A 57,671-nucleotide genomic window follows, 5' to 3' on the forward strand; every position below is an offset into this window, starting at 1 on the left:
AGAGGTGGCGTTAAGGTTGTCCATATCTTTCAGCGCGATAGACCTGGCGCCGAATTGTATTAACGTCCAGGTCAGGCTGCCGACCCAAAGGTTATCCAGATCGAGAAAAAAGGGATAATCATTTTTGTGCCACGCCTGCCCTTCCGTCAGGGTATAAAGGCTGTTGAGGTATAGAACAGGAATTTCCGCCGCTTCATAATTTTTTCGCCATAACCGTTCACCTGTCTCGAAGCCCTCGGCGTAGGGCCAGGTCCGCACTACCGCGGCAAACTCTTTTTGCGTCACCTGACGATTTACCGCAAATAATTTTGCCATGCGCAGGGGGATGCTTTCTTCCTGGTAGATAAGCCGGCACAGCATTTGCCCGACCAGGCCGCGTTGTTGCAACGAGCTGAGCGTTTCCCCCCGACGCTCGCCGTAGAGATTGCTGCCGGAAAGCGCCATGCGGGCAATATCCGGTATCAGGGAAGGCTGCCGGGCGACGACGTCGAGCAACTTTGCCGCCAGTTGCAGATCGCCGCAGGTTTCCGGGTCGAGACTCGCCGTTGCGTTTCTGTTGAGAAACAGTGCCAGGAGATAGAATCTATCGGTCCTGATCCGCCGCGAATCCGGTTTCGCCGCGCGTTTAACCTTGCCGCCTTGCGGCAGGCCTAAGAGACGCTGACCCCGGCGCGGCGTAGCGGACATTACGCAAAGCGTATTCCCGCCGCGCAAGGGGGTTGCCCACAACGCCTCCTTCCCCATGACGGGAGACACCATCAGCAAAGCATAAGCGAGTCTGTGCCACAGGTTTTGGGGCGCTGTCGGCGTTAATGATTCCTCCGCCCCGCAGTGATGAGCGCGCTCCGTATTTAATTGCGCCGCCCGCTGGAAAAGATCGTCGCCGGTTATGGAAGTATTATCTTCCTTTAAATTATTAATCGATGAATAAGCAGAAATAAAAGCATTACTAATATTATTATGCAACAACCGTTCATGATGGCGTGAATGATTTGATGGTGGTATTGTATCGCTGACGCCGCTTACCATAATGGATACCTTTCCCCATGTCACCTGTTGCTTTGAGTATCTGCCGATAATGATGAGTTAATAAAATAAATTTAAAATATATACTAAATTAAAAAATTAAATTTTTTATCACTTATTCAATTCAATAATAATTATTTCTATATGCGAAAGATATAACACCGCCGCATTCAAGTTTGGCGAATAAAGAACATGCTTGAAAGATATTTATCGCTAAAGATATTTTTCTGTCCCGATGCGCCTGGCGCGCCCTATCGGTGCGGGTCGCCTCCTTGCGCCGCCCTGCTCCTATACTACATAGTCTAACCGGCGCCGGTAATGTCGCGCCTGGGTTCGTCGCCCGCCGGGCCTTCCGCCAGCGTCAGCACCGCCTCCAGATAAGCCCGGATCGCCGCCGCCACGTCCGCCATGGCGACCGCTTCATCGGGATGGTGGCTTATTCCCCGTTCGCAGCGCACGAACAGCATGCCCACCGGCCAGCGTTGCGCCACGGCAATGGCGTCATGACCGGCGCCGCTGGGCAATAACAGGCTTTTTTGCTGCACGGCCTGCACGCTGCCGGCCAGCACGGCTTGCAGGCGTCGATCGCAGGGCGTGGCGTCGATGCGGTAAAACTCCTCGCTGCCGAAGGCACAGGCGTGCTGCCCGGCGATAGCGGCGGCACAGTCCAGCAGGCCGGCAAGCAATGCCGCCAGCGCGCGGTCGTCGGGGCCGCGGACATCCAGCGTTAGCCGGACCTCGCCCGGGATCACGTTTACCGCGCCCGGCAGGCAGTGCAGCTCGCCCACCGTCGCCACCATCTCCGGGCCGTGGGCGGCGACGATATCGTTGATGCGCGCTATCCAGCGCGCGGCGGTATTCAGCGCGTCCGCGCGGTTTGCCATCGGCACGGTGCCCGCATGCCCGGCCGAGCCGGTAAAGCGGCAGTTCAGGCGCCTGGCGCCGTTAATGGCCGAGACCACGCCCAGCGCCAGTCCCGCATTTTCCAGGCAGGGCCCCTGCTCGATATGCAGCTCCAGGTAAGCGCTGAAGGCTGTTTTCTCCCGTTTGGCCCGGCCGATAAGTCCCGCATCCAGCCCGGCGGCGCGCAGCGCCTGGGCGACGCTTATCCCTTCGGCGTCGCACCGCTCCAGCCAGTCCGGCGGCCAGGTGCCGGTAAGGCCCCGGCTGCCGAGCAGGGCGATGCCGAAGCGCGTGCCCTCCTCGTCGGCAAAAGCGATGACCTCAATCGCCATCGGCAACCGCAGCCGGTGCTGGTACAGGTAATGCACCACCTCCAGGGCGGTGAGCACGCCCAGCATACCGTCGTAGCGCCCCGCGTTGCGCACCGTATCCAGATGGGAACCGAGCAGGATGGCCGGCAGCGCCGGCTGCAACCCCTCGTAACGGCCGCACAGGTTGCCGACCTCGTCCTGCCAGACACGCATCCCTATCGCGCGCATCCATGCGCCGACCTGCAGATTGGCGCGCAGATGTTCCGCAGAAAGATAGACCCGCGTCAGCTCGCCCGGCGTCGCGCTGATTTCCGCCAGCGTATCGCAGCGCGCCATCACCCTGAGCGCGGCGCTGCCGGCCAAATCCGCCGTCATTCTCGGTTGCGTCATTACACCTCCGCCGCGGCTGCGTAATGATCCCAGGCCGCCTGCGTGCCGGCGCCCTGCCCGCTGGCAAAACCCAGCCGGTTCAGCACCGCTTCCAGCGCGGCCAGGGTCTGCATCACGCAATCCTTGCGCGCGTTATAGCCCATGGTGCCGATACGCCAGATCTTGCCGTGCAGCGGGCCGAACGAAGTGCCGATTTCAATGGCGAAATCGTTCAGCAGCAGTTGCCGTACCTGTTCGCCGTTGATGCCGTCGGGTATCACCACTCCCAGCACATTATTCATTTTATGGCGTATATCGCCGAAGACGCCCAGCCCCATGGCCTGGATACCGGCCAGCATCGCCGCGCCGTGCAGTTCATGGCGGGCGATGGCGTTATCCAGCCCTTCCTGCAGCAGGATGCGCGCGCACTCCCGGGCGGCGAATAGCATGCTGGTGGCCTCGGTATGATGATTAAGCCGCTCCGGCCCCCAGTAATCCATGATCATGCCGAGATCAAAATAGTTGGAATAGATCATTTCATCATCGCCGTCCCGATGATCGGCGGTGCGGATCCCCTGCTCCACGCATTTGCGGCGGCGGATCTGCTCTTCAAAGCGCGGGCTCAACGTGACCGGCGCGCTGCCGGACGGGCCGCCGAGGCATTTCTGCAGGCCGGCGGATACCGCGTCCAGGCCCCAGGCGTCGGTGTCCAGACGGTTGCCGCCGAACGAGGCGGTGGCGTCGGTATAAAACAGCGCGCCGTAACGGCGGCAGATATCGCCCAGCTCCGCCAGCGGCTGCAGCATGGTGGTGGAGGTATCGCCCTGCACCGTCAGTAAAACACGCGGACGGATCCGTTTCACGGCGTCCTCGATTTGGCCGGGGCTGAAGACGTCTCCCCAGGGAACCTCAAGGGTGTGTACCTCGGCGCGGCAGCGGCGGGCGATTTCGCATAACAGATGGCCGAAGCGGCCGAATACCGGCACCAGGACCTTATCACCGGGCCGGATCACGGAAAGCAGCACCGCCTCGATGCCGGCGCGCGATGTGCCGTCTACCAGCAGGGTCCAGCGGTTGGCGGTGTTGAACAGCCGGCGGTACAACGCCATCACCTCGTTCATATAGCCGGTCATCGCCGGATCATACTGGCCGATAAGCTGGGCCGACATCGCCCTGAGCACGCGCGGATCGGCATTAATCGGCCCCGGCCCCATCAGCAGCCGGGCCGGCGGATTCATCTGGTCATAGCTCGCAATATCCAACATGATTTATCCTTCCGAGAACGCTATTAATCTATTTAGTAATACGCCAAGTAAGTCGGCAACGGGGAACCGCCTCACCGGTCCTGAACCCCGCTGCCCGCCGCGCCCAATCCAGGCGGCGGCAGGGATGCAGATCCTGGCGCCGGACAGCCAGGCCTAGGCGTCGCCGAGGCCCCGTACCGAGGCAATAAACTGTTTCAGTTCCGCCGTCCGCGGCCGGGCGAACAGTTCTCGGCTTGCGCCCTGCTCCCACACCGTGCCCTGGTGCATAAACACCACCCGGTCGCCGACTTCGCGGGCAAAGCTCATTTCATGGGTGACCAGGATCAGGGTCATGCCTTCGCCGGCCAGTTTTTCCAGCACTTTCAACACTTCCCCCACCAGTTCCGGATCCAGCGCCGAGGTGATCTCATCGCACAGCAGCACCTTGGGATCCATCGCCAGCGCGCGGGCGATGGCCACCCGCTGCTGCTGGCCGCCGGAAAGGCTGGCGGGGTGGTAATCCAACCGGTCGCCCAGGCCGACCTTGTCCAGCATCGATACCGCCAGTTCGCGGCATTCGGCCGCATTTTTCCCCAGCACCCGGCGCGGCGCCAGCATCACGTTTTGCAGCGCGGTCATATGCGGGAACAGATTGAAATTCTGAAACACCATCCCCACCGAACGACTGATTTCCCGCGCCTGGGCATCACGGTGGGTCACCGTCATGCCGCCCAGCTTAATGCTGCCTTCCTGATACTCTTCCAGGCCGTTGATGCAGCGCAGCAGGGTGCTTTTGCCGGAACCGCTGCGCCCGATAATCGACACCACCTCGCCGGCGTCGATATCCAGATCGATCCCCTTCAGCACATGGTTCTGGCCGTAATATTTCTGCACCTGGTTAATGGTTATCAGCGGCATGATACTTTTTCTCCAGATAATGGCTGAGGCGGGAAAGGGGATAACACATCAGGAAATACCCCAGCGCCACCAGGCCGAAGACTTTAAACGGCTGGAAGGTGACGTTGGTGAGCATGGTCCCCGCCTTGGTCAGCTCGACAAAACCGATGATGGACGCCAGCGCGGTGCCTTTAACCACCTGTACCGAAAACCCCACCGTCGGCGCAATGGCGATGCGGATGGCCTGCGGCGCCATGACCCGCAGCAGGGTCTGGCCGAAGCTTAAGCCCAGGCAGCGGGACGCTTCCCACTGTCCTTTCGGCAGGGCATCGATACTGCCGCACCAGATATCCACCAGGAACGCGCTGGTGAACAACGTCAATGCCAGCGCCGCCGCCAGCCAGGGGCTGACATCAATGCCGAACAGCGCCAGGCCGAAAAAGGCCAGGAACAGCTGCATCAGCAGCGGCGTGCCCTGGAACAGGTTACTGTAGGCGCGAACACCCTGCTTTAGCCAGCGCCGGCGCGACAGGCGCATCAACATCAGCGGCAGGGTCACCAGGCCGCCGCCGGCAAAGGCCACCAGCGACAACAGCAGCGTCCAGCGCGCGGCCAGCAGCAGGTTGCGCAGGATATCCCAGTCGGTAAACGACGTCATGCCCCTTCTCCGCCGAAGATCAGGCGCCCGGCCCGTAGCAATACCTGGCGCATCAGCAGCGACAGCATCAGATACATCAGCGTCACCACCAGGTACACCTCAAAACTCAGGAACGTGCGCGACTGGATAAGACTGCCGGCAAACGTCAGCTCCTCATAAGACACCTGGGAAACCACCGACGATCCGAGCATCACGATCACGCACTGGCTCACCAGCGCGGGGTAGATGCGTTTTAATGCCGGCGGCAGCACCACCCGCAGGAAGACCTGGCCGCGCGACAGGCCGAGCACCCGGCCGGCCTCCCACTGCCCCTTCGGCGTGGCCTGGATGCCCGCGCGGATGATTTCAGTGCTGTAGGCGCCGAGATTCACCACCATCGCCAGCAGCGCCGCCTCGCCGGCGGTCATTTTCAGCCCCAGCGCCGGCAGGCCGAAGACGATAAAAAACAGCTGCACCACAAACGGCGTATTGCGGATAAGCTCCACATAGACGCCCCATAACCGGCCCGGCACGACATACCGGCCGCTGCGGATAGCCGCGCCGCACACGCCGAGGGTAATACCGCCCGCCGTGGCGGCGGTGGTCAGCATCAGGGTCACCCACAGCCCGGACAGCAGTTCGGGCGTATAGGGCCACAGGGCGGCGAAATTAAGCTGATAGGTCATGGGCGCGGCGTCCTCAGGCGCCCAAATCGGCCGGCAGCGGCGCTTTCATCCATTTTTCGGACAGACTGTTGAGGGTATTGTCTTTCAGCGCTTCGTCGATCAGGGCGTTAACCTTCTCCTTCAGCGCCGGCTCATCCTTGCGCAGGCCGACATAGCACGGCGAGTCCTTAAGCATAAATTTCGCCGCCGGCGCCTTGGCCGGGTTCTGGCGGGCAATGGCGCTCACCACCAGATTACCGGTCGCCACATACTGCACCTGGCCGGACATATAGGCCGACAGCGTGGTGTTGTTATCTTCATAACGCTTGATCTGGGCATCCTTCGGCGCCAGATCGGTCAGCACCATATCCTCCACCGCGCCGCGGGTCACCCCCACCGTTTTGCCGGCCAGTTCCGCCGGCGCTTTCAGCCCGTCGTCCTTCGGCCCGAAGACGCCGAGGAAAAACGGCGCGTAAGCGCGGCTGAAATCAATGGTTTTTTCGCGCTCGGCGTTTTTACCCAAACTGGAAATCACCAGATCGACCTTGTCCGTTTGCAAATAAGGCACCCGGTTGGCGCTGGTCACCGGCACCAGTTGCAATTTCAGCTTCATCTTGTCGGCCAGGTAACGCGCCATGTCGATATCGTAGCCCTGGGGCTGCAGATCGGTGCCGACCGACCCAAAAGGGGGGAAGTCCTGTGGAATGGCGACCCGCAGCACGCCGCGCTGCTGGATTTGCTGTAACTGATCGGCCAGGGCCGCCCCCGCCTGGGTAAACAACAGGACCGCGCCCGCCAGGGCTATAAGCTGTTTTCTGATTTGCATACCGGGTTCCCAAGATGAAGTAATGAAACAAATGATTCTCAGGCTAATTATCTGCAACTAATGTGCCAAATGAAACCATCGATTCACTCCGGGGGACGCAAAGGGAAAACATCAGGCCTGCCCCGCCATAAGCGGGGTTATGCTAACAAGAATGGCAAAGCCTTGGCCCTGCGGCGGGAAAATAACGCACCCATAAAGTGCAAGCGCACCGCTATGTCGCGCTGTTTTTTTATGAACCCCGGGGTTCAAGCTCATCCAGTTCGCCATACCCATCGGCGATACTGTGGATGCGCGCCCGTCCCTGGGCCAGGGTATGATGCAGCAATGCGTTGCTGATAAGGTTCGCCAGGCTCATGGCAGACGAGTAGGAATCAAACGCCGATACGCTGTCAAGCGTTGCGGCGATATGCCAGCGCGCCAGCGGAATCAGCGCCTGCGCCTGGGGCTCGCTTATCAGCAGCACCGGCACGGCGTTATTTTTAAGCTGCAATAATAACGGCCGGATTTGCGGCGTGCGCCGGCGAAACGCCACCACCACCACCATATCCTCGGCGGTCAGATCCACTATTTCTTCGGCCAGCGTCTGCCCCGGCTGCGGCAGCAGGCTCACCCGCCCGCGCACCTGCAGCAGTTGCTGGCGCAGGTGCATCGCCACCGGATAGCTGTTGCGCAAGCCCACCAGACACAGACGCCGGGCATTATCCATCGCCGTTATCACCGCGGAAAACTGCGCGCCGTCCAGCCGGTTGACCCAGTAGGTCAGGTTAGCCATTTCCTGTTTGTAATGCCGTGACAACAGCGTGTTGCCCTGGACCGCGTCGCGGCTATCGGTTAACGGCATCCCGCTTTGGCGCAACACCCGCAGTTCGTCGCGCATCTGGCGATAGTTATCATAACCCAGGCGTTTGAACAGCCGGCTGACGGTCGCCTTGGAGACGCCGCTTAAACGCGACAGCTCCGCGCTGTTATAACTGATCAGATCGTCGAAATGATCGAGGATAAACGCGGCGACCCGCTGTTCCTGCGGTGAAAGCTGCGCATAAGCGGCGCGCAGGCGCTCATCGAATTGCTTCATATCTCCTTCCCGGCTGCAACCTTTGTTTCATATTACCCTAGCATATCCTGCCGCGGCGCAGGCAAATGAATCCGGCGGCGCGGGTTGGAACGCCTCTTGCTTAACTGTTGCCAGCCTCCGCCCGTTAACAAGAGATATTGACCACGATGAACAACAGTTCCATGGCGCCGATGGGCATGGCGGTAACGCCTCATCATCTTGCCAGTGAAAGCGCGCTGGCCGTCCTGCGCGCGGGCGGCAACGCCATTGAAGCGATGGTGGCCGCCGCCGCGTCCATCGCGGTGGTCTACCCGCATATGAACGGCCTGGGCGGCGATGGTTTCTGGCTTATCGTGCCGCCGCGCGGCGAGCCGGTCGCCATCGATGCCGGCGGCCCGGCGGGTTCGCTGGCGACCTTCGATTTTTACCGGGATGAGGCGCTTATCCCCCATCGCGGCGCGATGTCGGCGCTGACGGTGGCGGGCACGGTGGCCGGCTGGGCTGAGGCGCTGTCGCTCTCGGCGGAAATGGGCTACCCGCGGCTGCCGCTATCAAGCCTGCTCGCGGACGCCATCCGTTATGCCGCCGACGGCATGCCGGTTTCCCTGTCGCAGGAACAGGCTTCCCGCGCCAAATTCTCCGAACTGGCGGGCCGGGCGGATTTTGCCCGGGTGTTTTTTCCCCATCGGGAGATTCCGCTGGCCGGCAGCCGCTTTACCCAGCCGCGGCTCGCCGAAACCCTTATCGCCCTGGCGGAGCAGGGACTGGACAGTTTTTACCGCGGCCCGGTAGCCGCCGGCATGGCCCAGGAAATGAAGGCGATCGGCATGCCGGTCACCGCCGCGGATTTGGCCGCTTACCGCGCCAGACGGCGCGCCCCGCTGCGCCTGGCGCACGGCAAAGGCGAGCTGTTTAACCTGGCGCCACCCACCCAGGGCCTGGTGTCGCTGGCCATCCTCGGCATTACCGATCGCCTGTCCATGGCCGCGCAGTCTGAAACCCAGACCATCCATCGCATCGTCGAGGCCACCAAGCTGGCGTTCGCGCTGCGCGATGAAGTTATCACCGACCCGGCGCACCTGGCCTGCGATCCTGACGCCCTGCTGGCGCCCGCTTTCCTGGACGGCCTGGCGCGCCGGGTGGACGCCGAACGCGCCGCGCCCTGGGGCAGTATGCTGGCGCCGGGGGATACGGTATGGATGGGCACGGTGGACAGCAGCGGGCTGGCGGTGTCCTTTATCCAGAGCATTTACCACGAATTCGGCAGCGGCGTGGTGCTGCCGAAAAGCGGTATATTGTGGCAAAACCGCGGCGCCGCCTTTAGCCTGGAGCCCGGGCATTTGCGGGCGCTGGCGCCGGGCAAATATCCGTTCCATACGCTTAATCCGGCCGCCGCAAAGCTGCATGACGGCCGGGTCATGGTCTACGGCGCCATGGGCGGGGACGGCCAGCCGCAGACCCAGGCGGCGATATTTACCCGCCATATCATGCAGGGCATGCCGTTGCAGCAAGCCGTCAACGCGCCCCGCTGGCTGCTGGGGCGGACCTGGGGGCAGGCCACCGATACCCTGAAACTCGAAGGGCGTTTTAGCGGCGCCACCTTTGATGCCCTGCGCGTGCTCGGCCACGAGGTGGAGTCCCTGCCGGATTTCAGCGAAGCGGTCGGACACGCCGGCGCGATAGTGCGCCATACCAACGGGATGCTGGAGGGCGCGTTTGACCCGCGCAGCAACGGCAGCGCCGCCGGATTTTAGTGTTAGCAAAACCTGGAGAACCTGATGGATAAGCCCTTGATTCCGACCGATGCGGTACCCATGGTTTCAGTACCGGGCGATTCAGCGCCCGGCGACTCAATGCCAAACGATTCCCCGCCTGGCGATGCCGTTCCCATCGATTGCGCGGCCTATATCCGCCAGATGGAAAGCGTGCTGGCGCTTAAGCTTGATGACGCCAGGCGCGCGGAGCTGCTGGCGCAGTTTGAGCGCATCGCCGCCATGGCGGCCCCACTGATGGCCTTTCCGCTGGATGACCGGCTGGACGTGGCGGGAGTCTATAAGGCATGAACATCACCACCCTGGCGTCATTATCGATAGCCGAGATCACCGCCCTGCTGGCCGGGGGCGAGGTATCGGCCCGTGAGATCGCCCGCGCCGTCCTGGACGCCATCGACGCCGCCAATCCGGCGCTGAACGCCTGGACCCGGGTCACGGCGCAGAGAATGTTAAGCGAAGCCGACGCCCTGGACGCGCTGCGCCGTGCCGGCTCCCCCCTGCCGCCGCTGGCGGGCGTCCCTTATGGCGTGAAAAACCTGTTTGACGTGGCGGGCGAAACAACCCTGGCCGGCGCCAGCCTGTACAGCGATCGCGCCGCGGCGCAGCGGGACGCCTGGGCGGTGGCCAAACTGGCCGGCAGCGGCGCCCTGCTGTCCGGCATGCTGAATATGGATGCCTACGCCTATGGTTTTACCACCGAGAACAGCCATTATGGCGCTACCCGCAATCCACGCGACCCGGCGCGCATCGCCGGCGGCTCCTCCGGCGGGTCGGCCGCCGCGGTGGCCGCCGGGCTGGTAAAGTTTTCCCTGGGCAGCGATACCAACGGTTCCATCCGGGTGCCGTCGTCACTGTGCGGCATCCTGGGCTTAAAACCCACCTTTGGCCGGCTGTCGCGCGGCGGTACGCATTCATTTGTCGCCAGTCTGGATCATATCGGGCCGATGGCGCTGTGCTGTGAAGATCTCAGCGCGGTCTATGACGCGTTGCAGGGCATTGACCCCGGGGACGGGTTCCAGGCCGACCGGCCGGTCAGCCCGACGCTGCCGCTGCTGGACCGGGGACAGGAGGGGCTGCGCTGCGCGGTGCTGGGCGGGTATTTCCGCGCTTGGTGCGACGCGGATGCCGCCAGGGCGCTGGACACCGTCGCCCGGGCGCTGGGCGCGGACGAAGAGGTGATGTTCCCCGAGGCGGCGCTCGCCCGCTCGGCGGCCTTTATCCTCAGCGCGTCGGAGGGAGGCAACCGTTACCTGCCGGCGTTGCGGCGGGAGCCGCACCGTTTTGAGCCGCTGTCGCGCGAGCGCCTGCTGGCCGGCGCGATGCTCCCTTCCGCGTGGTATATCCAGGCGCAGCGTTTTCGCCGCTATTTGCAGGAGCGCATCCAGCCGCTATTCGCCCACTGGGATATTTTGCTGGCGCCGGCCACGCCCTGCTGCGCCACGCTTATCGGCCAGGACACGTTTACCGTTAATGGCCAGGCGCTGCCGGTGCGCGCCAGCATGGGCATGCTGACCCAGCCGGTGTCGTTTCTGGGTCTGCCGGTGGTGACCGTACCGCTCACCATCGCGGGCGGGATGCCGATCGGCGTGCAGCTGATCGCCGCGCCGTGGCGTGAGGATCTCTGCCTGCGCGCCGCGCGGGCGCTGGAGCAAAGCGGCGTGGTAGCGGCGACCGCCGCCTGCCAAAAAGCGGCCTGACGGCTGACGACGCAGGCCACGGCGGGCAACGTTAAATGCCGGGTTTTACGGGCTGGTCTACAGGTTCAGCCCGTTAAAATGGCCGCTGATCTCTTTTGGCAGCGGATAATCCAGATCGCCGTATTTGCTGGTGGACAATCCCATGGCGTACAGGGATTCAATCAGCTTAATGGCGGCGCTGACGCCGTCTATCACCGGCAGCTGCAGTTCCCCGGTCAGTTCCTGCGCCAGGTCGGCCATTCCGGCGCAGCCCAGTATAATGGCGCCGATACCGTCTTCCCGCTTGGCCCGGATGCAATGCTCCCGCACCTGCTGCTGCGCCAGCCCCGAATGATCCTCCAGCGCCAGCACCGGTAAATCAATGGCGCGCAGCCCGGAACAGTGCCGCTCGAAACCGTAGCTGTGCAATAGCTGGCGGGCGATAACCAGCGTGCGCGGCAGGGTGGTGACCACCGAAAAACGGGTCGCCACCAGGGTCGCCATATGCATCGCCGCCTCGGCAATGCCGACCACCGGCGCGCCGGCCAGTTCCCGCGCCGCCAGCAGGCCCGGATCGCCGAAGCAGGCGATCACATGCCCGTTCATCCCCTGTTCGCGGCCCTGTTTCACCCGTTGCAGCACGCCCATGGTCGCCACCGCTTCGTCGAAATGCCCTTCCACCGACGACACGCCCTCCGCCGGACAGACCGCGACGATATCGGTGCCCGGCGCGGCAACGCGCCGCGCGGCCGCCTGGATCCGCTCGGTCATGGCAACGCTGGTGTTGGGATTGATTAATTGTATACGACAAGCGGCCATTATCGCGGCTCCTTTCTACCTGTGCCTGCACCGAATATACGGCGATGGTTATCCGGTTACGCCCGGGCGGGCGGCCAGATTTCTGTGCCGCCCAGGGCCGGAACCGGGCAAGTACTACCCTTTTACCGCCGGCGAGAATAAGCGCGCAAAGTCCGGCGTGGTTTCGCCGCTGCGCTCGAAATGAAGATTCGCCAGGATATCGTCGAAATGCTGTTCCATCTGCCGCACCAGCGATGGGGTATCCCCCGCCTTTAACACCGCGACCAGCTGCTGGTGATCATGGCAGCGGCAACCCTGCTGCCACGGCGCGCCATAAGCGGCAATCACCAGCGAGGAGCGCAGGGTGAGCTGCGAGACCATTTGCGTCAGCACCTCGTTGCCGGAAATCGCCTGCAGCTGCACATGGAACAGCGCGGAAAGACGAATCGCGGTGGCGCCGTCCCGCTCTTCATGCGCCCTCGCCTCCCCGGCCAGCAGATCCTCCAGCGCGCTGATATGCACCGCCTCGCAGTGTGCCGCCACCTGCGGTAAATTCGCGCACTCCAGCATGCGGCGGGTCAGCAGGACATGACGCGCCTCATCCACCCCCGGGGTGATCACCTGCGCACCACGCTTGGGCGTAAGCCGGATCAAATGCACTGCGGCAAGGCGCTGCAGCACTTTGCGAATGCCGGTACGGCTGATGCCGAAGGCCGCCGCCAGCGCTTCCTCCGGCAATTTGCTGCCGGGCGGCAGCTGATGCTCGACGATGGCTTTGACTATGGCGTGATAAATCTCATCGTCCTTATCCTGCGAAAAAACAGTACTTTTCAGGCCGTACCAACTGGACATTCACCGCTCCTGTATACGATAGAGATCTATTTCCGTATACCAAAATTAAAAATTAAGTATACACATTTTGTCGCATTGGCCTGGATCCTGCAAATCATTCCTCAGTACCGACATCCAAGGGTAGTGATAAGAGGAGCACATTTCATGCCAAACACTCATCAGGTAAGCGATAGCATTGGATCCACCGATCACAGCCGTTACAGCCCCAAGCTCTGCAACGAGGATTTAGCCCCTACCCGCCAGCAGGACTGGAGCTGGTACAATATTTTTTCATTCTGGATGTCGGACGTGCACAGCATGGGCGGCTACGTGGTGGCCGCCAGCTTTTTCACCCTGGGACTGGCGAGCTGGCAGGTATTGTTATGCCTGCTGCTCGGCATTTGCATCGTGCAAATCTGCGCCAACCTGGTGGCGAAACCCAGCCAGATGGCCGGCGTGCCCTACGCGGTGATCTGCCGCCAGGCATTCGGCGTATTCGGCGCCAATATCCCGGCGGTGATCCGCGGGCTTATCGCCTTTGCCTGGTACGGCATCCAGACCTATCTGGCGGCGAACGCCCTGATGCTGGTATTGCTGAAATTCGTGCCGTCATTACAGGCGCTGACGCAAAGCCACTGGCTGGGGCTTTCCACGCTGGGATGGCTCTGTTTTGGCGTGATGTGGCTGCTCCAGGCGATGGTGTTCTGGCACGGCATGAACGCCATCAAGAAGTTTATCGATTTTGCCGGACCGGCGGTCTACGTGGTGATGCTGGCGCTGGCCGGCTGGATCCTGTTCCAGACCGGGATAAGCAATATCTCCTTTACCCTGAGCAGCAAAGCGCTGACCCCGGGCCAGCAGGCCTGGGAAATGCTCACCGCGGTGGCGTTGGTGGTCTCCTATTTTTCGGGACCGCTGCTGAACTTCGGCGATTTCTCCCGCTACGGTAAAAGCATGGATGAAATCCGCCGGGGCAACCGCTGGGGCCTGCCGTTCAATTTCCTGCTGTTTTCCATTGTCACCGTGGTCATCGTCTCCGGTACCCAGAGTCTGTTCGGCCAGATGATTACCGATCCGATTGAAACCGTCAGCCGGGTCGGCAGCAGCGTGGCGGTGGCATTGGGCCTGCTGACCATGATTATCGCGACGATAGGCATTAATATCGTGGCGAACTTTGTCTCGCCGGCATTCGATTTTTCCAACTGTTCGCCGCAGAAAATCAGCTTTCGCACCGGCGGCATGATCGCGGCGGTGGGCTCGGTATTGCTGACGCCGTGGAATCTGTTCCAGTCGCCGGAGCTTATCCATTACACGCTGGACGTGCTGGGCGCGTTTATCGGCCCGCTGTTCGGGATCCTGATCGCCGACTTCTATTTTATCAAGCGCGGCAAGGTATGGGTGGACGACCTGTTTAACGCCACGCCGTCCGGTCGTTATTGGTATAATAATGGTTTTAACCCCAAGGCGATCATGGCCCTGGCGCCGGCAGTGCTGATAGGGCTGGCGATAAGCTTTACCCCCAGCCTGCATCAGGTGGCGAACTTCAGCTGGTTTATCGGCGTCTTTCTGGGCGCAGGCTGCTATCGCTATCTGGCGCGGCGCGATATCGTCGCCAGCGCCGGCATGCATTACGCGGGCCTGGCGCCGGCGCCGAAAGAATAGGTTTTAGCCCTGGCACCGCCCCGGGTATCCGGGGTTGATGCTGCGCGGCGGATGATTATAAATTGTGGTGATGCTAATCCGCGTGACAGGGCCGCACAAAACGCTGTTCCATCACTTCCCGGCCCCATTGCCGGCCGGGAGACGCCTCGGCCAGGACAAAACCCTGTGACTCATAAAGACGCCGCGCCGCATCCAGCCCGCTGAAAGTCCACAGCTGAGTGGCGGTAAAAGCCCGGCGGTCGCAGAACGCCAGCGCTTCTTGCAGCAAACGCCGGCCGATACCCGCCCCGTGCAGGCCCTCTTCCACGATAAACCAGCGCAAATGCGCCTGCCGCCCGGGCAGATCCTCGCCGTCAATGGCGACCGAACCCACGATCCGCCCGCTGTCGACGGCGGTCCATAATTGGTTGTCAGGGTGCGCCAGCCTGGCGGTAAATTCAGCCAAACCGCTGGCTACCTTGGCTTCAAAAAACTGGCCGAACCCCGTATGGCGGGAATAAAAATGCGCATGCATTTGTACGATGCGCCCGATAACGGCGGGCTGATAACCCGTATCTATACGCACCGGCGCGGCGATCTGCGCTGGCGCCTGGCCATGGGACGTCAGGGCTTGGGCATAAAGAGCCAAACCCCGGGCAACCGCCTGCCGCTCCGCTTGCTGCATGCGTTCCATTGCCGCCCTTACTTGTTGCCGCGCAAACGCCTCAATAACGGCCCGGGTGCGCTGGCCCGCCGCGGTTAAGGCCAGGAGTTTGACGCGCCCATCGACGGCGCTGGCGGTTTCTTTCACTTCCCCGGCGTTAATCAGCTTACGCACCATGCGGCTGACGCTGGACTTTTCCAGGCCCAGCAGCTCAGTGAGCTGCGCCGCCGTCATATCGCCCCGCGCGCCAATTTCCACCATGGCATGCACAGCCGAAGGCGGATAGTCGGTTGCAGCCAGGGTTGATTGCATAAACCCCAGTTTACGCACCATCTGGCGCGAGGCCGCGCGAATGCCGTCAACCAGCGGCAGATCATCCTCTGTCATGCAAATTGCCCATATAGTTGTATTATGCAACTTACTATAGGGCCTAATCCGGCATCCTGTCGAGGCCTGGACGCGATGTAACGGCGGGGACATAGAGGGTCATCACATAATAAGATCGGCAATAACGGTATCCGCGGGGCCGGAACCATCACTCCGTCGGTGCCCCGCGCGTCCGGTGTGTGAGGCCGTGATATCATGGCCGCCCGGGGCCGGCATTTCCCTCAATGGGCTGTAAGACACCCCAAGCCCATCAGCGTTGTTTCCACCGCCTGCTCCAGCGGCGTATGGGGTTCGCTGCCCAGCATCGCCTGCAGGCGGCTGTTATCAAGCCTAACCGGCTGGCGCCAGAGATAACGCATTTCCTGCAGTTCACGCAGGGTGGGCACCACCGGCGCCAACAGCGAGGTAAGCCACCACGGAAAAGCGCGCAACGCTGGCTGCCCGCCGTGGCGCATGACCACGCGGCGAATAGCGTGCGCCATTTGCATGCCGTCATCATCCCAGTGCCCCGCCATATGGAAGGTGCTGAAAGGCGATAATGTCTCACGCCGGGCCAGCAACGCCGCCATCGTCTCGGCGATGTCCGGCAGATAACACCACTGATGGCCGATACCGGCCTTCCCGGGGCTATTGATCACCTTCACCGCCCGTCCCGGTTTGATCACGCCTTGCGAGAACCAGGTATTGCCCGCTCGTGGGCCAAAAAAATCCCCGGCCCGCACCACGATGGCCCGCGCCCCCCGATCGGCCGCCGCCTGCAAACGCCGTTCAAGCTCGACGCGAATGGCGCCCTTACGGGTCAGCGGATGCTGCGGGGCATCTTCATTCAGCAATGGAAAAGCATCCGGTCCATAATTGTAAACCGTGCCCGGCAGCATAATGGTGGCGTTTTCGGCGACGGCGGCGCGGATGCTATTGTCGATCATCGGCAGCACCAGCTCTGCCCAGCGTCGGTAGCCCGGCGGATTAACGGCATGGACAATCACGCCGCACCCCCGCGCCGCGCGCATCACATCCCCGGGGTTCATCGCGTCGCCGCGCAGCCAGTGGATGCCGTCCCGGTATTCGCCGGCGGCCGGCGCCTGCCGGTAAAGCGCCCGCACCTGCCAGCCGGCGTGATGCAATTTGCGCGCCGCTTCGCCGCCAATGCCGCCAGTCGCGCCAAGGACCAAAGCCGTATGCGCCGGATTGTCCGTTATGTTCATCGCATTTCTCCCCAAGGGTTATAAGAGAATTTTAATGCGGCGGCGTATAAAAGAAATTGTCTATGTCAGGCTACAACCTATACATTTATGTATGGTCAACAAGAGAGGGGAGTTTATGGGCTCAACTATCGGCTGGGAATACTACCGCACTTTTCTCGCCGTGCTCACCGAAGGGTCGCTCTCAGGCGCGGCGCGTGCCCTGGGCATTACCCAACCAACAGCGGGCCGCCATATCGCCGCCATGGAATCCTCATTCGGCCAGCCCTTGTTTATCCGATCGCGTAACGGCTTATCCCCGACGGAGGGCGCAATAGCCTTACGGGGGTATGCCGAAACCATGCGCGATACCGCCGCGGCGCTGGAAAGGGCGGCCACCGGCCGTGGCCGGGAAATCGCCGGTACGGTACGGATTTCGGCCAGCGAAGTGATAGGGACGGAAGTATTGCCGCCAATGCTGGCGCAGCTAAAACAATCGCATCCGCTGCTGCGCCTTGAACTGGTGACCACTAACCGGGTACAGGACTTACTGCGGCGCGAAGCCGATATTGCCGTTCGTATGACCCCGCCCAAACAGGAATCGCTTATCGCCAGACGCGTGGGCGATGTGAAGCTCGGCCTCTACGCGCATCGCGACTATCTGCGCCGGCACGGCGTACCGTCCGCGCCCGCCGACCTGACCCGGCATGCGCTGATCGGATTCGATGAAGAAACGCCTTATCTGCGGGCCGCGCGCAGGCAGTTGCCGGTATGGACGCGCGATGCCTTCACCTTTCGCACCGACAGCGATCTGGCCCAACTGGCGCTTATCCGCGCCGGCTGCGGCATCGGCATATGCCAAACGGCGCTGGCAGGGGACCTGGTGCGCGTACTGCCGCAACAGTACGGGTTTATCCTGCCCACCTGGATCATCGTGCATGAGGATCTGCGCGCCAGCCCGCGCTGCAAAGCGACCTTCGACGCGCTGGTGCTTTGCCTGCAACGGCATACCGGAGCGCTGGGCTAGCGTTTAGAGAGCAAGGTTTTAAAGGCGCGGTGCTGAGATCAGGAAAATACTGCATGATGGGCTAAAGCAGGCGGTGATGAAGAGGATAGCCGGCGGGGCAAATCACGTTCACGAATGCGAAAATCAACTGGTAACATCACGCTACGGATGGCCAACACGGATAATAAAAATAAGCCGTCATTCTTGCTTGTAAAATTAAATCCCGGCACGGACGGCAGTCAACGCGCCGGGGTAACAGAGTTATAGGCACCTATGTATAGGTACTTACATCTTTATAGGCACTTACCTCTGTTGATAGTGCGTTTTGCACTGAACAGCACTAGCTGCGGCTGCTGTTCTGACCGCCTTTCTTACCGGCTTCAGACGCTTTTTCACGATCGTTCTTGAAATTACCGCCACTATTCTGGCCGCCTTTTTTACCGGCTTGGGAGGCTTTTTCACGATCTTCAGCGAAATTACCTGAACCACCACGATGTTCGGTCATAATAATATTCCTCTTATTCATGGTTTACTTATTTGCATACCTTTATCTGTAGGTATATCAGGAGATAAAGTGTATGCGCGTCTTACATTTTTAACTTTAGCGCATTATGCCCAAAACGCAAGGTTTGCTTATTTTTCATAAAAAGCATTCCTATTCAAATTGTTATTTGTTGCCGTTACATTTTGTAAAAAAATTAAAGAAAATTTCTTATTTATATTCCCGGCAACCTGACGGGTAAACGCATAAAAAACAGGCAATATTTTATTATTGCCATGCGCCGTGCTTTCGCCGGCAGAAGCGTCAGCGGTAAATTAAGCTTAGAATTTGGTGAAACGCGATACCCGCATAAACATCGCGAATAATATGATAGTTTGAGATAAAAAAATCCCGCCGTTCCACAACGGAGCGAGTGGTGGCGGGCAAAACTTCACCAGGGAAAAACGTCATCACATCTTATCGTTATAAGACTACAATATCATTATGTGTCCGCACTTCATTATTTCAAGGAGGCCATCATAAATAAACGCCATGCCCTGGCGGCGTACCCAAAAAAAGCCTGCCAGAGAAGCATGTCTGTTATGCCTACTGGTCTAATATTTTATCAGTGGGCTATTTTCAATCCTGCCATGCTCATTATCATTCTTAATATCAGAGAAACAATAAACAACGCCATCACACTGCCACACCAAATCACCACCAGCCAAAATATACGGCCCCACCAGGACGGCAAGGACGGTGAATGTTTCATTTTTCGTATCAGCGCCATAGCTCTGTCCCCCTCAATGGTAGCCTTCATTATGGCTAACCTTGCCCCGGAACACATAATAACTCCAAAACGTATAGACCAGGATCAGGGGAATAATAAACAAGGCGCCGACCAGCATGAATCCCTGGCTCTGCGGCGGCGCGGCGGCGTCCCGAAAGGTAATCGACGGCGGGATAAGATGAGGCCAGATACTGATGCCCAGGCCGCTATAGCCCATAAAAATAAGAAACAGGGTCAGCAGAAAAGGTGAATAATGGGTATCGTCCCGCATAATCGCGCGCCGCAGCGCCCAGGCCGTGAGTAATACCAACACCGGCACGGGTAAAAAGAAAAACACATTCGGCAGGCTAAACCAGCGATGCGCAATCGCCGGCTGCGCCAAAGGCGTCCAGACGCTGATAATGGCGATAATGGCCAGCAACGCCAGGGTTAACAGCCCGGCCCACCGTTTCATGTCGCTATGCAGCCGGTCACCGGTTTTCATGATTAACCAGGTGCTGCCCAGCAAGGCATAGGCCGCCATAAGTCCCAGGCCGCAAAACAGGCTGAACGGCGTAAGCCAGTCCAGGACGCCGCCGCTGTAGTGGCGCGCCTGCACCGTAAAGCCATTGATAAACCCGCCCAATACCACCCCTTGCGAAAAGGTGGCGATAAGGGAACCGGCAAAAAATGATTTATCCCAGATATGCTGGCGCTCCGGGGCGGCCTTAAAGCGGAATTCAAACGCCACGCCGCGAAATATCAATCCGATAAGCATCAGGGTAAGTGGGATTGCCAACGCGTCCAGAATCACCGAATAGGCAAGCGGGAATGCGCCGAATAATCCGGCCCCGCCCATCACCAGCCAGGTTTCATTCCCATCCCACACCGGCGCAATGGTATTCATCATAACATCGCGATCGTGGCGTTCTTTCACCAGCGGAAAAAGCAGGCCGATGCCCAGATCAAAACCATCCATGACCACATACATCATGATGCTGAAAATAATGATGATCAGCCAAATCAGCGGAAGATCGATGCCCATAATTAGTGTCTCCCCTCAGGAAAACCCTCGTCGCCGGCGGCGCCATTGTCCGCCGCCGACAACGGCCGGGCCGGCGTCCGCTTCTGTCCGGGGCCGCCTTCCGGCGCGTGCCGTCCGCTGCTGGATTGCGGCCCCTGCCTGATAAGCCGGAGCATATAGATAATGCCGGTGCCAAAGACGGCAAAATAAACCACGATAAACGCCAGCAGGCTGATGCTCATATGCAGCGCGCCGTGGGCCGACACCGCGTCCCTGGTACGCAGCAGGCCATAAACAACCCATGGCTGGCGGCCTATTTCAGTGGTAAACCAGCCGGCAATGATCGCCAGCAACCCTGAAGGGCCCATATATAAAACAAATTGATGAAACGGGCGGCTGTGAAATAATGTGCCGCGCCAGCGCAAATACAGGCCGGCGACGCCCACGGTGATCATCAATAAGCCCAGGCCGACCATGATCCGGAATGACCAAAAGATAATGGTGGAGTTCGGACGTTCATCCGGCGGAAAATCCTTCAGCGCGGGAATGGGCTTGTCCAGGCTATGGGTAAGAATAAGACTGCCGAGATAAGGTATTTCCAGCGCAAAGCGCGTTTTTTCCGCGCGCATGTCGGGCAAGCCGAACACAATCAGCGGCGTGGCCCGGCCGGCGGTATTCTCCCAATGCCCCTCTATGGCGGCGATTTTGGCGGGCTGATGTTCAAGCGTATTAAGACCGTGCGCGTCGCCGACAAAAGCTTGTATGGGGGCGACGCACAGCGCCATCCACATCGCCATTGAAAACATGATACGTACCGGCGCGCTATTATTGCCGCGCAGCAAATGCCAGGCGCCGGAGGCGCCGACGAAAAAAGCGGAGGCCAGAAACGCGGCGATGGTCATATGCAGCAATCGATAAGGAAACGAGGGATTAAAAATCACCGCCAGCCAATCCACCGGGATAACCTGGCCGTTGACAATCTCGAACCCCTGCGGCGTATGCATCCAGCTATTGGAGGCCAGGATCCAGAACGTGGACATTATCGTGCCCAGCATCACCATACAGGTGGAAAAGAAATGTAATCCCGGCCCAACCCTATCCCAGCCAAATAGCATAACGCCGAGAAATCCGGCTTCAAGGAAAAAGGCGGTCAGGACTTCATAGGTCAGCAAAGGGCCGGTGATGGATCCGGCAAATGCCGAAAACCCGCTCCAGTTGGTGCCGAATTGATAGGCCATAACCAGCCCCGAGACCACGCCCATACCAAAATTAATGGCAAATATTTTTAGCCAGAAATGATAAAGATCGCGATAGCTTTCCCGCCGGGTTTTAAGCCATAGGGCTTCCAGCACCGCCAGGAAACTGGCCAGACCGATAGTAATAGCGGGGAAAATGATATGAAAAGAAACGGTAAAGGCAAACTGTATCCTTGCCAGTATAAACGCGTGCACATCGCCCATGCTTACCTCTGCTTGCCCGGCTCTCCTGAGAGGGGCTTTTAGCCGTTGCCACCGTCCTGAGACGTCGCGATAAGCCGCATTGCTGCGCTCACGCCCAGGCACGGCAATTAAGGGATAACATTGGTTGCTCAGTCTGGCCAGGATCCTGCCCGTGTAATAAAAATAGCCTTATTGATGAGAGGCATTAAGCAGCGTGACGGGAAGCAATGGGCAAAGATGTTTTCCAGGCCAGCTCACCTATTATAAGCCAATAACGCCAATAGCAGCGGTTTACCCACGGCAAAAAATGCCGTGGGTAAACCGCGGGGTTTTTATTTTTTCTTGCTTTTCTTCGCGGGTTTGGTCTGCCCGGCCGCCTCGTTTTCAATCGGGGGCACCGCGCCGATTTCCGCGCCGGTGATGGGATTCACCTGCGGATCGGATTGGGTACGCAGCGTCAGGGTATCCACATTGGCCTGCTGCTTGGGCGGCAGCGCCACGCTGGCGCCGCCATCCCCCCCGTCAACCGCCGGCGCGGGATCTGCGACGTACGCGAAGTTTTCATCCGAGTTCCAGCTACCGCGCACCTCGCCGCCATCCGACATATTAAAATACGTGGTGGCATATTTTTCAATAGGCGGAAGCTTGCCCGGCGGAAAGTTATTGCGAATGGAATACAACGCCTTTTCAAACGAAATCTGGTGCGCCACTTCACGCGTCATCAGAAAACCCAACGCATCCTTTACCCCGGGATCGTCCGTCAGATTAATCAGACGTTCATAGATGATTTTCGCCCGCGCTTCGGCGGCGATATTCGATCGCAGATCGGCGGTCACTTCACCGATGGTATCGATATACGCCGCGGTCCAGGGCACACCGGCGGAATTCGTCAATGCCGGTCCGCCGCCATACAGCAATGCCGTCGTATGGCTGCTATTGCCGTTGCCGGTTAATGAACGATACAATTCCGCCTCTTGTTCGGTGCCCTCCGCCAGATCGCCCTTGGCGCCTTTATTAAGCATGCCGACCAATGAGCCGATAATTTCCAGATGGCTCAGTTCTTCCGTGGCGATATCCAGCAGCAAATCCTTGCGTCCCGGATCTTCATCCCCGAGGCCCTGGGTGAAATAGCGGCACGCCGCCGCCAGCTCGCCCTGCGGACCGCCGAATTGCTCCAGCAGAAGATTCGCCAGGCCTGGATTAGGCTGGGCGACACGAACGGTAAATTGAAGTTGTTTTACGTGTCTAAACATGCTCACTCCCGACAAAAGTTATTATTTTCAATGCTTCCATGCCGGTTTTCCCTTATTCTCGCCACGGACGAAGCAACCTGTCGCTTTATCCGGCAAGATCATTTTTTCGCCTCGACATCGGGCGTGGCGGAACGCACCATAAACTGTTCCGTGACATTCGGCAGATGGGTAAAGGCCCATTCGGCCATGGCGAGTTCCTGTTCGCGGATTTGCTCAAAAACCCTGGCGCCTTCAACATCCCCGGCCAGCTTGGCGGCGGCGATAAGCGATGTGTAGCAAGCGGCTTCAAAATGCTCAAAGACATAACCGCTGATGGCGCCTTTAACCACTTCGTCCTCGGCGGTCATGCCGCCCACCGCCTGCCCAAAGGCCGACATTTTCCCCATGACGTCTTTTAAGGTTGAACGGGAAATGTTATTACGATCAATCACGTCCTCAAGCAGCACCAGTTGCTGACGGGTTTCTTCTCTATGCAGTTCAAGACGCGCCTTCAGATCGGGATAATGCTCCAGCCGGCCGGCCATTTTTTCCAGCATGCTTTCCGCTTGTTTTTCCATGGCGTGCGCGTCACGAAGCCAATCGTGGTAATTTTCTTCGTAAGTCATGATTCACCTCTCAATTGATTAAACAAACCTGCCTGTCGTGGTATCCGTGGTCTTTTTGCCAGGAACGTATGCACCAGGGAGGTAGGGTGGCTTAGCTGCCGTGCCAAAAAAACCGGGCCTTGAATTTGAAGTAATGGTTAACAAGATACGGCGCGCGGAAAAAAGAAAATATTTCTGCAGCCGCGCTTTCATTTTGTGGTTATCCGGCAACAACCATGGGGGAAAAAGAGAGGACATAACGACCCTGCCCTGCACGGCGCAGCGTCAATTTCTTTATTTTCCAATGCCATTTCGCCCGGGCTATGAAATATAATACGTTGCAGGCATACAATAATGTTCCATTGCTTAAAATAGCTGTCATTGCGTCATTTTATGCCCGTGATGATAAATACGCCTGGCACTTTAGCCTGGTTTACATTGACCGGGTTTAAATGGATGGGTGCCGTCGAATAATTTATCTCACCGCATTAAAGATGAACAATTAACCCCAGCGCGGATGATACTCTTAATAAAAATAAAGCGTCTGCGGTATATTTAATCCGCTGACTACCCTATTTCACAGGGTCCAGTAATCTTCCCCCGCCCTATCACTGCGCGGCCATAAGAATATTCTCCTGCAACTCTGCGCAACACTCATAACATTAGAGGGTGCTTGATGTTAATTGTTTAGTTAATGTCTCGCTTGTTGTACCTATTAAAATGTAGCGCATCTTAAGATAAGCGCAAGTTTGAATCGATATTTTTGACTTTATAAAAAAACCATTTTATTCATAGCGTTATCATCGCACCCCGCCATGGAAAATTAAAAAAATAAACTTTTACCATCAACGCGCCGGCTCTTTTTATGCCAGTGATAATGATTGTTTGGCGTGGCGCCAATCCGGAAATTAAGCGAAGCGGGGAGCTGTTTCATTAGATTAGATTTATGTTTTATGCAACTCTATAAAAAATTCACATTAAATCCGTCTGTTATGGAATTTTCCTCTTTCCAGGGCGGCCGCTATTTTTCAGCAGTCGCCATCGCCGGGAAAGGATTATTACGCGCATGTCACGTCACAGATGAGAATGATATATATTATCAACGCGCTAACCAAACCGACTGTTAGCCAAAAAAACCACGGTCGCGAAAAATAAGAATAATGCCACGGCAACGGTGGGCTTGCGTATGGAGACTCAGCCGGGACCAGGGAAAAAACCTCGCGCGCCGCCGGTTAAAGTGTCCGGGGGAATGGCCCCCATCCAAGGAAAGCGCATAAAATAATAAGGTCCCTGTCCTGTTACAGCGGACAGGGGCCAAAGGGTATAAACCCATCAATTAAAAGGTGGCGGCTGATGCCGGCCAGTTCCCTACGCCTGAAACAACCTAGGCCATATCCAGCGATGCCATATCAATCACAAAGCGATATTTCACCTCGCCACGCTCCATACGTTCAAAAGCATGATTGATATGCTGTATGGGAATGATTTCACAGTCGGGAAGGATGTTTTGCCTGGCGCAGAAATCCAGCATTTCCTGGGTTTCGGCAATACCGCCCGAGGGTGAACCGGTTATGCGCCGGCGTCCCATAATCAACGGCAGGCTGCTAAAGCCCGCCATATTCCCCAAATTGCCGACAATCACCAGCGCGCCTTCAATATCCAGCAGTTGCACGTAGGGCGACACATCATGAGAAACGGGAATGGTATCGATAATCACGTCAAAAGAAGCCCCTGCCGCCGCCATATCGTCTCGTGATGTGGACAGCAGCATTTTTTCCGCGCCCAGCGCTGTTGCTTCCGCCGCTTTTTCACCGGTGCGGGTAATCACCGTCACCGCGGCGCCCAGGCCCGCGGCCAGCCGAACCGCCAGGTGACCAAGACCGCCGATGCCGATGACCCCGACCCGGGTCCCGGGTCCAACGTTCCAGGTACGTAACGGGGAATAAACGGTAATACCCGCGCAAAGCAACGGCGCTGCGCGGGCCGGATCGAGCCCCTGCGGCAATGTCAGGACAAACTCTTCCCGCACGACGATATGCTTGGAGTAACCGCCGCGGGTGATCTCGCCGGTGAGGCGATCGTGGCCGTTATAGGTCACCGTGGGGTATTCCCGGCACATCTGTTCCTGATCTTTGCGGCACTGGTCGCAATGCTGGCAACTGTCGACAATAGTTCCCACCGCCACCAATTGACCAACGGCGTGGCGCGTAACGCCGGCGCCGATCTCAATCACCCGGCCGATGATTTCATGGCCCGGAACGCAAGGATAGGTCGTCGGCCCCCAATCTTGCCAGTCGTCCCGGCTTTGGTGGAGATCGCTATGGCAAACGCCGCAGTACAAAATCTCAATCGCCACATCATTGCCGCGCAGGGCGCGCCGTTCAAAGGAAAAGGGCGCCAGTGGGGTACCGGCCTTCAGCGCCGCATAACCGATAGTCTTCATACATCTCTCCCAGTTGATTGAATTGCGTTCCCTGACTTTACACGCGCCCGGCGGGCCGGCGTCAGTCCGATCCTTCCGGATTATTGCCTATTCCGCTTGATTTCTTGCGCCACGCGAACCGCGCGCCGGCGCGCCTATGCCGCTGAATACGCTGCGCTAACGGTACAAACCCCCTTCCCTCTCATCGGGCAAATTCTCTCTTGCTGATGCAGCCCGCGGGCTTTTGTTTTATGCTCAGATAACACGCAATCATTCACGGGCACGGGCATGGACGAACGCAATACGGTCAACGGCAACCTGCGGTTCCTGGGCATTATCGGCGATCCGGTGGCACAGGCTAAATCCCCCATGTTAATCAATGCCGCGCTGCGCGAGCGACGGATCACGGACACGCTGATGATCCCTTTGCATGTCGACTCCGCCGGTTTAGCGGACGCCATTAACGGGCTGAAGGCCTGTCGCAATTTTTGCGGCGCGGTCGTCACCATGCCGCACAAGCGCAACGTGTTGCCCCTGCTGGATAGGGTATCCGACTCAGCCAGGGCCATCGGAGCCTGTAACGTATTTAAGCGCGCTCCCGACGGCCGGTTAAGCGGCACCATGATGGATGGGGAAGGGTTTGTCGCCGGTTTGCAAACACGGGGATATGGCATCCGGGGCAAAAGCGTTTATCTGGCCGGCGCCGGCGGCGCGGCGGCGGCGATTGCCTTTGCGGTGGCCGCCCATGGCGCCCGTCGGCTGGTTATCTTCAATCGCACCGCCGGTAAAGCCTCCGCGCTGTGTCAACAGCTGCGGTCCCTTTATCCCGGAGTGTTAATTGAGCAGGGCAATGAATTTCCCCGGGAGGTGGATATCGCCATTAACGGCACCTCCGTCGGCATGGGCGGCGATACCGCACAGCCCTTTTCATTGCGCTACCTGGATGCCTCCACGGTGGTGTGCGATATTGTGGTGTTCCCGGAGCAAACACCCCTGCTGGCCAACGCCGCCCAGGCCGGATTGCCGGTCCATTACGGCAAGGAAATGATCATGGCGCAGGTCCCGCTGCTTATCGACTTTATGCTGAGCTGATGAGCGGCTCTCCCGCCAGGCCATGGGCCACGCCGGGAAGTTTGAGCCGGAATGATACGAACGAACCTGTCTATAATTCCGCCAGGGAGATCTCTGAAACAGCGTAGGTCCCATTGCCCTGATGGTCTGCCCGGAAATCACCCACATCGTGGAACACCAGCAATTGGTCAAAAGCATTGTTAAATTTCATCACCATCTGTTTTGGTTTGGGCAGAACCGTATCCGTCAGGATGAACCGGCCCATCGGCAGCCGCGCATAACCAAGCGAAAAAACGCCTCCGGTCTCCTCGCCGCCGCCAATACGGAATATTTCAATATAACCATCGGCAAAACCTACCGCCACCAGCGCGTTCAGGGCTGAGAACGCGGCGCTCACCATTCTGCCCAATCCAATGCCCTCGCAGAATAAGGGCTGGCTGCGTGGCAATAGGTGTTGTTTATTGTTGGTCGTATCATGTAACAGGATTTCATGGTCGGCCATATTCACATCGCGCTTAACAAAACCAAGAAAACGCTGGTCGGGGGACACAAAATCCGGCTGGAAACCCTCAGGCGTCGCCCAGCGTGGATGGTCGTCTTCCAAAAAAGACCAGTGCTTTTCCCAGGGTGCGTATAAATCGCCCTGGTTTGTAACCCACAACGCCCGGCCGGGGACAAAGATACCCGTCAGCAAGGCTTCTTCGAAGAATTCTTTATCCTGTCCCGCCGACGGACTGCCCATAAACGGCAGATGATAATATAAGGCCCGGATCCTGCCTTGTGTGCGCTCGGTAACCAATACGACGATATCGCCGTCCGGTGAAACGATAATATCGTCGACGGGATGGTGGCTGGCTTGCCGATATAGCCGGGTTTTAACGCCGTCGGGCGTCTGCGCCCAGATCTGGTTATCCCCGTCCACCCAGAAAATGGGCTGCTGTGTCTCCGCCAGGATGAATTTGGTCACTATTGTCGGCTGATTGCCGCCCGGGGCCGGAAACCAGCGACGGTATCCCGTTTCCGATGCCAATGGCGCCAGCGCTATTCCTTTCTGCTCGAAAATAACTTCATGGGCCGCGTCTTCACTAATGAGGGTTGCTCTGCAATCGGGGCCTTGGGTTATCAATAACGGCGGGAAAAAGTGCCATGGATGATCAGCGATGAAAGCCAATTGCCTGCTTGACCACGGGTTGCCTTGCGAACGGTCGCGCTGGCAGGCCGCCACCACATTAACCAACGTGGCCCAGAGCGCCAAAGGCGGGTATTCCGCCGTCCACTCCGCCGGCAGGGTTTTATCCATTTTAAAGGTACGCAGCGCACTGCTTGAGGCGTGCAGGATCTCGTCTCGCCGCAGCGGATCAAGACGCAGCAGCAACGCCACCTGCCGTAAGCGGGTACGAAGCGGATGCCCCTGGGCCAACGCCGCGTCCTGAGTCGCGTTTTCCCTGCGGCAAAGCGCCGCCAGGGAGGGAAACCTGCTTTTTGCATATGTCCGTGCGGCGAGTTTCTCAAACCGCGAGAGCGAGCCTGCGTCATGACCGGGCGCGGGAGGTCGGTCGCTTATGTCAATGATATCGAAGCAGCCCGTAAATAATTCATAACGCAGGGTCCAGTAACTATTAACGGACCCCGCCTCACCCTCGTCCAGGGACAGTGTGTGATAAACCCCGTTAAACGGCGCGATATGTAAAAACCGCCCGCCGAGATTAAGGAACATTTTATTGCCGTAGCGGAAGGCGCCGTTCACCAAAGGCGGCAACAGGATATTAATATAAGGCTCCTGGGTGGCCTGGGGATGATCGGCAATTTTCCGGCGCAATAATTCACCGATATGGTGGGCATTGAGCGGTTCGCAAGGCGAGGCAAAAACGAAATCGCCCTTACCAACCTGATATGCCACCCGGAACACCGGCGCGTTAGCCTGCGCCGGGTGGCACATCAGGAAGGTGGCGGCGTTTTTTTCGGGCAATAATAAATAGCGCGCATCGCCTATCTGCACGTCCAGGTGCGTTTCGTCATGGATCAGGGCGTTAAAACCCGTGGATTCATCTTCATTGAGCGTATAGTTAGTCAATAACTGATGCCAGTCCAAAACCCGCGGCAGAGCGGCTTCGCGCTTTTTTTGATGCCGCATTGGCGTGAAACGCAGCGAGAATGTCCGGTCGTTATCGCCCGTGTGGATCATGGCAATGGCTTCGCCGCTTCGGCGGACGCGCACCTGCGCATCATCGAGATTATCCGCCGGCATCAGGGTGCCATTGTCCCTGGAGAAAGCCCAGCGTCTGCCGTTGATCTCAAACATCACCCATGTCTTGTCGGCTATATCCAGAATATGGAGCGGATGCACAACCAACAAATAAATAGGCGTGCTGCTGGAAAGCGGCCAAAAAAGCTGCACCTCTGTTGCAGGAGGTATTTCGGCATTTTTTTCAATCCTGAAATCCGGCAGGCTATATTCGGCCAGATTACACACGGCACTACCCGTTTCCAGACAATAGTATTTCTTATAAATACCGAACTGGCTTTGCAGATCCATTTGGACAAACAGCAGCTTGCCGTCGGGGGTACGCTCACCGGTCTCAACCGCCACTATGCTGCTGTTTTGTACTTTCGCCACAGGATAGATGACGCCCTTGATGGCCACGGTTAAAGGGACCCTGCCCTCGGCGCCAAAGACTATTTTTGCATCCTGTACGTGGATTGCGGGCACAAATTTCGGCAGTCCGCTGGTCACTTTTGCAATATTGGATCGCCACGCCACCACCCCGACGGTCGTCCTGCCAAGGAGGGCCAGATACAGGCCTTTAGTCAATATACTCAGCGATCGGGCGGCGGCAAAACCAGGGTCGACACTTTTCAGTATGCCTTTTCCCACGGTATCCATAAATGGCCATAATTGGGCGTGGGTAGCCTCGATACCCCCGGCGAGTTGTATCCTTGTCGGCACTATATTCCTGAAGACTTCTTGTCCCGAGGCGCTGAATACCGGCCCGCTCAAGGTCCTGGCGGCGCCAATCGCCGCGCTCCTGAACAACCCCAGACCGGCCCTGACGCCGGTAAACACCAGCGGCAAGCCCACCAGAGCGCCGTCCATCAGGCATGAGGTAAAGGCATCCTGGGCTTGTCCGGCGTGCAGGGCGTTGGCACAACCATAGAAAGGGATGATAAGCCCCGGCAACGATGCCATAAGCTGATGAAAACCAGACTTCTCCTCTTCGTACCCCATTTCATGGATTTTGAGCCGGTAAAGCTGGTAATGGAAATCGGCATAACGCTCCAGAAACAGGGACAATGTTTCATTCGGCTCTTTTGAGATGCCGGTATTATTTAATGGCAGAAGGGTAAATTCGTGCTGCGAGACCCGCTCCGGGAGCGGCCAGTCCGCCATAAACGGCATCAGGGTGCCAAGATGCGGATCATTAACCGCAATCTTGCGCAGCAGATAGCCCATATCTGTGATCCGAAGTGCAAATAGCCGGCGATCGCTCCCCTGACCGCCCTGGAAAAAAAACGTATCCGGTTTACTAAGATAATGAATAGGCTTATTTGAATAAAACATATCCTGTATGGTCCGGCGCTGAGTCAGCCGCGGGGCCACCCATTTAATTTCCGCTCCTTGCAGAAACCGCTCATCATCCGCTTGTAGATTATCATCAAGAACATCACTGGGCATAAATACCGCTTCCAGCAGCGCCGTGTCCAGGGCGCGGATTTTCATCGCGAACCGGTCCACCTCCCGACGATAAAAAGTATCCAGATTCGGGATCGACGCACCGTTAGCCACGCATTGCCGGGCCGTGGACGATCTCATTAACTGCCCGACAGGGTCCGGAGCATGCGATGGGGGGTCATGTCTATCCAGATTGTCATAGCCCATAATGAGAGCTTGCGCGCTGCCGCAGTGCTGCTTGAGTAATTCCTCCGCCGCCGACTTGCGCGAACGCCATACGGGCCGTTGAAAATTGATTTTGTAATAGCTAAAACTGTCATAAAGATGTTGCGCGGTGAGATGCCGCTTTTCCAGATCGGCCTTAAACCAGGCAAACACTTCATCCAAGCTGCCCTCGGCCATTATCTGCCCAATGCTCAGCTCAGGGCGGGCGCGCAAATAATACAACACCAATCCCAGATACATTGTCGATTCCGCGCTTGTGGCCAGCAAGCCATGCCAGGATGTACTGACCAGGCCAATACCTAATTCAATCAGGGATGACAGGGATGACGATATAAGGTTATCCGGGTTATCAAGCACAATTGCCCGGGCGCCGAAATGCAATAATGTCCAGGTCAGGCTGCCGACCCACAAATTATCGAGATCAAGGATGGCAGTCTGATTTTGCGCCATCCATGCCGGCTGGTCCTTGACGTGAAAATAGCTTTTCAGATACAGCGTCGGAATTTCCATTGCCTCGTACTTTTCCTGCCACAACCATTTATTCCGCACATAACTTTCTGACAACGGCCATGTTTCCACCAGGGCGGCAAACGCCTGGTGCGTGATGCTGCGATTAGCATCAAATAATTTCGCTATGCGCAGAGCGATATTGTCTTCCCTGAAAATAAGCTGGCAAAGCAGTTGTCCTATCAGTCCCTTTTGCTGTAAAGGCCTGAGTGTCTCTCCCCTGCGTTCTCCATAGAGCTGACTACCGTACAACGTCAGCCGGGCAACATCAGGCATAAGCTCCGGATGCCGATCGATGCTGTCGATAATTATTATGGCCAGATGTTTATCATCCGTGAAGTCGGGATTAATTCCGACGCCTATATTTTTATTAAGGTATGTGGCAAGGCGATAATTTCTTTCGGCGGCGTAATCGTGCAGGGCTGGCAAAGCCTCGCGTTTTATCCTTCGCTCCGGAGGGAGGAATGGCCGTGGGAAAGAAGAAGACATTGCCGGTGGTTTTACCTGATGTTGCTGTGCTACTTTTAAGGAGGACACCAGCAAAAGACCATAGAGGATGCGCTCGAAAATATTTTGGGGTTGATTTAGCGTGGCTATTTGGCGAGGCTTATCATCAAGCTGCCGGCTGCTTTCTTGTTTGAGAACGTGCGCCCTATGGAAAAGTTCTTCTCCGCTAAGAATGGCATTCTTTCGCTGCGGGGCATGGTGGTATAGGTAGCCGGCAGTTAAATTATTATTTAATTTGTTATGGCCTTTCTTTTCATAGTCAGGGTACGCCTGCGGCGGCCATAGCGATGGAAAAATAGTGTTCATTTTATTTCCCCCAATGATGATAATGGATATTTATATTTTAAAGATCTTTTATATAGCACTCGCGTTGTTAACCCAAAATACACACCGGGCTATTGCAAACACTAATAACATATATTTAATATATAAATTACCTTACAGAATTCACGATTAAAAAATTGATTAATATACAATAGCTAAATTAATATCTTATTAAAGAAGAAATCATATAAATTACTCACAAATAAAAACCTTCATCAGCAATAAACGTTTTCAAAAGCGACATTGACGGCGGGAATGATAAAAACCCGCCGCATTCCTTTTTTGATTTTTTATTGGATTGTCAGCAGCCGGCGCGCCTGAAGCCTTTGTAAAGGCAACCTTGGCCCAGGTTCCCTTCCCGAAGGACGCTGCCGGCGCTATTATTATCGCAGCCGCCCGGCCATCACGGGCGCCATCACTCCGCTCCGGACAAGGATTTATCTCTGAACACCTACGCCTTATCCGCGGGCGGCGATCGGGTCAGGGCCTGCCCTTGCCCGGTAGCGCCCCCGGCCAGTCCTTTTGCCGCGCAGATCAGCGCCAGATGGCTCAAGCCCTGCGGCATATTGCCGCGCCAGGTCTGGGTTTTAGTATCAAACATCTCATTGAAGACCTGCACATTCCCCGTCTGGCAAAGCGTCGCTAAAATCTCTTCCATGGCGTTATCCGCCGCCGCCTGGCGCCCCATATTCGCCAGCGCTTCCACCAGCCAAAAGGCGCAGGCGACAAATGCGCTTTCCTCTTTGTCCATGCCGGAGTAGCGATAAACCAGCGGGCCGCCCTCGCCAAGTTCCCGCTGGATAACGCCAAGCGTGGAGAGCATGCGTGCCGGATTGACCTTGCTGCCATAATAGTGGGTCAGCGCGATGGCTGCGTCCAGCCTGTCGCTGCCGGCGTAAAAGGTATACGCATGGCGCTGTTCAGACCAGCAGTGCCGCTCAATCCAGGCGCTGATGCGGTCGCGCTCCCGTTGCCAGCGCCCTTTCCAGGTCGGTTCGATATGGCCCGCGTCCGCCAGGGCGACAGCCTGGTCCAATGCCAGCCAGCAGGCCATCTTTGAATGCGTATAATGCTGTTTTTCCGGCAGTTCCCAGATACCGCTGTCCTGTTCGCGCCAGCTGTCGGCGCAGCGGTTGGCGAGATGGCCCAACAGCCGCGACGTTGAGAGATCCAGGATATGACCGGCATCGATAAAGAGGCGCGCGGTAGCCAGCATATCGCCATACATGCTGAGCTGGACCTGGTCGCTGGCATTATTGCCGGACCGTACCGGCTGGGTGCCCCGGTACCCTTTCAACGGCAGGAAGCGCTCCTCGGGCACCAGCCCGCCCTCAAGGGTATAGCAGGCGCGCAGTACGCCATCATGGCGGATAATGGTATTGGTCAGCCAGGAGAAGGCCGCTTTGCAATCCTCCAGCGCGCCAAGATAAACAAACGCCTTGATGATCAGGCAGGCGTCGCGTACCCAGGCATAGCGGTAATCGTAATTTTTCCCGCCGCCCAGCCCTTCCGGCAGCGAAGCGGTGGCCGCCGCGGCCAGTGCGCCGGTGGGCGCATACCACAGGAACTTCAGGGCCAGGGCCGAACGTTTAACGTGATCGGTATAAGGGCCATCCCAGGTGAGATTGTCCGCCCAGTCGCGCCAGGCGCGATCGCTGGTCTCGATACGCTGGTCAATCTTCGCCAGCGGCGGCACCGCCAGCGGCTCCCGTTCCGTGGCCACCAGCGCCACCAGCGAGCGGGACTCGGGGTGGGTAATAAAAAAGCCGCTTACCCCTTCATCGCCGCTGTCGGTAAGGGTGATATCCTCGGAAAAACGCAGCATCGCCATCAGATCGCCAAGATGAAACACCGGTATGCCCTGCGCGTCATCCAGCCAGGGCGACTGCGTTTCGGCGCGCGTACCCAGCTTTAATCGCAACAGCATGCGCACCGTCCCCTCCAGCCCCTCGACGCGCCGCGCCAGTTCGCTCCACGGCAGGCGGCCCGCCAAGGTACTGTTCAGCGATTCCGTTATCCGCACGCTGCCGCTTGCCGTCTCGTAATGGGTTTCCAGCACATTGCTATCCTGTCGGTAACCGCGCCGCATACGCCAGGCCCCCTCTGGAACCAGCTGAAAATACCCGCCGATACCGGCATCAAGTATGCGGTCGAACAGCGGCGGTGAATCGATATTGGGCGCGCACCACCAGTCAATGGCGCCGTCCGGGGCGATCAGCGCCACGGAACGGCCCTCGCCAATCGCGGCATAGTCGCCCAGCTCCGCGTACCCCTGTTCCCGGGCGGGTGAGATAAAGGTTTTGTTCTTCACAACTGGCTGATTCCTGGCTAATCAATGAACGCCGGCGGCCGCGGCGTGGGATACGATTAAGCGTAGTACAACCGTGATCATTGTCACAGGCTTCAGCATTCCACTACCCGGCGCGTTGCCGGCGCCCGGGAATAAACCCCTGATCCCCTAGCCAGGAGTTAATGGGCGGGATGCCACAAGTGGCAGTGGTACTAAAAACCGGAGGGGCTAAACAACTATCGGTGCTGTAATAACACAACGCCTATCAGTGGCTTACCAGGTAGTTGCACGCCTCGCCGTATCGGCCCGGCGCAGGGTCTCGGTCTTGGCTGGCAACGGACGGCGCATATGGATATCAAGGATTTTACGCCGGCTGTGGGCCATGCAGCCGACCTCGCGGATACAAACATGATCGAAGCGGGATATAGCCACAATTGTACTATTGTCAGTAAGTTGATGTTGATTGAATCCAGTACTTATGTTGACTGGGAAAGCGTGGAAAGCCTTGCGGCGACTGAATTTCAAGCATAAATAAGCCACCCGCGGATGACCTGTAACGCTGAATGTATAACTGGTCAAACCAGATTGCGAGGCTCTGTTCAACGCCATTTTAAAACTGATATCTATATCAAACGTAGCCCATCAAACACTCATTTCCATTCCTGGCGGATCTGGCTTTCAAAGAAAATCCCGTCAGTATTGCTTTTAGCCCATAGGCCAAACGCATTATTATTACTACCGGTGCAATTATCTGCAAGGTAGCCGGACAAGGCTTGCCTGATTAACCCTGCCCGGGAGAGAGGGCGAATAGCGGCCAGATTATCCCATTGCCGCAGATCTTCGTCAGATAAATCGATCGCGATGCGGGTCATCAGCACCCTCTCCCGGATGATTCCTTATGTGTATCATGATCGATCACAATAGTGCTCCGAACCACTTATTTAATTACCATCATCAACGGCTGACCGATGACATAGGCAAGACCTTTCATCATGTACTGATATAAAGAAAAGATAACACCCAGGGATCTAAACAAGCTAATTAATGTAATTAGATTAAAATATAAAATGAAAAAATTAAGTTGCTGCATGATTAAAATCATACTTTTAATTTACCGAAAAATATTATGCTGTCTAGCCTATATAAAAAAAGCCCCCGGGGGCATGCTTGCGCAGAGGTCGCGCCGGGGGTCTACAAGCATGATATTAACCTTTCACTGTTGTTTAATCAACAGGGTGGCATAACATAGAGAAGAAGCAGAAAGCATCCAGCAAAAGACTTCCCAGATTGAATGTAAGCAATCAAATCGTTGATAAAGGCTTAATTAAGCGCTTTATGTTTTTTTAAAAATTCGTCTATAGACATGCCATTGATGGTCGGCGGTGCGCCGGGCATGAAAGGCGTAGGTCCTATAGGAACCGTTGGCATAGTTACAGCCACGGGGCCGTGTTTCACCGCTCCTTGCACCACATTTTGCACGGCGGCACAACCGGCCCCCACCATTGCCCCGACGGGGCCGCCGGACACCGCGCCGAACGTCGCGCCCCAAGCCATGTCGCTACCTATACCACGCGCTACTTCAGCATTATCCGGTCCTGCATTGACATTATTCATTTTTTCCCCTTTTGCAAAGATAATAAAGAAATAACACGATAAGCATGATAATTATCGTGAGTGATGATGCAGAGAGGTACGATAACATACCGTCTTGAGTGATATTATCAATACTTAGGTTATCGGGCGCGAGCAATATCACAAAATTGGCCAGAAAAGAATAACATATGCCTTTGTAAATACTATTGCGGCTCAGGCCATGATTGCTCACCGTAAAATACATCGCTATTAGGACATAGGTTAGCGGCATATATATTTGCATTAACATTATTATCATTCCATATAGCATTTTTAGCATTAAAATATAACAAATCTGGATGTTGTTCATCCAACTTCATATCGCAATCAGTTATTTTTCATTTACGCCAACAATAATTGTGATAAGAGTTATAAATTAATTCTGCTGGACACAGTATATTTCCATTGACCCATGTTGACATCTCCAACCTCAGTGGGTCTTTTTACATTGGCGGCAATAAATAAACTATGGATGGGTTATGAAAATTATCAACTGTGACATACGAGACGTGACTACCGGAGATAATGTCAAAGTGATGGTACCGTCAAACATTTATGGATGTGAGCTTCATGACGATGTGTTTGTCGGCCCCTTCGTTGAGATTCAGAAAGGATGTGTCATTGGGCGCGGCAGCCGTGTGCAGTCACACACGTTCATTTGTGAGAACGTGTCATTGGGGGAGAACTGTTTTATTGGGCATAATGTCACATTCGCCAATGATTTATTCAGGTGTGGTGCGCCAGACCCAAATCCAGCAAGTTGGATTAAAATCAGCCTTGGCGATAATGTCACCATCGGCAGCGGTGCGACGATATTAACCGATTTCATTTGCAGCGGGTCGGTGATAGGGGCTGGGGGGGTTGTGGTCAATCCCGTGACGGTGAAAGGGATTTATGCCGGCAACCCAGCCCGATTGATTAGAACGTTGTAAAAGGCTCGGCCCTTTTTAACAGTCCCATAGGCCCGAGTTCTACTAAAGATAAATTTGAGAATAGGGCAACTCGGCGTAAAACAGCGACGTCGATCGGGCGGCGTTAATGTATATGCTGATCGGCAGTTGCAAACTGAACGGCGTGGGGCCGGAAGCGTATCTGCGCCATGTGCTGGAAATTATCGCGGATCATCCCATCAATAAAATCACAGATCCCCTGCCGTGGAACCTCAAAATCCCTACTGAATAAGCGTCAATACGGCCCAGAGTTGACGCTGTGAGTACCGGCATCCACCACCGCTAAAACGTACCGTCAGAGCTCATGCAACATATTCAAGGTGCTCACTCCATATCTAAAGGACTCGCACTCGCCTTACAACTGGCGCTGCTCCAGGCTGGTATAAATCGTGTTGATTTCACCTTTTAAGCTCTCGCCGCGATAAACCATCGACGTATCGTACCGTTGATACTTCTCTTCTCTCGTGGCGCTGAACCAGTTAAACGACCCTACGCACAGTAGTCCCTCGTCCCCAATCACAATTTTACTGTGGACGCGCTCAACTAGCTTCGTAGTGATACCCATCTCGTTCAACTTTTCCAATGCTACGTGAAGACGCTGTTGCTTCTCTTTACGCTTTTCATAATCGGCGTGTTCGGTATTGTAATATCTGTCTGTCACCACCGTGATATTAATGCCGCGCGAGCACGCCTTAATCATTGATGTCAGAAAGCCGGTTTGTTCCAGCTTTTGCCAGGTCAACCAAGGGGAAACAATGGTAATACTCTTCCCGATAGTGTCAAAAGCCTGGTTCAAAAACGCATCATGCTGCTCCACCCCGTGCAGGGTAGAGACCTGCGTTTGTGCTGCGCTTAAATCTTTGCGCTCCTGAAACTCAAACTGCAATGCGTTGCTGTCTGAGGCGAACACGTATTTTGCCAGCAATCCTCGTGGCGAAGAACCGGGCTGGATCTCAAACAAATCCATATCGCCGAAGACCAGAAAGCTGTCCTTAGCGCGGGAGACGGCGACATTCAGCATGCTGCTGTCACTGTCGATAAACCCGCCATCCTCATGTTTGGAATAGACCGGGGAGAAGAGCACAATCGCTCTTTCCGCCCCCTGCAGGGAGTGCACCGTGCCGACCGTCAGGGAATCTTCATCACCGCTACAGTTAATGTCAAGCTTACGCAACGCCGCTTTGATGGCGTTGACCTGCGCCGAAAATGGCGTAACGACCCCCACCACTTTATGCAGCGGTTTGTCGTAATGACGCTCGATTTCCTCTTTGTGCGACGCCAGCCAGGCCGCTATCGTCCCGGCCTCAAAGGCGTTGTAGCGGCTGCCACCGTTTGTCTGCTGACCCAGACCATCTATATGCAGATAACCCATCGCCGGAAGAAGCGTCTCTTTTTGTGCGCCCCGTTTCGGCTGTAATTTGCCGTGGTAGCAGAGCGCGTTACAGTAGCCAATGATGTTATCGAAGCAGCGTCGGTGCTCGTACAGGTACATCCCGCGGACCAGATCCAGATCGTACTGATAGCGCGAATTAAATTGCGCGACCTTCATGACGCTGCCCGACGCCGCGCTTTTACCTGAATCACACATCAGCGCATAGGCATCCGTCAGCTCTTCCTGAGTGCCGCCGGGGAGGATGTTCTCCTCCACCATATTGCCCATATCAATACCGGGCAAACTGTTCCAGATAGGCGCGATTTGTTCCGTATCGCCAATCACTAACGCTTTTTTCGCCAGCGCGAAGGAGGCTGCCGCCACCTCCGGGAGCACCTGCCCCGCTTCATCGACGATTAGCAGATCAGCAAGATTATAAAAATAGCTTTTATCAAATGGCTTTCCCTTACCTGCAAATTCACTGGTTTTCATATGGTAAGGCAGCATATAACAGGTCATCACCACACAGGGGGTGAGCTTCATTCTGCGCTGCCAGCGAGCCTTAACTGTTTTCGCGCCGTTTCGGCCTTTTTCTTTTTGAAGATTATCAATAGCGGCCATATCCATCAGCCAGCGACCTTCCCAGTAGTGGGTCGCCAGCAGGAACGCCGGAAAGCGAATCTGCGTATCAGCAAGCTCATCAGCTCCGGCCAGGCCCAGCTCTTCTTCGCCTGAATGTCCCAATGCCCCGGTCAGTTGGCGCCAATGCTTGACGGCCGCGCTTTCGCGCCGGGAAACGTCCTGTGCAAGATCGATTTGTTGCTGATACTCACCCTGCTCTTTTTGCGTTTGCGCAATCAAACCGTCGATATACGCGTCAATACCTTCCGGCGCAATTCCCTGGAACCCGGCCATTCGTGTGCCAAACGTAGTGTCCAGGAAGAGGTTAATTTGATAATGGCGCTTAGTACGAACTGCGGGGATCCATGAAAAGAACGCATACATCATCGACTCACCCGCGCGATATTGCTGCCACTGCTTTTTGCCCAGTGTTAAAAGCGCAATTTCATTCGTGCGGTCGAGCAATAACGTACTTTTGTCCTGAATGTACTGGTCAAGATCTTCGCTGATAGCGCTCCGTTCCTGGCGGATGCGGCTCAGGCTGTACCATGCTGAATCGATTTGCTTGAGCTGCGCGGACTGCTCGGTTAAACGCTCATGCAGGAGATCCACGACGCGTTCGGGCGAACTGCATTCCTCCGACGGAAACGCCACCCTTGCCCTTGCAAGATAGAAGGCCTGCGCATCTTCAACATACTCCAGGGATTCAACACGGTTAAAAAAGTCATCCGTCTGGTATTTTTTCACAGCCTCGGCCTTACGGCCCGAAGACGGGAAGTACGCGCCATAGCTTTTCAGCTCAGGCAGCCAGCGCCCGGCCATTGCTCCGGTGCCAGTGGCAAAATCTTTACCGAACGCTTCAATAATGTTGGTCACTGCCTGGTTATTGGTTGATGTGGCAATCACCACCGGCGGTTCGGTTTTATTGAGAGCAGCTCTTGCCCATTCAGTAGCAATGATAGAGAGAACCAGAGTGGTTTTTCCGGTTCCCGGCGGGCCGTTGACGGCGAGGATATCACCCTGCTTTTGGGTGAGATAATGGCTCAGGGCGTCTCGCTGCGCCACAGCCAGTGGGAACTCGTCCCCGGAATGCCCCAGACGCTCGCTGAACTTTGCATTGGCGGCAAGGAGAGGTTCTACGGGGGGCATTTCCGTCGAGGCAAAGCACGCCAGTAACGGAACCTCTTTTTTACACATCAGCAGATGATCATACAGAGGAAGGATATGGAGGCTGGCCCCGCTGGGCTGGTTCGCTTTGATAATGTAGCCATACCCTGCCGGTTCGTATTGCTCGTGGGTGGCGATCCATTTTCCGGCCACGCTTTCCAGGAGATTATTTGTCTCAGTCAGGTACCTTTGCCACTGCTGCTGATGCTTTTCATAACGCTTAACCCGCTGCTCGTCATTTTCCTCGCGGCGTTGCTGTTCGTCATCCTCGCCAAAAGTGGTCGAATTATGCGTGGTTTTGTATCTGTCATATTGCGCCATCTCGCCAATGGAGAAGGTGCCTTTGGGAAGCGGTTCTAGCAGGTCACGAGGGATAGTGGCAGGTGCAGTGGGGAACAAAAAGCCTTCACGGTTCAGGAGAGCGGAAGTCACCAGCGGTGTGGCGATACCTGGCGCGCCTGCCGTTCGCTCTTTACCATGCTTTAGCTGGCGGATCCAAGCTTTTGGTCGTAACAATACCTCGACGGTTTTTACCGTGTCGCTTTCACCCTCAAAGAATGCGTTAATAACTTCTTCATCCAGCCGTCCCGTGGAGATGTCCATCCACCGGATGAATTTATCCGCGTCTTTACGCTCAAATGCCCCTTTACCAGACTCGGCGTCTGCTAAGGAGTTACGCCAGTATGATGTGAACCCCTGAGTATTCTTGTCCATTCCCCGTCCCTGACTTAACAAAAATTATTGATTTCATTGATATAAACGCAGCACATTGTTAAGCATTCCACGATGCGAACACGATCGCAATAGTTTGTTTGTGTTGGGAAGGAATTGAGCATGACTGGGTTTACTTATGGCGACAGGCATTCAAAATTTTTTATTATTCAGCTTGTGTTTACTATTACGCGATTAATAAATAGAGGTGTTATTTAACACGATTTGGGTATGTAGAATGCCCCCATAACCGCCAGGATCCGGCACATTATTGATGGAATGGTCCGCAATTGTCGCCTGCACAGGGCGCAGGTACGCTTCCGGCGTTGCCTCATTTAGTTTATAGACTGTTTTGTCTTCGACCCAATGCGTTTTGTATGCTAGAAAATGGTTATAGATCAATCCAGATGGCGCACGTAAAACATTTTAGAATATGTCGATAAAAATGATTTTTTTAAATATACGGCCCGAACGTATTTACAATATCGACATGTCTCGGCCATGTGTCGATGAAATTTTTTTTTAAACATATGGCCGGGATAGGCTTATGGTATCGACACGTTTTAGCCATGTGTCGATAAAACACGATTTTTTAAACATGATGGCGTGACATGTTTTTTGAGTACATCCACCCGTTCCCGGACGGGAACAGGTGAACGAGTCGTATCCTGAATATCCTGTACCTGATTCAGTCTGGGTTGCTTTCGCTGCCTATACTGTATTTGTCCCGCCCCAACCTGGAGAGGCGTGATGATTACCACACATTCCTGCGCGGGGTGACAGAATAAGGGATTTTAATGTTCCGAAAATCGATTCTGATGACTTTACTTCTGCTGACGACGTCGGTATTCCTGCTGACAGGATGCCCCCCAGCACCGGATCTAACACAGTGGCAGCGTCCTGATACGGATATCGACGGCGTGCGCGTCGCGATGGGTAAATGCGGCGTGCAACTCCCCGGCTCCGATATCCCCAAAACGGATAATGAGTCCGTTCTGTATTACCAATGCATGGAAAATATGGGGTTTACCCGCAAAGACGGATTCAAAATTTGCAGCGTTCGTGTTTACCATGATACACCAGCCTGCCTCCAGCAAAAGCAGGGGCACCCCTTGAGCCAGAGCCAGCAGGAAGCGCTGCCTTTTGTCGCAGACAGCGGGTTTCATCCGATTAAGCCGGATTCCGGCGTGAGCAAGTTTTCCTTGATTACTTGGCGTAAAGTGGGGGCCTCGCTGCATTTTTCTCATGAAGTTGAAAACGACAAACAAGCACTGGCGGTGATGTATCAATGCGGTTATCCGCAACCTTTGGGCTCGGCGCCTTACGTGCCCACGCTGCGCAAAGCCGCTAATGTTCAGCGATGCATGCTGGATAAAGGTTTCGAACCGAAAAACAAACTCGATCTCGTATGTCGCAATTACCCGCAAGTCACGGGCTGTCAAAAAACATAGCGCGTCTCCCTGAACTTACCCCGAAGAAGCTGTATAGACACTGTCGGCACCTCTCCCAGTGTAAACATACGCCCAGGGCCGTATTGACCGTTATTCCGCAGGGATGTGAGGTTCCATGGCAGGAGCGCGTTGATTTTGTTTGTTGCAAACGGGAAGCCGCATCCATGGACCGGATATTAATGGATGAAAAACGGCCAGCATGGAAGAATGAGAACTCGACACGGAAGGAAAGATGGATATATTTCTTTATATAAAAGAAGATTATGAACTTGCAGAAGAATATGGACAGAAAAAGCCACCCTTGGGTGACCTGATTATGTAGTAATGGGAAGGCCGAAATCGAACACCAAATAATTATTTAATTTTAGTAAGTTAGAAAGCCTTTCTATCGAAGCCCTCAAAAAGGCCCCCAATTTGTTAAGATGGGGCGGAGCCGACATATTTTTACGCTGAATCCAGAACTGGTCAAACCAGATTGCGAGGACTTTTTCAGCGCCATTTTAAAACTGATAGCGATGTCAAACGAAGCCCATCGAACACTCATTCCCAGTCATGATTGCGGACCTGACTTTCATAGAGGATGCCGTCAGTGTTGCTATTAGCCCATAGGCCAAACGCATTATTACTATCAGCACGATTATCTGCAAGATAGCCAGACAAGGCTTGCCTGATTAACTCTGGCCGGGAGAGATGGCGTATAGCGGCCAGATTATCCCATTGCCGGAGATCTTCTTCAGGTAAATCGATCGCGATGCGTGTCATCAACGTCCTCTCCCGGATGAATATTGATAGGTATATCATCGATCAAAATAGTGCTTCCCTCCACTAATTTCATTAGCATCAAAGCAAGCTGACGTAACCGACGACAAAGGAGACTTGTATCATGACTGCGTCGCACAACGATTTATCCCGGCAAAATGTGTACGATGACCCTGATTTTTTCGAAGGATATAAAATATTACGCCAGAATGACTCCGGCCTGAACGGCGCGCTGGAGCTGCCCGCGATCCGCGCGTTACTGCCGGAACTGAGCTACTTGAACGTGCTCGATCTTGGCAGCGGCTTTGGCGATTTTGCGCGATACGCCCGCGCCAAGGGCGCCGCCCATGTCACGGGAATTGAACTGTCAACGCGTATGCTGGCTGAGGCGCAACGCCTGACGGATGATCCGGGCATTACCTTTCAGCCTATTTCGATGGAGGATTTTGCGGCTGATGACAATATCTATGATCTGGTGGTGTCGTCATTAGCCTTGCATTACGTCGAGGATTACACGGGAATATGCCGCAAGGTTTATAAGGCGCTAAAACCCGGTGGCTATTTTATTTTCAGCGTTGAACATCCTGTTTGTACCGCCTGGCCGGTGGGATGGATCACCACTGAAGCCGGTGAGCATTGGCCGCTGGATAATTATCACGATCAGTCGATACGCCATACTCAGTGGTTTATAAATGACGTCATTAAATACCATCGCACGACAGAAAACTATGTGAATACCTTGCTGGGTTGTGGTTTTACCCTGCGCACATTGTCTGAGCCGCAACCGACAGAAGAAGCCCTGGCGAAACGGCCCAAATTAGTGAAACACTGCCGTCGGCCACCTTTTTTAATACTTAAAGCGCAAAAGTAACTGTCAGCACCAATACTCAATTTGCGTTGACCGCTATTTTCCACGACTAAGGCAAGTCCGCCCATCCTACTTACCGTCCCAAATAAACAGTAGTGATCTGGGTACGCTCGTGCCCCAACTCTCGGCTTATGGTCTGGCGGGCGATCGCATCCTGGGTACGCTCTAAGGGTGATAACATGTGGCTAGGCTTACCACCTGCCGCCGGAGCTGGCCATCCCGTCAATGCCTGATATCGGGCCTGGGCGTAATGATGTCGCAGCCCATGCATATTACTCAGCCCTGCCGCTTTGCATTGCCCGTCATAGACATCGCGCTGCTGTATATACGTCTTATGCGCTGGTATCAGCGAACCCGCGCCAGCCATTCTATGCGACCGATCGAGCACATCTCGTTGCTCAGCAGTAGTTATGGGGATCGTTCGTTCACGCCCGCCCTTGGTCCATGTTCTCTTGAGAACAATACAATCTCCACGGTCAGCATAGCCGGGTCGGAACTTGATGGACTCCTCGCGGCGCAGACCAAAGGCCTTTTGCAAAAGCAGGCTCATGCGTACATAGGGATCATTCACTTTATCCAAACTGTCGCCTAAGTCACGCGCCTTGTTCTCGCTGGCGACAAATCGCCGTTCGGGGATGCCCAGTTGCGTGTTATCGGCTAGAATAACGCCAGCCTTGCCGACCTTCTCGGCCCACCATCGCAAATGCGCCAGGCGATTTTTGAGGGTGCCTGCTGATAATCCTTCGCCCTGCCAACGTTCCAGTAATACCGCGACATGCTTACCCTTAAGCGATGTTGCCCGCATCTGCCGAAATCCCGCCTCGTGTAGCTGGCGGCTGACCAAGGCCAGTGACCGCACACGGTCAGCCTGCGTGGCATGGCTGCCATCGCGATTACGCTGGCAAAGCTGGCGTAGCGTATAGGTAAGATCATCCATCGATATCTCCTGTTTAACCGTAGTATTTTCTGTCCTGAGCTAAAAAAGGTGAGTGTTATTGCCAACTCGCTAAAGCGAGATCCCCGAAGGGCATGGGCCAGGTGCTCAGATCACCTGTTGCCTCGAATGAGGCCACCGTCCCGCTTCCCATGGGAAGACCGGAAGGTGTTTATCGCAAGGAATAGCAATGCAAACAATTTGGATAATAACCTCCTATGAAGTGATGAGAAGAAGATGGGCGGTTACGCCAGATATACATTTATAACGCCAAACTGAAACGATAAAAGAAGCGCAGGTAGGCGCGATGTGATGATGGCTGGGTATATCAATGCAGGGATAAGTAAGGCTCCCCTATGGGTAAGGGCGGCGCGCGAAGTTGAGCCGAAACACGCCAGGGATGGGCAACCGGGTGGGTACGGAATCGGTGAAGTGGCGACTTCAGCCGTAGTGGCGCTTATTGCCCTGCGCCTAGTATACCGGCATTTAAACCTGCCGGTGGGTTATTACCCTGCCAGTGTGTCAGGGCATCATCATGTGCGAAGCATGAAATAGGATACGGCGCCAACCCGCATTGTTGCTGCAATTCCCAGGGCCGTCACTGCGGTGTGCAGTGACGGCCCATGGCGTGGCATTGGAGTCGTGCAAAGCGAAAAGGCGCGGAGGCAGGAATGCACATTACCCGACTGCTGCACTGACGCGGCCTTCGGCTTTGTCGGCTACCTGCGCAGGGGCGACATGGTGCTCATGCCGCTCCTGCGCAGGCAGCTTGAGTGTAAAGCCCATGCGACGGCATCCGAAGAAATTGCCCGACAAGCAGGAAAAATCCGCGCGAAGTGGGAGTCAATGGCGGGCGCGCAAGCCGCAGCGGAGCGCAGCCGTAGGTGAGCACCGAACGAGTGAGCACCCGGCGCAGCGCACCATTGACGCCCATACAGCGCACTAGCCTATCAACTGGCTGTAGGGGATGTTCGCCCCCTGCAGCCCTGCCCTTCGGCGAGAACGGAGTTCCAAGAGGCGGCGCCTCTTGGTCAAGGCCGTAGGCCGCGAAGGCATAGTGGGCATCAAGCAGGGCGAGTATGCCACCCCTTGGCCTGCATCACCTGAGCGGCAAGGTCTCCGGCGTTCACCGGCATGTTCAGCATCTTGCGGATGTCGGCGATATGCGCGAGCGCGGTTTCGCGTGATACGAGTTTAGGGGTTGGCCCCTGGCAAATTTCGGCACGTTGGATTCTCGCCATCATGCAGGGAGCAGCCTGTTGCGGACGGCTAGCCGGTTGTGCGGCCTTGCGGCCTGCCCACAAGCGAAACTCGCCGGCAAGCACCCGCCTCACCAAACCGAAGAAATAAGCGATGACGTTGCGCACGGTGCCGCTTTGGCTGCGTGCCTGCAATTCATCCAGCACGTCCTGGCGATACTGGGGCGGCAGCCGATGCAAGGCCGTTCGCACGTCGTTTTGCTGCTCCGCCTTGGCACTACCCAGACAAGGCGGCAATGCTACTGGTGGTGACACCGGACCGACATCCTCGTGCGCTCGTGCGCGGTACGTACGTTCTTTTTTATTTAAATACTTACTATACGTACTGTCTTGCTCGGGAGTTGTCTGCTGGGCAGGGTCGGTCTGCTGCGGACCTGCCGTGGTGCTGACGGAATCGCCGGGGGTTGGCGCTTGTGCTGTGTTTTGGTCTCCCCGGACAGGCGACATACGTGATGCCGGCGGCTCATCATCATCGCTGCCTTGGTCTTCGGCATGACTCGGGGCCGCGGTGGGCGCGTGTTCAAGCGTCTCCTGGATGTACATGGCGACGCGATCGACCTGATTATTTCCGTGGCCGATGGATGTTTGCAGAAGCTCCGGGAGAGTTGCATCGAGTGCGCACGCCTGATGGAAGGTCAGCGTGCTTTCATGGACTTGATACAGCTCGCTGAGAACATGGTCGGTCATGGGGTCCCGATGCTGCCCCACCAGGCTGATCCAGCCAGTGAGCCGCAATACCACGAGGACGCGCCAGGCCGTCTCATAACCAGCGCGCTGCCCTAAAGGCGTGGAGGTGAGATAGCGTCGCAATTGCCCCAGGCTCGCCAGCGGGCTGAGTCCGTCCGCAGCGCGCAGCATGCGCAGAACTTGCCAGCAGTTGCGCTCCAGTGGCGTGAGCCGGGTATCGAGCATAAGTGCGGTGGGCGTGGTAAACAGGGCATCGTGCCCCTGCATATTGTGGTGGTGGTGTGCCATGAGAAGTCTCCGGGATAGGGGCCAGGCTGGCTCGTTCCTTCGCATCTCATCGGAATCCTGCATGCGTGTCAGGCAACAATACGGTCTGCACCACAACCGTATTGATCGGCGTCCAGGTAGTGCGGGTAGGGCCATCAAGTCTGGTTTATGTGCTCCGTAACCTCTTGTGTGTAAGCTGTTCTTCCAATAATGTGAGGGAAAAGGCTTACACATTAGTGTTTTTTTTCTAATTCCCTTATGATAATCGCTACTTAGGTGGTTAAATTTCCATAGTTTTGGAACACCTTGATGCTGAATGATAGACAACCAATTGATAAGATACACAATTTTCTCTATTAGGGGATTTACATGGCTTTTCTGTCAGAAGATGAAGTGGCCGCTTTAACTATCAATAGGATGATATTTCACGTTGTGGGGAAAGGGTTAGAAGTACCTGTACTATTGAACGAAATATCCCCGCCCCAACACGTTGATTTTTTCCTAGCACGTATACAAAGTTCCCTTAAGGGAAATATGTTTGAATTTCTTGAACTATCTAATACAGAAAGAATCCTGAGAATAATTCATTCAGATGCTGACAATGATCAAACATGCTTCAGTGAGCAATCTAAACTTCTTGCCAGTGATTTCCAATCCCGTCACTCGGGAAATACTAGTCAAGGAGTATTTTTCCTATTTGAATTAATAAATAACAACGAAAAATTATACGCTTTAATAAAATACGATAATGAAGATGTTGTTCGTTATGTTTTAGATGAAGATCCCAATATAGCCCAGGTGCCAAGATTAGAACGGTTTCATGAAACGTTTGTGAAAAAAGCTGAAGCTATGCAAAAAATTGCACTTGTTAAATTATCATTAAATAAAGGAGGATTAATAGCAGTTATCGACCGAAGTAAAAGGTCAAATATATCAGATTATTTTGAAGGTTTTTTGCAAGTTAAAAGAATAAATGATGAAAAGACTCTTACAGAAAAATTGGTAGATATATTAAAAAAAGTATTCAAACAGCATAAGGATATTCTTCCTGACCATATTAAGCAAAACGGTATAAATCGCATTTACGAAACATTAAGTGGCGCGGAGCAAGAATTCAATACTACGGAACCAACAGTTAACTTATCTGCAATATTTGGACATCTTGAAGATGACTCACCAATTATCAGAAGTTTTAAGCGAGAATCACGTAATCAAGGAATATTAGGAGAATCGTTTACAATAAAACCAGAATATATAAAAAAACCGAAAAGAAGGCGAATTGAAACCACTGAAAATGTAGTTATACTTTTTGATGATGATAATACACCTGAAATAAATAATTTAGAAGATGGGCGACAGGAAATAAAAATAGTTACAGCGAGGATAATCCGCGATGATATTGATACTAGAAAGAATTAAACAGGCCATAAATTTTTCACGAGAGAGTGTTCTTTTTGATATCAATGAAACAATTGTAGATAATGAAGGCCGCTTATTCTTAAAATCTAAAATGACAAAAAGTGCACTAATAAAATGGCAGGAAGTTTCTGATTGTCATTGTGATTGGTTAAAGATTTCCTTCTCAGATATTGATCATGATGAAATAAATCCCAATGATGGTATAGAAGGACATGAACACACTGTAAAATTAACTTACCCTTGTTTTAAGGAGAATGCATATTTATTTACTAACGAGGGTTGGTCTATACTTTTACATGACGAAAAAAAACTTATACGTTTTAGAAGAATAAGGTTAAATTTCATTGATACGTCTTTTTCTACTTTGACTTTCGAGGCCCTTCCATGGATAGATAAGCCATCAGAAGATTCAAATTTTTTTGAAGAAAAAAAAGAGCATTCACGTGTAAGGAGCTACGTTAAAAATTATGAGTCTCATAACTTAGCACCAAGCTGTGTAGAACCCTGGATATTAAATTCATTGGAAATAGAAAATGAAGCATTTGAGACATGGAAAGCATTATCCTGCCTCTTGCTAGTGAAATGTTTGCCTGATGAGTTATTTTACAATGAAGATGGCATTGAAATTGCTGGATTATCAGGCAGACCACCCAGAAAACTAGTCATTGACAAAAATAATTTGGATATCTCGATATACGATGACCTTCAAGAAACCATTAAGTGGATTTATTTGCAAGGCAATGAAATTGAACTGAAACATACATTTCTTGCAAGCGAGCTAGCTAGAGAGTGGCCTGCAAATATAGATTTTTACTCTGGCTTATCTAGGAAACTACCACTTGCTCTAGAGTCCGCTTCTCTTTTATATAAAGCACATATTAGATCTAGTAGTAAAGAAACAATCAAAACACTCGCTGATTTGCGAAAAACTTTATCTGAAGATGTCCAAAAGATAGTACAGCAGACAAGGGATATATCAAATAATATCTGGAAGGACATTGCTATTGTGATGGGGGCTGTTATTTTTAAATACACCATTAATATAGCAAAATCACCCGACCTAAATAATATATATAGTTTTATTTTCCTAACTTTAGGCATTTATATGATAATGTCGTTTTCACTTACAATATATATAAATAAAAAGTTCACAAACCTTCTCGAAAAAAACAGAAAAGCTTGGAGAGGGAAACTTTATGGATTTTTAGACGATAATGACTACCAAACCCTAGCTAATGGGCCGATAGAGGATGCAATAAAGGCCTACAAAAGAGTTAAATTAATTACAGGAATACTTGTGTGCTTGATTACATTAGTACTTTTCTCACTGGCAGAGAATGAATTTTTTGGTCTCTCAAAGCTATTCCGCTTGATATACAATTATATTCGATAAACTTATCATCACATTAAATTGCTAATAGCTATTTTCAATATATACCCCCAATTTACCATCACCCATAACAAAAAAATTAATATTTATTATACATTATCCTGCCAAGAATAAAATTTATGAAGTTTCCATTTTCTTCCTTATGAGCTTGATTGCAGACAACGTTTACAGACAGCTGTTTAACCGTAAAACGTAAAAATGATAAATGGGTAATTTTTAACATTAAACTAGCGTGACGTAAATATTTTAGGATTTATGGCATGACCATTCCTGACTTTTTTGGAAGGAAAAGAGATCGCTAGCTATCTCGGTGATATCTACTACGAGGCGGCGACCAAAGTATCCCGACGTTTTACATATCGAATGGCATCATCACTATTCAGTAAAATCAAAAATTTCAAGGGGACTATATCCTCAGGGGACTAATATATACTTTGTAAAAGATTTTACGCATAGTGATCTTCACGTTAGCATTTTCATTATTCTGGAAGATCTCCAAACGTGAATGTCATAATTATGTGGGCAAATTACAAAACCGACGAGGTGTCCCCTGAACGACATAGAGGGCACCTCGCTCTCCTAACTAAAGAGGCTCCGGACCTTTTGGTGAGCCTCGGGAAGGTTGGATCTAAGTAAGTACTCATTCAAAGCCAGACGTCCTTGAACATTACATGCGTTATAAACGGCATGGACGAACTCTGGCCTACCGATGAGTCCAGGATAGCAACCTAAAGCCACATAGCGACCGTCATGCTTGACAAGCAAAGGAATTTCCTGGGTTCCCCCTTCCGAACAGTTAAAGCCGTCCAACTCTAGGCTGGCCCGCAACTGAGTCAGTGAATTTATTTGAACCTCCGGAAGTGAGCAATGGGGTACCTCGCCATAAATTGCGTAGCGAAGTAAAGATGCACCGAGTTTCCTATCCAAACGGCCTTGGATGTGTTGGTTATGAAAATGGTTGAGACATTCGGTGCAGGATGTATCGCAGTTGCAACCTTCTAGCAAAGCTAGTGTATTTTCCAAAATCTCATTAAGGTTTCTAGCCGCAAGTTCGGCATACCCGGCGCCGCCTGAAAGAGTGTCGTACAAAAAGAGATCTAACGTCTGGGCTTCGCTCTCTAGAGCGGGCAAAATTCGGAAACCAGAACCAAATTCAGATGGGTCAAGGTCCAACTGCCTGTGGCGACTAGCCGCAAGACGGAGTGCTTCAGCAATTGAATGTAATGCATCCTCAAGCATCCGCAGGACCACGATGTCGGCGGTATCAGTTACAAGCGGGGCTGCAACCTTCAATCTCAAAAGTAGAAGGTCGGTGCGGAAGTCGTGGCCAAGAAGCACGCGCCGGTACTCACCAGAGCAGCGGCGCGGTGTACCTTTAGGCCCAAGATGCTTGTAAGGCCGTTCGTGCGATCCCTTCGCAGGGGAGTATGAATCGAAAACCGAAGCGGCACCACATTCAGTACAAACGGAGAAACCAAAAGACTCCCCTTCATCTTTTCCCCGATTAACGGTCACTAGCCTTTGATCCGTCGCATGAGTGAAGAAAGCATTATCTCCACATTCACTGAATGTGAATACTTCAGGATCAACTGGCTGTGGGAATTGGGCCATTGTTGCAAAAGTAATTTCTTGTTCACGGTCGTCCTCGTACAATTCCCTAGCACCCTCTGCTCCAAATACCTCCGGTTGTATCATTACCTCTTCTTTCAATGCACTTCCACAGATAGGACAAATACTGATGCCTTTCTGAGAGTTATGCGGATCACGTACAAAGGAACATTTCTCACAATGGACGAATTTTTTCGGATTCTTAAAAAGTGGCTTGGCTCGGTTAACTTCACCTGCCGGCATATCTGCGAACACGCCTCCAGATCGATAGGTCTTCTTATCAATGACGATAAGCCTTCCGGGGGCATATTCGCTCAATGCCTGCGAAATCGACTGCTGTGGCCGCTGGACAGTATGAACCTCCCAGTAGCCTCTGGAGTTCTTTTCGCTCTTTTCAACCAAGAAGCTGCAAAGACTAGTGGGGAACGCATAGCTTGGTAATAGACCATGGAAAAATAGAAAGTTCAAAAGCTCCTCCTGTTCCAATTTTGGTCCTGCGTCCTCGTCGTCCTCGTCTTCCCCCCCTTCCCCATCTTCACTCGGGGCAAAAGGTTGAGGGACATTTTCGCCAATTTTGTGGAGAGTCTGCAAAAATTCTAATGAAACCTTTGCAAACCATGCACCGAGTGTAAGACCGCCTGTATCGAGGGACGGGGGAAGCCATGCCGCAACAGAAATTCTCAAGTCACCTTCTGTTGCGAGAATACGACGCGATACCCATTTCTCAAAGTCATCAAGATTGAGGCCCGTGTCCTTAGCCCCATGGAAAAACTCTCTGGTCGGGCCAAGCGCCTTCTCCAACATTGACGTCTTTTCAACAGGGCCAAAAACAATCTGTTCCATGAGCTCATGAAAGAAGGTCTGGACCAAGTAAGAATGCACATGCCTTCGGGCTATCTTGGGATTGTCCACCTTAACCTCTGGCGTGCGAGGAGAGCCCGCCACAATATGCTCAGGGTTTAGAAAGTAGTAACTGTCATGTGGTCCGTTTTGAGAGTATGTCACCACGGTTGATACCGAGGCGCCACGCCGACCTGCCCGCCCGGCCCGTTGCTGATAGTTTTCGCGTTGTGGAGGCACATTCCTCAACGCGACCGCGACAAGGGAACCAATGTCGACGCCGACCTCCATGGTGGTGGTACAACTTAGTACGTCAATCGGCCTATCGGAATCATCAATAAGGACATCCTGAAATCTCAGTTCATAAAGTTCGGTGGTCGCATGGACGCTGGCACGATCTCTATGCGAAAGTTGAGCTGTGTGCTCCTCAACGCTGAGATTTAAGAGTCTGGAACCGGGAGTGAGGGCTTCTTGTACTGGCAATCGCCAAAAGCCTTTCCGGGCAGTAATATAATTGCTTTCCGAGGGGGCGATACTTCTAACATTTTCGCCCCCACATGCAAGACAGGTAGTGTTTTCGAAGGTAAACGGCATAAGGGCGGTACAATCTGAACATTGGTTCCATAAGTGTGAAAGATCGATTTGTAGGCGGAGGGAATTAGGAGAAAGAAACCAAACACCCTCTTTCTCAGATGCCAGTTGGCTACAAAAAATTGACTCAACGGCCTCTACAGAAGATTCACTCCAGCCAGGACGACGAATTAGCGCAGCCCTTAAAGCATAGCCAAAAAGCCCTTTACTCCCCCAATTAGGTTTGTAATAGCCTGCCGCCTTGCAGCGAAGAGTCTGATCTAGTGATGGATCAAAAGCGAAATCATTGAGCAATGCATCGATCCAAGCGATTGCAAGTACGCTGACGCTTTCATCCCCGATTGCAATTCCTTTTGCCTTAAAAGCTTCCCTCAATTTCTTCATCTTCTGCTTTGCTGGCTCAACAAAGCCAACAGTTGTCCCTGATAGAGAATAATAATTGCTACATAGAAGTTTAAGCAAAGCGATTCTATATCGAGAGGGAGCATCTGCGGGATTGAAGCCATCCTCAAAGGCTTGCGCCAGATCGCAATCACAGTCACGTTCAAACTCAGCGCGGGCAGTCGCGATCTTCTTAGCATCATCACCATCGAAAATAGTCAAATCATGCTCAGAAAGTACAGATAGGAAAGCAAGATAAAGGTTTGAGTTCGGCCGTGGCTCCTGTGAGACCGCCTTTAATCGCAAACACGCGAGTGCTACTGTCTGTCGAATTAAGTCGAGTTCAATGTCCCTCGGAATGTCGCGCGCCAACCGAGCTGCCTTCTGGCGACCATCAGAGAAAATAAGAACCTTCCTCCCTCCGTTAGGATGCCTAGGATCAATAACGCGGCTGGCAGGCTGGCGAGCCATTTGCGTGCGAACCAAAGTGGTAAAGGGCGCTTCCCCCTTTGTCACGTGATCCATCACTTTGGAGGGGTCCTCCTTCGAACTTCGAGTTCTTCGCATACAGACAGGGCAGTCATCGAATGTGATATCCCGACCAACAGGAACCTTGTCCGGCACAAACACCTTGCGATAACCCGATTCATCTTTGGGACATATCTTCGAAAGTCGTCCAGTTGGAATATGTAGCCACATGTCCTTATAACGGCTATTTGGATGAGTCTTTTCCTCGACCAAAATTTCGATGAGCATAAGATGAACATCATTGCCTTCAGATAAAGGGCCGTTAGGTTGGTGCCAGACAAAATCCATTTCAGGACTTACATAACCGCGGATGAAAGCGGCACCGCAGTCACGATGAGTGAGCAATTCATAGACTCTTCCATTTGACTCACAGCTACATCGATCCAAGGGTTTTGTGTATAGTCGTCCCAATATTGTGGGAACAGTATGTTCGCCGAGTCTTTGAGTACATTTCGGGTCTATGCATGCGTAGAGTCCTGGTAGCCCCCGGTGAAAGAGATGCATGCGGGTAGGAATGAGAACACGTCCGTCGGAGCGACGCTGGGCATAGCTTCCTAAAGCAAGCAGTGAGTCTGTAGCTCGAGTCGCAGTCTCCAATGGGCAATTTTGGAAAAGGATTCCACTGAGAGCGTCGAGTCTTACCGCCTTTCCAGACACTGTCTCAATTAACTTTTCTAGAGGACCGAAACCAGACATACTTTCAAAAAGCCACTCACGAAACGATGCATGATCTTTTGCTGTTGGCTTTTGCCAGGCGAGTCTTGAAGCGAGTACAGACGTAGTCTCCCAAGCAGCATAAAAATCGTTGGCTACATTCTGAAATGCACTAAGGTCAAAAAGCGCCAGAGCTTCCGCTTCTTTACTCGTAGCAGGACGAACATCTGGACGTAGTTCGGGTGTACCTTGTATTACTCTAACGCGTCGAGAAGAAACCTTAGACAATCCAGTTAGGTCACGAGCGAAACGCTCGCCGTCTGTGATCGCTGTTGGTCCGGAACCAAGGCTTGCACTGGTCAGGATGCAGCGCATACGTTCCCGAGGGATATCCAGGCGAGCACAAAGACGACGAATCAGAAGAGCAACCTCTGCGCCACCGGCCCCCCTATACATATGCGCTTCGTCGAGTACAAGGATGAATTCGTTCCGTGAATCAGTCTTGAGCCAATCTCTAGTTTGCTCAAAAATGCTACGTTCAATGGGCCGCATGAGCATATATTCAAGCATGGAATAGTTGGTGATGAGCAATTCGGGGCATCTGCTCTGTATTTCATGTCGGGTCATCAGTTCGCGGTCGCCAGACTGCGTAATAAGTCGATCTCTCCAGTTGTTAGCGACGAACTGCTTGCCAATTTTTTTGCCTGAAGAGTAAGTTTTACTTTGGACTGCTCCAATCTTATAAAATGCGCCAAGATCCTTGCTAGGCCAGCGGCCTATACGTTCGAGTTCTATCCGGACTGGAGAGTCCTCTGCAAGTTTGCCATAGAATTTTTCGAAAAGCGGCTTGATGAAACGTTCGTCCCGTTGGGAAGTCCCCCTGTGTCAGAGTAGTTGAGAAGATCCCTTTTTCGGGATTTCATTCTCAATCCAGGGGGCCGGAGCATCACCATGTCGCGTTTACCTCAGGCTCGCAAGGACGCCATTTTAAGTAAAATGCTTGCCCCTCATCCGCCGACCATCCGTGAATTGGCACAAAGAGAAGGGATTTCAGAAGCTACACTGTACAATTGGCGTAATCAGCTTCGCAAAGAAGGTCGCCCTGTGCCCGAACATGATCGCAGCAGTGAGAATTGGTCTGCGCAAACTAAATTCGCCGTCGTCGTCGAAACCTCGTCGATGTCGGAGATCGAGTTGAGCGAGTATTGCCGAGCCAAAGGTCTTTTCCCAGAGCAGGTTAAGCAGTGGCGCGAAATATCGATCCAGGCCCATGCAGAGCCAGGCGGTTTTAATGATGCGGCCAGCGCACAGCAGAATAAGGCCCAGCGTAAGCAAATTAAACGTCTTGAGCGCGAAGTCCTGCGTAAAGATAAAGCACTGGCGGAGGCAGCGGCATTACTGATCCTGCAAAAAAAAGTTCGCGCCCTTTGGGGCGACAACGAGGACGATTAACTCCTCTGGCGTACCGGGAACAGATCACCGCCTGGGTTCAGCAGGCGTGCAATGATGGCGCATCGTTGTACCGTTCTTGCGAGGGGGTAGGGATCTCTGTTCACAGTTGGTATCGGTGGCAACAGGATGGTGCTGTTATTGCGGATCAGCGTCCATTGATTGACCGCCCTGAGCCGGCCAACAAACTGAGCTCAACGGAACGCCAGTCGGTGTTGGCGGTATGCAATAGCGCGCGTTTCGACAGCGTTCCGCCGAGTCAGATCGTACCGATTCTGGCAGACGAGGGTTGCTACATGGCCTCTGAATCGACGATGTATCGGGTATTAAGAGAGGCGGGTCAAGTGCAGCATCGTGGACGTGCCGCCAAGGCTGTGCGCGTGGCAAAACCGACCAGCTTTACCGCCACCGCCCCTAACCAGGTCTGGATGTGGGACGTGACCTGGTTGCCGAGTAGTGTTAAGGGGCTGTATTATAAGCTGTATTTATTTGAAGACCTATTCAGTCGCTACCCGGTGGGTTGGGAAGTCCATGATGAAGAGACCGGCGAGCTGGCGGCAGATCTGCTACAACGATGTGTCCTGGGGCAGCGCTGTGCTATGCAACCCTTGGTACTGCACTCGGATAACGGTGCGCCGATGAAAAGTTATACGCTGAAGGCCAAGATGGAAGCCCTGGGTATAACGTCATCCTTTAGTCGGCCGCGGGTATCCAATGACAATCCGTACGCAGAATCAATCTTTCGTACATTGAAATATTGGCCGTCCTGGCCGCGCAAAGGATTTACCTCGATTGATGCTGCACGGCAGTGGGTGAAGCGCTTCATTGATTGGTATTGCCACGTCCACCGCCACAGCGGGATCAAATTCGTGACGCCGGCGCAGCGCCATCAGGGCAAGGATAAAGCCTTGCTGTTAAAGCGTCACCAAGTCTATCAAGCCGCCCGCGCTGCGTGCCCGGAACGGTGGCGAGGTGAGACAAGAAATTGGGGTTGGGACAAGGAAGTTCAACTCAATCCAGATCGGCCGTTGACACAAGAAAACGCCGAGAATTTACAGGCTGCATAAATCGCAATTTTATCTCAACATCTTTGACAAACACCGAAGTCCGGCGACCAGGATAAGGGGTTCGTCCTGTATAGCTACCGAAACGTACTGGCATACTCCTTCCCTTAGAGAGTATCTTTGCTACGTCAGTATCCCCGAACAAGCGCCGTATGCGAGCTAACTGGTCGTTGACCAAAGCATTCATTGGATACAGTAGCATGGCTCTGCAACCAGGAAGAGCCGCAGATTCTGGTCTTTCTGCCCCCTCTATTGCCAATTTACCGATGATTGGCATTAGGAAACTTTCAGTCTTACCCGAGCCCGTACCAGTGGCAACGATCAATTCGGCCGCTTCATCGCCAAGAAAAGATGTTAGTGCCTGTGACTGGTGCTCATAGGGCCGGGGGTAAAGGCCAACACCCATCGCCGATAGTTGAATCAATACATCCTTTGCTACCTTGGGAATCGGTAGGCTAGCGTAAGGAGCCCCTATTTTATATACTGGAGTGGCCTCTATGTATGGGACTTGTGCAATAGTGGCATCCTGCAGAAGAAGCGCGTGACGTTCTTTTATTAGACCTTCATCCCGGATGTGATACTGGGCCTCAATATACTGTCTTAAGTTCTCGGCCA

At 54.2% G+C, this 57,671-nt stretch carries 44 protein-coding genes and 2 pseudogenes (2 of these 46 only partly in view); 16 read left to right on the forward strand and 30 right to left on the reverse strand.

Annotated features, from left to right (window positions below; all coding sequences use genetic code 11):
* The 8 genes from ACL2XM_RS19530 to ACL2XM_RS19565 form a co-directional block, all read right to left on the reverse strand.
* Window positions 1–687, reverse strand: partial view of a hypothetical protein gene (locus tag ACL2XM_RS19530; RefSeq protein WP_413731450.1) — the start only. It extends 4,167 nt beyond the left edge of the window; the window shows 687 of its 4,854 coding nt (coding positions 1–687); its start codon is at window positions 685–687; its stop codon lies off the left edge, out of view.
* 641 nt (window positions 688–1,328) lie between these two features.
* Window positions 1,329–2,630 (reverse strand): allantoate amidohydrolase, encoded by a 1,302-nt coding sequence (gene hpxK / locus ACL2XM_RS19535; RefSeq protein WP_413731451.1) that lies wholly within the window; start codon window positions 2,628–2,630, stop codon window positions 1,329–1,331.
* Window positions 2,630–3,874 (reverse strand): pyridoxal-phosphate-dependent aminotransferase family protein, encoded by a 1,245-nt coding sequence (locus ACL2XM_RS19540; RefSeq protein ID WP_413727317.1) that lies wholly within the window; start codon window positions 3,872–3,874, stop codon window positions 2,630–2,632. Before ACL2XM_RS19540 ends, hpxK begins: the two co-directional genes overlap by 1 nt.
* A gap of 153 nt (window positions 3,875–4,027) precedes the next feature.
* A complete protein-coding gene (locus ACL2XM_RS19545; protein ID WP_410012495.1) occupies window positions 4,028–4,771 on the reverse strand; it encodes an amino acid ABC transporter ATP-binding protein in 744 nt (247 codons plus the stop codon).
* Window positions 4,752–5,408, reverse strand: a complete 657-nt coding sequence (locus tag ACL2XM_RS19550) for an amino acid ABC transporter permease (protein WP_413731452.1) — start codon at window positions 5,406–5,408, stop codon at window positions 4,752–4,754. The genes ACL2XM_RS19545 and ACL2XM_RS19550 overlap by 20 nt, the downstream gene beginning before the upstream one ends.
* Window positions 5,405–6,073, reverse strand: a complete 669-nt coding sequence (locus ACL2XM_RS19555) for an amino acid ABC transporter permease (protein WP_413729018.1) — start codon at window positions 6,071–6,073, stop codon at window positions 5,405–5,407. Before ACL2XM_RS19555 ends, ACL2XM_RS19550 begins: the two co-directional genes overlap by 4 nt.
* Before the next feature lie 13 nt (window positions 6,074–6,086).
* Window positions 6,087–6,878 (reverse strand): transporter substrate-binding domain-containing protein, encoded by a 792-nt coding sequence (locus tag ACL2XM_RS19560; protein WP_410012498.1) that lies wholly within the window; start codon window positions 6,876–6,878, stop codon window positions 6,087–6,089.
* A 229-nt stretch (window positions 6,879–7,107) separates the two neighbouring features.
* Window positions 7,108–7,953 carry a MurR/RpiR family transcriptional regulator gene (locus tag ACL2XM_RS19565; protein ID WP_410012499.1) on the reverse strand — a complete coding sequence of 282 codons (846 nt, stop codon included), beginning with the start codon at window positions 7,951–7,953 and terminating at the stop codon, window positions 7,108–7,110.
* A gap of 146 nt (window positions 7,954–8,099) precedes the next feature.
* Here ACL2XM_RS19565 and ACL2XM_RS19570 point away from each other — a divergent pair, with 146 nt between their 5' ends.
* The 3 genes from ACL2XM_RS19570 to ACL2XM_RS19580 all read left to right on the forward strand — a co-directional run bounded on the left by ACL2XM_RS19570 (window position 8,100) and on the right by ACL2XM_RS19580 (window position 11,401).
* Window positions 8,100–9,686, forward strand: a complete 1,587-nt coding sequence (locus ACL2XM_RS19570) for a gamma-glutamyltransferase family protein (RefSeq protein WP_413721924.1) — start codon at window positions 8,100–8,102, stop codon at window positions 9,684–9,686.
* Between the two features lie 99 nt (window positions 9,687–9,785).
* Window positions 9,786–9,995, forward strand: coding sequence for an oxalurate catabolism protein HpxX (gene hpxX, locus ACL2XM_RS19575; RefSeq protein ID WP_413721923.1), 210 nt, complete (start codon window positions 9,786–9,788; stop codon window positions 9,993–9,995).
* On the forward strand, window positions 9,992–11,401 hold the full coding sequence (locus ACL2XM_RS19580) for an AtzE family amidohydrolase (protein WP_413731454.1): 1,410 nt from the start codon (window positions 9,992–9,994) through the stop codon (window positions 11,399–11,401). Before hpxX ends, ACL2XM_RS19580 begins: the two co-directional genes overlap by 4 nt.
* Before the next feature lie 57 nt (window positions 11,402–11,458).
* Here the strand turns inward: ACL2XM_RS19580 and ACL2XM_RS19585 are convergent, their stop codons facing one another.
* A complete protein-coding gene (locus ACL2XM_RS19585) occupies window positions 11,459–12,199 on the reverse strand; it encodes an aspartate/glutamate racemase family protein (protein ID WP_413731456.1) in 741 nt (246 codons plus the stop codon).
* 114 nt (window positions 12,200–12,313) lie between these two features.
* The gene (locus ACL2XM_RS19590; RefSeq protein WP_410012503.1) at window positions 12,314–13,030 is read right to left on the reverse strand and encodes a GntR family transcriptional regulator; all 717 of its coding nucleotides are present in this window, start codon (window positions 13,028–13,030) and stop codon (window positions 12,314–12,316) included.
* Window positions 13,031–13,174: 144 nt separating this feature from the next.
* Here ACL2XM_RS19590 and ACL2XM_RS19595 point away from each other — a divergent pair, with 144 nt between their 5' ends.
* On the forward strand, window positions 13,175–14,671 hold the full coding sequence (locus tag ACL2XM_RS19595; protein WP_413721920.1) for an NCS1 family nucleobase:cation symporter-1: 1,497 nt from the start codon (window positions 13,175–13,177) through the stop codon (window positions 14,669–14,671).
* A gap of 73 nt (window positions 14,672–14,744) precedes the next feature.
* Here the strand turns inward: ACL2XM_RS19595 and ACL2XM_RS19600 are convergent, their stop codons facing one another.
* Together ACL2XM_RS19600 and ACL2XM_RS19605 are read right to left on the reverse strand one after the other, a co-directional pair.
* Window positions 14,745–15,701, reverse strand: coding sequence for a GNAT family N-acetyltransferase (locus ACL2XM_RS19600; RefSeq protein WP_410012505.1), 957 nt, complete (start codon window positions 15,699–15,701; stop codon window positions 14,745–14,747).
* 221 nt (window positions 15,702–15,922) lie between these two features.
* Window positions 15,923–16,906 (reverse strand): NAD-dependent epimerase/dehydratase family protein, encoded by a 984-nt coding sequence (locus tag ACL2XM_RS19605; protein ID WP_413731458.1) that lies wholly within the window; start codon window positions 16,904–16,906, stop codon window positions 15,923–15,925.
* Window positions 16,907–17,021: 115 nt separating this feature from the next.
* On the opposite strand from ACL2XM_RS19605, the gene ACL2XM_RS19610 reads away from it, so the two are divergent.
* Window positions 17,022–17,909, forward strand: a complete 888-nt coding sequence (locus ACL2XM_RS19610) for a LysR family transcriptional regulator (protein ID WP_413721917.1) — start codon at window positions 17,022–17,024, stop codon at window positions 17,907–17,909.
* Between the two features lie 319 nt (window positions 17,910–18,228).
* Here ACL2XM_RS19610 and ACL2XM_RS19615 read toward each other — a convergent pair whose 3' ends face one another.
* From ACL2XM_RS19615 to ACL2XM_RS19645, 7 genes are all read right to left on the reverse strand, one after another.
* Window positions 18,229–18,393, reverse strand: a complete 165-nt coding sequence (locus tag ACL2XM_RS19615) for a general stress protein (protein ID WP_410012508.1) — start codon at window positions 18,391–18,393, stop codon at window positions 18,229–18,231.
* Between the two features lie 601 nt (window positions 18,394–18,994).
* Window positions 18,995–19,216, reverse strand: a complete 222-nt coding sequence (locus ACL2XM_RS19620) for a DUF2474 domain-containing protein (RefSeq protein WP_413723556.1) — start codon at window positions 19,214–19,216, stop codon at window positions 18,995–18,997.
* A complete protein-coding gene (gene cydB, locus ACL2XM_RS19625) occupies window positions 19,173–20,183 on the reverse strand; it encodes a cytochrome d ubiquinol oxidase subunit II (protein WP_413721916.1) in 1,011 nt (336 codons plus the stop codon). The genes ACL2XM_RS19620 and cydB overlap by 44 nt, the downstream gene beginning before the upstream one ends.
* Before the next feature lie 2 nt (window positions 20,184–20,185).
* Window positions 20,186–21,622, reverse strand: coding sequence for a cytochrome ubiquinol oxidase subunit I (locus ACL2XM_RS19630; protein WP_413731460.1), 1,437 nt, complete (start codon window positions 21,620–21,622; stop codon window positions 20,186–20,188).
* A gap of 311 nt (window positions 21,623–21,933) precedes the next feature.
* Entirely contained in the window at window positions 21,934–22,854 is a 921-nt protein-coding gene (locus tag ACL2XM_RS19635) for a manganese catalase family protein (protein ID WP_413721914.1), read from the reverse strand.
* Between the two features lie 98 nt (window positions 22,855–22,952).
* The gene (locus ACL2XM_RS19640) at window positions 22,953–23,459 is read right to left on the reverse strand and encodes a ferritin-like domain-containing protein (RefSeq protein ID WP_410012513.1); all 507 of its coding nucleotides are present in this window, start codon (window positions 23,457–23,459) and stop codon (window positions 22,953–22,955) included.
* A 1,363-nt stretch (window positions 23,460–24,822) separates the two neighbouring features.
* Entirely contained in the window at window positions 24,823–25,881 is a 1,059-nt protein-coding gene (locus ACL2XM_RS19645; protein ID WP_410012514.1) for an NAD(P)-dependent alcohol dehydrogenase, read from the reverse strand.
* A 267-nt stretch (window positions 25,882–26,148) separates the two neighbouring features.
* Here ACL2XM_RS19645 and ACL2XM_RS19650 point away from each other — a divergent pair, with 267 nt between their 5' ends.
* Entirely contained in the window at window positions 26,149–26,952 is an 804-nt protein-coding gene (locus ACL2XM_RS19650; RefSeq protein WP_413721913.1) for a shikimate dehydrogenase family protein, read from the forward strand.
* A 70-nt stretch (window positions 26,953–27,022) separates the two neighbouring features.
* Here ACL2XM_RS19650 and ACL2XM_RS19655 read toward each other — a convergent pair whose 3' ends face one another.
* Window positions 27,023–31,609, reverse strand: coding sequence for a hypothetical protein (locus ACL2XM_RS19655; RefSeq protein ID WP_413731461.1), 4,587 nt, complete (start codon window positions 31,607–31,609; stop codon window positions 27,023–27,025).
* Between the two features lie 188 nt (window positions 31,610–31,797).
* Between ACL2XM_RS19655 and ACL2XM_RS19660 the strand changes: the two genes are divergently transcribed.
* Complete coding sequence (locus ACL2XM_RS19660) at window positions 31,798–31,974, forward strand: hypothetical protein (RefSeq protein ID WP_413731463.1); 177 nt, start codon at window positions 31,798–31,800, stop codon at window positions 31,972–31,974.
* A gap of 641 nt (window positions 31,975–32,615) precedes the next feature.
* Here the strand turns inward: ACL2XM_RS19660 and ACL2XM_RS19665 are convergent.
* The gene (locus ACL2XM_RS19665) at window positions 32,616–34,475 is read right to left on the reverse strand and encodes a glycoside hydrolase family 15 protein (protein WP_413731465.1); all 1,860 of its coding nucleotides are present in this window, start codon (window positions 34,473–34,475) and stop codon (window positions 32,616–32,618) included.
* A 327-nt stretch (window positions 34,476–34,802) separates the two neighbouring features.
* Here ACL2XM_RS19665 and ACL2XM_RS19670 point away from each other — a divergent pair, with 327 nt between their 5' ends.
* Window positions 34,803–34,985, forward strand: a complete 183-nt coding sequence (locus ACL2XM_RS19670) for a hypothetical protein (RefSeq protein ID WP_410012518.1) — start codon at window positions 34,803–34,805, stop codon at window positions 34,983–34,985.
* Between the two features lie 119 nt (window positions 34,986–35,104).
* Here the strand turns inward: ACL2XM_RS19670 and ACL2XM_RS19675 are convergent, their stop codons facing one another.
* The 3 genes from ACL2XM_RS19675 to ACL2XM_RS19685 form a co-directional block, all read right to left on the reverse strand.
* On the reverse strand, window positions 35,105–35,326 hold the full coding sequence (locus ACL2XM_RS19675; RefSeq protein WP_413729032.1) for a CopG family transcriptional regulator: 222 nt from the start codon (window positions 35,324–35,326) through the stop codon (window positions 35,105–35,107).
* Between the two features lie 448 nt (window positions 35,327–35,774).
* Complete coding sequence (locus ACL2XM_RS19680) at window positions 35,775–36,068, reverse strand: hypothetical protein (protein ID WP_410012520.1); 294 nt, start codon at window positions 36,066–36,068, stop codon at window positions 35,775–35,777.
* Between the two features lie 182 nt (window positions 36,069–36,250).
* Window positions 36,251–36,406 carry a hypothetical protein gene (locus tag ACL2XM_RS19685; RefSeq protein WP_413721909.1) on the reverse strand — a complete coding sequence of 52 codons (156 nt, stop codon included), beginning with the start codon at window positions 36,404–36,406 and terminating at the stop codon, window positions 36,251–36,253.
* Window positions 36,407–36,565: 159 nt separating this feature from the next.
* On the opposite strand from ACL2XM_RS19685, the gene ACL2XM_RS19690 reads away from it, so the two are divergent.
* Both ACL2XM_RS19690 and ACL2XM_RS19695 read left to right on the forward strand, forming a co-directional pair.
* Window positions 36,566–37,018, forward strand: coding sequence for an acyltransferase (locus ACL2XM_RS19690; RefSeq protein WP_413721908.1), 453 nt, complete (start codon window positions 36,566–36,568; stop codon window positions 37,016–37,018).
* Window positions 37,019–37,109: 91 nt separating this feature from the next.
* Window positions 37,110–37,268 (forward strand): annotated as a pseudogene (locus tag ACL2XM_RS19695) (transposase domain-containing protein); the annotation flags it as partial.
* A 123-nt stretch (window positions 37,269–37,391) separates the two neighbouring features.
* Here ACL2XM_RS19695 and ACL2XM_RS19700 read toward each other — a convergent pair.
* On the reverse strand, window positions 37,392–40,910 hold the full coding sequence (locus ACL2XM_RS19700; RefSeq protein WP_413731466.1) for an AAA domain-containing protein: 3,519 nt from the start codon (window positions 40,908–40,910) through the stop codon (window positions 37,392–37,394).
* A gap of 614 nt (window positions 40,911–41,524) precedes the next feature.
* Here ACL2XM_RS19700 and ACL2XM_RS19705 point away from each other — a divergent pair.
* Together ACL2XM_RS19705 and ACL2XM_RS19710 are read left to right on the forward strand one after the other, a co-directional pair.
* Window positions 41,525–41,692: pseudogene (locus ACL2XM_RS19705) on the forward strand (Fic family protein); the annotation flags it as partial.
* A 12-nt stretch (window positions 41,693–41,704) separates the two neighbouring features.
* Window positions 41,705–42,358: a hypothetical protein gene (locus tag ACL2XM_RS19710; protein WP_413721906.1), complete on the forward strand. Its 654-nt coding sequence runs from the start codon at window positions 41,705–41,707 to the stop codon at window positions 42,356–42,358.
* A gap of 540 nt (window positions 42,359–42,898) precedes the next feature.
* Here ACL2XM_RS19710 and ACL2XM_RS19715 read toward each other — a convergent pair.
* Window positions 42,899–43,120: a ribbon-helix-helix domain-containing protein gene (locus tag ACL2XM_RS19715; protein WP_413731467.1), complete on the reverse strand. Its 222-nt coding sequence runs from the start codon at window positions 43,118–43,120 to the stop codon at window positions 42,899–42,901.
* 274 nt (window positions 43,121–43,394) lie between these two features.
* Between ACL2XM_RS19715 and ACL2XM_RS19720 the strand changes: the two genes are divergently transcribed.
* Window positions 43,395–43,988 carry a class I SAM-dependent methyltransferase gene (locus ACL2XM_RS19720; protein ID WP_413731469.1) on the forward strand — a complete coding sequence of 198 codons (594 nt, stop codon included), beginning with the start codon at window positions 43,395–43,397 and terminating at the stop codon, window positions 43,986–43,988.
* Between the two features lie 70 nt (window positions 43,989–44,058).
* On the opposite strand, the gene ACL2XM_RS19725 is transcribed toward ACL2XM_RS19720, so the two are convergent.
* Together ACL2XM_RS19725 and ACL2XM_RS19730 are read right to left on the reverse strand one after the other, a co-directional pair.
* Window positions 44,059–44,922: a phage integrase N-terminal domain-containing protein gene (locus ACL2XM_RS19725; RefSeq protein WP_413731470.1), complete on the reverse strand. Its 864-nt coding sequence runs from the start codon at window positions 44,920–44,922 to the stop codon at window positions 44,059–44,061.
* A 1,061-nt stretch (window positions 44,923–45,983) separates the two neighbouring features.
* Window positions 45,984–47,153 carry an STY4528 family pathogenicity island replication protein gene (locus ACL2XM_RS19730; RefSeq protein ID WP_413731471.1) on the reverse strand — a complete coding sequence of 390 codons (1,170 nt, stop codon included), beginning with the start codon at window positions 47,151–47,153 and terminating at the stop codon, window positions 45,984–45,986.
* Between the two features lie 348 nt (window positions 47,154–47,501).
* On the opposite strand from ACL2XM_RS19730, the gene ACL2XM_RS19735 reads away from it, so the two are divergent.
* Together ACL2XM_RS19735 and ACL2XM_RS19740 are read left to right on the forward strand one after the other, a co-directional pair.
* Window positions 47,502–48,551 (forward strand): nucleoid-associated protein, encoded by a 1,050-nt coding sequence (locus tag ACL2XM_RS19735; RefSeq protein ID WP_413731473.1) that lies wholly within the window; start codon window positions 47,502–47,504, stop codon window positions 48,549–48,551.
* On the forward strand, window positions 48,526–49,944 hold the full coding sequence (locus ACL2XM_RS19740) for a hypothetical protein (protein ID WP_413731474.1): 1,419 nt from the start codon (window positions 48,526–48,528) through the stop codon (window positions 49,942–49,944). The genes ACL2XM_RS19735 and ACL2XM_RS19740 overlap by 26 nt, the downstream gene beginning before the upstream one ends.
* Window positions 49,945–50,520: 576 nt before the next feature.
* Here ACL2XM_RS19740 and ACL2XM_RS19745 read toward each other — a convergent pair.
* On the reverse strand, window positions 50,521–55,170 hold the full coding sequence (locus ACL2XM_RS19745; protein WP_413731476.1) for a Zn-binding domain-containing protein: 4,650 nt from the start codon (window positions 55,168–55,170) through the stop codon (window positions 50,521–50,523).
* Between the two features lie 324 nt (window positions 55,171–55,494).
* On the opposite strand from ACL2XM_RS19745, the gene ACL2XM_RS19750 reads away from it, so the two are divergent.
* Window positions 55,495–57,059, forward strand: a protein-coding gene (locus tag ACL2XM_RS19750; RefSeq protein WP_413730138.1) for an IS3 family transposase whose coding sequence is annotated in 2 segments (ribosomal slippage) — window positions 55,495–55,951 and window positions 55,951–57,059 — 1,566 coding nt in all. Because the reading frame shifts where the segments join, the coding sequence is not laid out codon by codon here.
* Here the strand turns inward: ACL2XM_RS19750 and ACL2XM_RS19755 are convergent.
* Window positions 57,004–57,671, reverse strand: the 3' portion of a protein-coding gene (locus ACL2XM_RS19755) for a DEAD/DEAH box helicase (protein WP_413731478.1). 58 nt of this gene lie beyond the right edge of the window; 668 of the gene's 726 nt are visible here — the last part of the coding sequence; the start codon falls outside the window, past its right edge; the stop codon is at window positions 57,004–57,006. The two genes, ACL2XM_RS19750 and ACL2XM_RS19755, sit on opposite strands and share 56 nt — an antisense overlap.

This window comes from Sodalis sp. RH20, assembly GCF_047324205.1.
In the GTDB taxonomy this organism is placed as follows: domain Bacteria; phylum Pseudomonadota; class Gammaproteobacteria; order Enterobacterales; family Enterobacteriaceae; genus Acerihabitans.

Coding starts and splice junctions, on each gene's coding strand:
- ACL2XM_RS19735 (WP_413731473.1), top strand. CDS start 47,502: ATGGCTTTTCTGTCAGAAGATGAAGTGGCCGCTTTAACTATCAATAGG.
- ACL2XM_RS19565 (WP_410012499.1), bottom strand. CDS start 7,953: ATGAAGCAATTCGATGAGCGCCTGCGCGCCGCTTATGCGCAGCTTTCA.
- ACL2XM_RS19610 (WP_413721917.1), top strand. CDS start 17,022: ATGGGCTCAACTATCGGCTGGGAATACTACCGCACTTTTCTCGCCGTG.
- ACL2XM_RS19600 (WP_410012505.1), bottom strand. CDS start 15,701: ATGACAGAGGATGATCTGCCGCTGGTTGACGGCATTCGCGCGGCCTCG.
- ACL2XM_RS19605 (WP_413731458.1), bottom strand. CDS start 16,906: ATGAACATAACGGACAATCCGGCGCATACGGCTTTGGTCCTTGGCGCG.
- cydB (WP_413721916.1), bottom strand. CDS start 20,183: ATGGGCATCGATCTTCCGCTGATTTGGCTGATCATCATTATTTTCAGC.
- ACL2XM_RS19555 (WP_413729018.1), bottom strand. CDS start 6,073: ATGACCTATCAGCTTAATTTCGCCGCCCTGTGGCCCTATACGCCCGAA.
- ACL2XM_RS19620 (WP_413723556.1), bottom strand. CDS start 19,216: ATGTGTTCCGGGGCAAGGTTAGCCATAATGAAGGCTACCATTGAGGGG.
- ACL2XM_RS19585 (WP_413731456.1), bottom strand. CDS start 12,199: ATGGCCGCTTGTCGTATACAATTAATCAATCCCAACACCAGCGTTGCC.
- ACL2XM_RS19650 (WP_413721913.1), top strand. CDS start 26,149: ATGGACGAACGCAATACGGTCAACGGCAACCTGCGGTTCCTGGGCATT.
- ACL2XM_RS19700 (WP_413731466.1), bottom strand. CDS start 40,910: ATGGACAAGAATACTCAGGGGTTCACATCATACTGGCGTAACTCCTTA.
- ACL2XM_RS19690 (WP_413721908.1), top strand. CDS start 36,566: ATGAAAATTATCAACTGTGACATACGAGACGTGACTACCGGAGATAAT.
- ACL2XM_RS19660 (WP_413731463.1), top strand. CDS start 31,798: ATGGCCGTGGGAAAGAAGAAGACATTGCCGGTGGTTTTACCTGATGTT.
- ACL2XM_RS19545 (WP_410012495.1), bottom strand. CDS start 4,771: ATGCCGCTGATAACCATTAACCAGGTGCAGAAATATTACGGCCAGAAC.
- ACL2XM_RS19670 (WP_410012518.1), top strand. CDS start 34,803: ATGGATATCAAGGATTTTACGCCGGCTGTGGGCCATGCAGCCGACCTC.
- ACL2XM_RS19640 (WP_410012513.1), bottom strand. CDS start 23,459: ATGACTTACGAAGAAAATTACCACGATTGGCTTCGTGACGCGCACGCC.
- ACL2XM_RS19540 (WP_413727317.1), bottom strand. CDS start 3,874: ATGTTGGATATTGCGAGCTATGACCAGATGAATCCGCCGGCCCGGCTG.
- ACL2XM_RS19615 (WP_410012508.1), bottom strand. CDS start 18,393: ATGACCGAACATCGTGGTGGTTCAGGTAATTTCGCTGAAGATCGTGAA.
- hpxK (WP_413731451.1), bottom strand. CDS start 2,630: ATGACGCAACCGAGAATGACGGCGGATTTGGCCGGCAGCGCCGCGCTC.
- ACL2XM_RS19740 (WP_413731474.1), top strand. CDS start 48,526: ATGATATTGATACTAGAAAGAATTAAACAGGCCATAAATTTTTCACGA.
- ACL2XM_RS19710 (WP_413721906.1), top strand. CDS start 41,705: ATGTTCCGAAAATCGATTCTGATGACTTTACTTCTGCTGACGACGTCG.
- ACL2XM_RS19655 (WP_413731461.1), bottom strand. CDS start 31,609: ATGCCTGATGTTGCCCGGCTGACGTTGTACGGTAGTCAGCTCTATGGA.
- ACL2XM_RS19685 (WP_413721909.1), bottom strand. CDS start 36,406: ATGAAGTTGGATGAACAACATCCAGATTTGTTATATTTTAATGCTAAA.
- ACL2XM_RS19680 (WP_410012520.1), bottom strand. CDS start 36,068: ATGAATAATGTCAATGCAGGACCGGATAATGCTGAAGTAGCGCGTGGT.
- ACL2XM_RS19675 (WP_413729032.1), bottom strand. CDS start 35,326: ATGACCCGCATCGCGATCGATTTATCTGACGAAGATCTGCGGCAATGG.
- ACL2XM_RS19560 (WP_410012498.1), bottom strand. CDS start 6,878: ATGCAAATCAGAAAACAGCTTATAGCCCTGGCGGGCGCGGTCCTGTTG.
- ACL2XM_RS19570 (WP_413721924.1), top strand. CDS start 8,100: ATGAACAACAGTTCCATGGCGCCGATGGGCATGGCGGTAACGCCTCAT.
- ACL2XM_RS19590 (WP_410012503.1), bottom strand. CDS start 13,030: ATGTCCAGTTGGTACGGCCTGAAAAGTACTGTTTTTTCGCAGGATAAG.
- ACL2XM_RS19725 (WP_413731470.1), bottom strand. CDS start 44,922: ATGGATGATCTTACCTATACGCTACGCCAGCTTTGCCAGCGTAATCGC.
- ACL2XM_RS19635 (WP_413721914.1), bottom strand. CDS start 22,854: ATGTTTAGACACGTAAAACAACTTCAATTTACCGTTCGTGTCGCCCAG.
- ACL2XM_RS19730 (WP_413731471.1), bottom strand. CDS start 47,153: ATGGCACACCACCACCACAATATGCAGGGGCACGATGCCCTGTTTACC.
- ACL2XM_RS19580 (WP_413731454.1), top strand. CDS start 9,992: ATGAACATCACCACCCTGGCGTCATTATCGATAGCCGAGATCACCGCC.
- ACL2XM_RS19550 (WP_413731452.1), bottom strand. CDS start 5,408: ATGACGTCGTTTACCGACTGGGATATCCTGCGCAACCTGCTGCTGGCC.
- ACL2XM_RS19645 (WP_410012514.1), bottom strand. CDS start 25,881: ATGAAGACTATCGGTTATGCGGCGCTGAAGGCCGGTACCCCACTGGCG.
- ACL2XM_RS19595 (WP_413721920.1), top strand. CDS start 13,175: ATGCCAAACACTCATCAGGTAAGCGATAGCATTGGATCCACCGATCAC.
- ACL2XM_RS19630 (WP_413731460.1), bottom strand. CDS start 21,622: ATGGGCGATGTGCACGCGTTTATACTGGCAAGGATACAGTTTGCCTTT.
- ACL2XM_RS19715 (WP_413731467.1), bottom strand. CDS start 43,120: ATGACACGCATCGCGATCGATTTACCTGAAGAAGATCTCCGGCAATGG.
- hpxX (WP_413721923.1), top strand. CDS start 9,786: ATGCCAAACGATTCCCCGCCTGGCGATGCCGTTCCCATCGATTGCGCG.
- ACL2XM_RS19745 (WP_413731476.1), bottom strand. CDS start 55,170: ATGACCCGACATGAAATACAGAGCAGATGCCCCGAATTGCTCATCACC.